General features: G+C 63.1%; 57 protein-coding genes (1 of these 57 running past the window's edge). 35 read left to right on the top strand and 22 right to left on the bottom strand.

Annotation, left to right across the window (positions count from 1 at the left end; genetic code table 11):
* From NKH29_RS15835 to NKH29_RS15800, 8 genes are all read left to right on the top strand, one after another.
* Positions 1-142, top strand: the 3' end of a protein-coding gene (locus tag NKH29_RS15835) for a DUF2938 domain-containing protein (protein WP_023719195.1). The gene continues 353 nt to the left of window position 1, outside the view; 142 of the gene's 495 nt are visible here — the last part of the coding sequence; the start codon falls outside the window, past its left edge; the stop codon is at positions 140-142.
* Positions 143-399: 257 nt separating this feature from the next.
* A complete protein-coding gene (locus NKH29_RS15830) occupies positions 400-1,044 on the top strand; it encodes a 50S ribosomal protein L25/general stress protein Ctc (protein WP_023719196.1) in 645 nt (214 codons plus the stop codon).
* Positions 1,045-1,067: 23 nt separating this feature from the next.
* Positions 1,068-1,793 carry an aminoacyl-tRNA hydrolase gene (gene pth / locus NKH29_RS15825; protein WP_352496088.1) on the top strand — a complete coding sequence of 242 codons (726 nt, stop codon included), beginning with the start codon at positions 1,068-1,070 and terminating at the stop codon, positions 1,791-1,793.
* Positions 1,794-1,796: 3 nt separating this feature from the next.
* Complete coding sequence (locus tag NKH29_RS15820; RefSeq protein WP_352482088.1) at positions 1,797-2,360, top strand: hypothetical protein; 564 nt, start codon at positions 1,797-1,799, stop codon at positions 2,358-2,360.
* A gap of 77 nt (positions 2,361-2,437) precedes the next feature.
* A complete protein-coding gene (gene ychF, locus NKH29_RS15815; protein ID WP_023719199.1) occupies positions 2,438-3,541 on the top strand; it encodes a redox-regulated ATPase YchF in 1,104 nt (367 codons plus the stop codon).
* A gap of 214 nt (positions 3,542-3,755) precedes the next feature.
* Complete coding sequence (gene corA / locus NKH29_RS15810; RefSeq protein WP_023719200.1) at positions 3,756-4,730, top strand: magnesium/cobalt transporter CorA; 975 nt, start codon at positions 3,756-3,758, stop codon at positions 4,728-4,730.
* A 135-nt stretch (positions 4,731-4,865) separates the two neighbouring features.
* Positions 4,866-5,327, top strand: coding sequence for a MaoC family dehydratase (locus NKH29_RS15805; protein WP_023719201.1), 462 nt, complete (start codon positions 4,866-4,868; stop codon positions 5,325-5,327).
* Positions 5,324-5,794, top strand: a complete 471-nt coding sequence (locus NKH29_RS15800) for a MaoC family dehydratase (RefSeq protein ID WP_023719202.1) — start codon at positions 5,324-5,326, stop codon at positions 5,792-5,794. The genes NKH29_RS15805 and NKH29_RS15800 overlap by 4 nt, the downstream gene beginning before the upstream one ends.
* A gap of 43 nt (positions 5,795-5,837) precedes the next feature.
* Here NKH29_RS15800 and NKH29_RS15795 read toward each other — a convergent pair whose 3' ends face one another.
* From NKH29_RS15795 to petA, 4 genes are all read right to left on the bottom strand, one after another.
* Positions 5,838-6,383 (bottom strand): adenine phosphoribosyltransferase, encoded by a 546-nt coding sequence (locus tag NKH29_RS15795; protein WP_023719203.1) that lies wholly within the window; start codon positions 6,381-6,383, stop codon positions 5,838-5,840.
* Positions 6,384-6,597: 214 nt separating this feature from the next.
* On the bottom strand, positions 6,598-7,470 hold the full coding sequence (locus tag NKH29_RS15790; protein WP_023719204.1) for a cytochrome c1: 873 nt from the start codon (positions 7,468-7,470) through the stop codon (positions 6,598-6,600).
* Positions 7,471-7,559: 89 nt separating this feature from the next.
* On the bottom strand, positions 7,560-8,861 hold the full coding sequence (locus NKH29_RS15785; RefSeq protein ID WP_352516104.1) for a cytochrome b: 1,302 nt from the start codon (positions 8,859-8,861) through the stop codon (positions 7,560-7,562).
* A 16-nt stretch (positions 8,862-8,877) separates the two neighbouring features.
* Complete coding sequence (gene petA, locus NKH29_RS15780; protein WP_023719206.1) at positions 8,878-9,438, bottom strand: ubiquinol-cytochrome c reductase iron-sulfur subunit; 561 nt, start codon at positions 9,436-9,438, stop codon at positions 8,878-8,880.
* Positions 9,439-9,718: 280 nt separating this feature from the next.
* Here petA and NKH29_RS15775 point away from each other — a divergent pair, with 280 nt between their 5' ends.
* On the top strand, positions 9,719-10,063 hold the full coding sequence (locus NKH29_RS15775) for a cupin domain-containing protein (protein ID WP_352858896.1): 345 nt from the start codon (positions 9,719-9,721) through the stop codon (positions 10,061-10,063).
* A gap of 27 nt (positions 10,064-10,090) precedes the next feature.
* Here NKH29_RS15775 and NKH29_RS15770 read toward each other — a convergent pair whose 3' ends face one another.
* From NKH29_RS15770 to NKH29_RS15755, 4 genes are read right to left on the bottom strand one after another with little or no spacing between them, the layout of a single operon-like run.
* Positions 10,091-10,405 carry a DUF6665 family protein gene (locus NKH29_RS15770; RefSeq protein ID WP_352846587.1) on the bottom strand — a complete coding sequence of 105 codons (315 nt, stop codon included), beginning with the start codon at positions 10,403-10,405 and terminating at the stop codon, positions 10,091-10,093.
* Positions 10,406-10,429: 24 nt separating this feature from the next.
* Positions 10,430-12,313 (bottom strand): ABC transporter ATP-binding protein, encoded by a 1,884-nt coding sequence (locus tag NKH29_RS15765; protein ID WP_352546823.1) that lies wholly within the window; start codon positions 12,311-12,313, stop codon positions 10,430-10,432.
* Entirely contained in the window at positions 12,310-14,199 is a 1,890-nt protein-coding gene (locus tag NKH29_RS15760) for an ABC transporter ATP-binding protein (RefSeq protein ID WP_352482081.1), read from the bottom strand. Before NKH29_RS15760 ends, NKH29_RS15765 begins: the two co-directional genes overlap by 4 nt.
* A gap of 26 nt (positions 14,200-14,225) precedes the next feature.
* The gene (locus NKH29_RS15755) at positions 14,226-14,768 is read right to left on the bottom strand and encodes a hypothetical protein (protein ID WP_352482080.1); all 543 of its coding nucleotides are present in this window, start codon (positions 14,766-14,768) and stop codon (positions 14,226-14,228) included.
* 283 nt (positions 14,769-15,051) lie between these two features.
* On the opposite strand from NKH29_RS15755, the gene NKH29_RS15750 reads away from it, so the two are divergent.
* Complete coding sequence (locus NKH29_RS15750; RefSeq protein ID WP_023719212.1) at positions 15,052-15,510, top strand: tRNA (cytidine(34)-2'-O)-methyltransferase; 459 nt, start codon at positions 15,052-15,054, stop codon at positions 15,508-15,510.
* 170 nt (positions 15,511-15,680) lie between these two features.
* Positions 15,681-16,127, top strand: coding sequence for a redox-sensitive transcriptional activator SoxR (soxR, locus tag NKH29_RS15745; protein WP_023719213.1), 447 nt, complete (start codon positions 15,681-15,683; stop codon positions 16,125-16,127).
* On the opposite strand, the gene NKH29_RS15740 is transcribed toward soxR, so the two are convergent.
* The gene (locus NKH29_RS15740) at positions 16,124-16,381 is read right to left on the bottom strand and encodes a hypothetical protein (RefSeq protein WP_023679487.1); all 258 of its coding nucleotides are present in this window, start codon (positions 16,379-16,381) and stop codon (positions 16,124-16,126) included. The two genes, soxR and NKH29_RS15740, sit on opposite strands and share 4 nt — an antisense overlap.
* A gap of 105 nt (positions 16,382-16,486) precedes the next feature.
* Between NKH29_RS15740 and hemF the strand changes: the two genes are divergently transcribed.
* The 3 genes from hemF to NKH29_RS15725 all read left to right on the top strand — a co-directional run bounded on the left by hemF (position 16,487) and on the right by NKH29_RS15725 (position 18,392).
* A complete protein-coding gene (gene hemF / locus NKH29_RS15735) occupies positions 16,487-17,401 on the top strand; it encodes an oxygen-dependent coproporphyrinogen oxidase (RefSeq protein WP_353000086.1) in 915 nt (304 codons plus the stop codon).
* Between the two features lie 258 nt (positions 17,402-17,659).
* Entirely contained in the window at positions 17,660-17,920 is a 261-nt protein-coding gene (locus NKH29_RS15730) for a DUF1344 domain-containing protein (protein WP_023679489.1), read from the top strand.
* Positions 17,921-18,206: 286 nt separating this feature from the next.
* The gene (locus NKH29_RS15725; RefSeq protein WP_023679490.1) at positions 18,207-18,392 is read left to right on the top strand and encodes a DUF1059 domain-containing protein; all 186 of its coding nucleotides are present in this window, start codon (positions 18,207-18,209) and stop codon (positions 18,390-18,392) included.
* 3 nt (positions 18,393-18,395) lie between these two features.
* On the opposite strand, the gene NKH29_RS15720 is transcribed toward NKH29_RS15725, so the two are convergent.
* The 3 genes from NKH29_RS15720 to NKH29_RS15710 are packed head-to-tail and all read right to left on the bottom strand — an operon-like array spanning position 18,396 to position 20,936.
* Positions 18,396-19,664 carry a CCA tRNA nucleotidyltransferase gene (locus NKH29_RS15720; RefSeq protein WP_352482077.1) on the bottom strand — a complete coding sequence of 423 codons (1,269 nt, stop codon included), beginning with the start codon at positions 19,662-19,664 and terminating at the stop codon, positions 18,396-18,398.
* Entirely contained in the window at positions 19,661-20,293 is a 633-nt protein-coding gene (locus NKH29_RS15715) for a CoA pyrophosphatase (RefSeq protein WP_023719217.1), read from the bottom strand. Before NKH29_RS15715 ends, NKH29_RS15720 begins: the two co-directional genes overlap by 4 nt.
* A 13-nt stretch (positions 20,294-20,306) precedes the next feature.
* Positions 20,307-20,936, bottom strand: a complete 630-nt coding sequence (locus tag NKH29_RS15710) for a DUF1285 domain-containing protein (protein WP_353000153.1) — start codon at positions 20,934-20,936, stop codon at positions 20,307-20,309.
* Positions 20,937-21,081: 145 nt separating this feature from the next.
* On the opposite strand from NKH29_RS15710, the gene NKH29_RS15705 reads away from it, so the two are divergent.
* Genes NKH29_RS15705 through NKH29_RS15690 form a run of 4 tightly spaced genes read left to right on the top strand, consistent with a single transcriptional unit; the run spans position 21,082 to position 27,910 of the window.
* Positions 21,082-22,086, top strand: coding sequence for an AAA family ATPase (locus NKH29_RS15705; RefSeq protein WP_023719219.1), 1,005 nt, complete (start codon positions 21,082-21,084; stop codon positions 22,084-22,086).
* The gene (locus NKH29_RS15700) at positions 22,086-23,000 is read left to right on the top strand and encodes a DUF58 domain-containing protein (RefSeq protein ID WP_352546818.1); all 915 of its coding nucleotides are present in this window, start codon (positions 22,086-22,088) and stop codon (positions 22,998-23,000) included. Before NKH29_RS15705 ends, NKH29_RS15700 begins: the two co-directional genes overlap by 1 nt.
* Positions 22,997-25,819, top strand: coding sequence for a DUF4159 domain-containing protein (locus tag NKH29_RS15695; protein ID WP_353000084.1), 2,823 nt, complete (start codon positions 22,997-22,999; stop codon positions 25,817-25,819). The genes NKH29_RS15700 and NKH29_RS15695 overlap by 4 nt, the downstream gene beginning before the upstream one ends.
* Before the next feature lie 3 nt (positions 25,820-25,822).
* On the top strand, positions 25,823-27,910 hold the full coding sequence (locus NKH29_RS15690) for a membrane protein (RefSeq protein WP_023719222.1): 2,088 nt from the start codon (positions 25,823-25,825) through the stop codon (positions 27,908-27,910).
* A 40-nt stretch (positions 27,911-27,950) separates the two neighbouring features.
* On the opposite strand, the gene clpS is transcribed toward NKH29_RS15690, so the two are convergent.
* From clpS to NKH29_RS15675, 3 genes are all read right to left on the bottom strand, one after another.
* Positions 27,951-28,256, bottom strand: coding sequence for an ATP-dependent Clp protease adapter ClpS (gene clpS, locus NKH29_RS15685; protein WP_023719223.1), 306 nt, complete (start codon positions 28,254-28,256; stop codon positions 27,951-27,953).
* 255 nt (positions 28,257-28,511) lie between these two features.
* Positions 28,512-28,727: a hypothetical protein gene (locus NKH29_RS15680; protein ID WP_023719224.1), complete on the bottom strand. Its 216-nt coding sequence runs from the start codon at positions 28,725-28,727 to the stop codon at positions 28,512-28,514.
* A gap of 36 nt (positions 28,728-28,763) precedes the next feature.
* Entirely contained in the window at positions 28,764-29,108 is a 345-nt protein-coding gene (locus NKH29_RS15675) for a hypothetical protein (RefSeq protein WP_023719225.1), read from the bottom strand.
* A 237-nt stretch (positions 29,109-29,345) separates the two neighbouring features.
* Between NKH29_RS15675 and NKH29_RS15670 the strand changes: the two genes are divergently transcribed.
* Together NKH29_RS15670 and NKH29_RS15665 are read left to right on the top strand one after the other, a co-directional pair.
* Positions 29,346-30,062, top strand: a complete 717-nt coding sequence (locus tag NKH29_RS15670) for a response regulator (RefSeq protein ID WP_023719226.1) — start codon at positions 29,346-29,348, stop codon at positions 30,060-30,062.
* Positions 30,059-31,468 (top strand): ATP-binding protein, encoded by a 1,410-nt coding sequence (locus tag NKH29_RS15665; protein WP_353000082.1) that lies wholly within the window; start codon positions 30,059-30,061, stop codon positions 31,466-31,468. The genes NKH29_RS15670 and NKH29_RS15665 overlap by 4 nt, the downstream gene beginning before the upstream one ends.
* A 238-nt stretch (positions 31,469-31,706) precedes the next feature.
* On the opposite strand, the gene choV is transcribed toward NKH29_RS15665, so the two are convergent.
* From choV to NKH29_RS15645, 4 genes are all read right to left on the bottom strand, one after another.
* On the bottom strand, positions 31,707-32,888 hold the full coding sequence (gene choV, locus NKH29_RS15660) for a choline ABC transporter ATP-binding protein (RefSeq protein ID WP_023719229.1): 1,182 nt from the start codon (positions 32,886-32,888) through the stop codon (positions 31,707-31,709).
* A complete protein-coding gene (gene choW / locus NKH29_RS15655) occupies positions 32,885-33,739 on the bottom strand; it encodes a choline ABC transporter permease subunit (protein ID WP_352640762.1) in 855 nt (284 codons plus the stop codon). Before choW ends, choV begins: the two co-directional genes overlap by 4 nt.
* Positions 33,740-33,857: 118 nt before the next feature.
* On the bottom strand, positions 33,858-34,793 hold the full coding sequence (locus NKH29_RS15650; RefSeq protein ID WP_023719231.1) for a choline ABC transporter substrate-binding protein: 936 nt from the start codon (positions 34,791-34,793) through the stop codon (positions 33,858-33,860).
* 15 nt (positions 34,794-34,808) lie between these two features.
* Positions 34,809-34,937: a hypothetical protein gene (locus tag NKH29_RS15645; RefSeq protein ID WP_280940418.1), complete on the bottom strand. Its 129-nt coding sequence runs from the start codon at positions 34,935-34,937 to the stop codon at positions 34,809-34,811.
* 93 nt (positions 34,938-35,030) lie between these two features.
* Here NKH29_RS15645 and NKH29_RS15640 point away from each other — a divergent pair, with 93 nt between their 5' ends.
* From NKH29_RS15640 to NKH29_RS15600, 9 genes are all read left to right on the top strand, one after another.
* A complete protein-coding gene (locus NKH29_RS15640) occupies positions 35,031-35,642 on the top strand; it encodes a thymidine kinase (RefSeq protein WP_023719232.1) in 612 nt (203 codons plus the stop codon).
* Between the two features lie 120 nt (positions 35,643-35,762).
* A complete protein-coding gene (locus tag NKH29_RS15635; protein WP_023719233.1) occupies positions 35,763-36,152 on the top strand; it encodes a c-type cytochrome in 390 nt (129 codons plus the stop codon).
* A gap of 212 nt (positions 36,153-36,364) precedes the next feature.
* Positions 36,365-37,453, top strand: a complete 1,089-nt coding sequence (locus tag NKH29_RS15630; protein ID WP_352494786.1) for a hypothetical protein — start codon at positions 36,365-36,367, stop codon at positions 37,451-37,453.
* Positions 37,454-37,488: 35 nt separating this feature from the next.
* On the top strand, positions 37,489-38,634 hold the full coding sequence (locus tag NKH29_RS15625) for a hypothetical protein (RefSeq protein ID WP_023719235.1): 1,146 nt from the start codon (positions 37,489-37,491) through the stop codon (positions 38,632-38,634).
* Positions 38,635-38,658: 24 nt separating this feature from the next.
* A complete protein-coding gene (locus NKH29_RS15620) occupies positions 38,659-40,569 on the top strand; it encodes an AAA family ATPase (protein WP_352546816.1) in 1,911 nt (636 codons plus the stop codon).
* A 137-nt stretch (positions 40,570-40,706) separates the two neighbouring features.
* A complete protein-coding gene (locus tag NKH29_RS15615; RefSeq protein ID WP_084642682.1) occupies positions 40,707-41,123 on the top strand; it encodes an endonuclease domain-containing protein in 417 nt (138 codons plus the stop codon).
* A 109-nt stretch (positions 41,124-41,232) separates the two neighbouring features.
* On the top strand, positions 41,233-42,537 hold the full coding sequence (locus tag NKH29_RS15610; RefSeq protein ID WP_352494784.1) for a DUF6638 family protein: 1,305 nt from the start codon (positions 41,233-41,235) through the stop codon (positions 42,535-42,537).
* 15 nt (positions 42,538-42,552) lie between these two features.
* Positions 42,553-43,677 carry a DUF2333 family protein gene (locus NKH29_RS15605; RefSeq protein ID WP_023719239.1) on the top strand — a complete coding sequence of 375 codons (1,125 nt, stop codon included), beginning with the start codon at positions 42,553-42,555 and terminating at the stop codon, positions 43,675-43,677.
* 303 nt (positions 43,678-43,980) lie between these two features.
* Entirely contained in the window at positions 43,981-45,660 is a 1,680-nt protein-coding gene (locus tag NKH29_RS15600; RefSeq protein WP_353000079.1) for a formate--tetrahydrofolate ligase, read from the top strand.
* Between the two features lie 71 nt (positions 45,661-45,731).
* Here the strand turns inward: NKH29_RS15600 and NKH29_RS15595 are convergent, their stop codons facing one another.
* Positions 45,732-46,379 carry a cysteine hydrolase family protein gene (locus NKH29_RS15595; protein WP_352482061.1) on the bottom strand — a complete coding sequence of 216 codons (648 nt, stop codon included), beginning with the start codon at positions 46,377-46,379 and terminating at the stop codon, positions 45,732-45,734.
* Positions 46,380-46,507: 128 nt separating this feature from the next.
* Between NKH29_RS15595 and NKH29_RS15590 the strand changes: the two genes are divergently transcribed.
* Positions 46,508-47,494: a helix-turn-helix domain-containing protein gene (locus NKH29_RS15590; protein WP_352856584.1), complete on the top strand. Its 987-nt coding sequence runs from the start codon at positions 46,508-46,510 to the stop codon at positions 47,492-47,494.
* A 6-nt stretch (positions 47,495-47,500) separates the two neighbouring features.
* Here the strand turns inward: NKH29_RS15590 and NKH29_RS15585 are convergent, their stop codons facing one another.
* Positions 47,501-48,058 carry a sugar O-acetyltransferase gene (locus tag NKH29_RS15585; RefSeq protein ID WP_023719242.1) on the bottom strand — a complete coding sequence of 186 codons (558 nt, stop codon included), beginning with the start codon at positions 48,056-48,058 and terminating at the stop codon, positions 47,501-47,503.
* A gap of 146 nt (positions 48,059-48,204) precedes the next feature.
* Here NKH29_RS15585 and NKH29_RS15580 point away from each other — a divergent pair, with 146 nt between their 5' ends.
* The 3 genes from NKH29_RS15580 (at position 48,205) to NKH29_RS15570 (ending at position 51,229) form a co-directional block, all read left to right on the top strand.
* Positions 48,205-48,666: a DUF4126 domain-containing protein gene (locus tag NKH29_RS15580; RefSeq protein WP_352482058.1), complete on the top strand. Its 462-nt coding sequence runs from the start codon at positions 48,205-48,207 to the stop codon at positions 48,664-48,666.
* Positions 48,663-50,039, top strand: coding sequence for an FAD-containing oxidoreductase (locus NKH29_RS15575; RefSeq protein WP_352482056.1), 1,377 nt, complete (start codon positions 48,663-48,665; stop codon positions 50,037-50,039). The genes NKH29_RS15580 and NKH29_RS15575 overlap by 4 nt, the downstream gene beginning before the upstream one ends.
* Positions 50,040-50,179: 140 nt before the next feature.
* Complete coding sequence (locus NKH29_RS15570; protein WP_352817939.1) at positions 50,180-51,229, top strand: M14 family metallopeptidase; 1,050 nt, start codon at positions 50,180-50,182, stop codon at positions 51,227-51,229.
* Between the two features lie 14 nt (positions 51,230-51,243).
* Here NKH29_RS15570 and NKH29_RS15565 read toward each other — a convergent pair whose 3' ends face one another.
* Positions 51,244-52,014, bottom strand: coding sequence for an isocitrate lyase/PEP mutase family protein (locus NKH29_RS15565; RefSeq protein ID WP_023719246.1), 771 nt, complete (start codon positions 52,012-52,014; stop codon positions 51,244-51,246).
* Positions 52,015-52,333: 319 nt separating this feature from the next.
* On the opposite strand from NKH29_RS15565, the gene NKH29_RS15560 reads away from it, so the two are divergent.
* Positions 52,334-54,523: an anthranilate synthase gene (locus NKH29_RS15560; RefSeq protein WP_353000077.1), complete on the top strand. Its 2,190-nt coding sequence runs from the start codon at positions 52,334-52,336 to the stop codon at positions 54,521-54,523.
* A gap of 32 nt (positions 54,524-54,555) precedes the next feature.
* Positions 54,556-55,485 (top strand): cation diffusion facilitator family transporter, encoded by a 930-nt coding sequence (locus tag NKH29_RS15555; RefSeq protein ID WP_023719249.1) that lies wholly within the window; start codon positions 54,556-54,558, stop codon positions 55,483-55,485.
* The last annotated feature ends 227 nt before the right edge of the window (positions 55,486-55,712 follow it).

The raw sequence follows: 55,712 nt of genomic DNA, 5'->3' as shown, positions 1-55,712 counted from the left end.
ACCGGCTTTTGGGATCGGCATCGCGGCTTCGAAAGTTCCCAATCCGCGCACTGCGCGCCTGCGCAGCCTTATGACCCATCTGTCCTTTGGCGTCGGACTGTACATTGCAGCATTGCTTTCGGCACTGCCGTTTCCGGCCTGACATTGATGGGACACGGTCCGTCCCTGGGCACCTTCCGCCCCGCTTGCACCTCGCGCCGCCTTCCGCTATAGAGCCGCCACCCGCGTAGACACCCTTGGAGGCAACGCGGCGGAAGGCCGCCTTCCCGCATGATCCCGAACAAAGGTCCGCTCATGCGGCTGCCGGCTTTCGGACATCCAGGCCTGGCGGCTTTCGACGTTTACGGCCCGGCACGTTGCCGGCCGCGAACGCTCCAGAACAACGCGAAAGGAAATGCCATGAGCCACGATACTTACGAGCTCAAGGCCGAAGCGCGCGAACAGGTCGGTAAGGGGTCCGCCCGTGCAGTTCGCCGCAACGGTAAAGTGCCTGCAGTGATTTACGGCGACAAGCAGCCTCCCCTGGCGATTGCGCTGACCTATAAGGACATCTACTACAAGATCCATGGCGGCGGGTTTCTGACCACGGTCGCCACGATCGATGTCGACGGCAACAAGATCCAGGTTCTGCCCAAGGACTTCCAGCTCGACCCGGTCAAGGATTTCCCGGTCCATGTCGATTTCCTGCGCATCGGCAAGGACACCGAAGTCAATGTCGACGTGCCCGTGCACTTCATCAATGAAGACAAGTCGCCCGGCATCAAGCGCGGCGGCGTGCTCAACATCGTGCGCCACGAGGTCGAATTCCACTGCCCGGCCAATGCGATCCCGGATTTCATCACCATCGATCTCACCGGCACCGATATTGGCGATTCGATCCACATTTCGGCCGTCACCTTGCCGGCCGGCGTCAAGCCGGTGATCTCCGACCGTGACTTCACTATCGCGACCATTGCCGGCTCCTCGGCGATGAAGCCGGAGGCCGTAGAAGAGACGACTGAAGCGGCTGCGCCCGAAGCGGCTCCTGCCGCCGAAGAGAAGTAACCCCTTCCCGCCCGGAGGCGACGATGCTTGTCTTTGCAGGCCTCGGCAATCCGGGCGCGAAATACGCCAACAACCGGCACAATGTCGGCTTCATGGCGGCGGACGCGATCGCCCGCCGCCATTCCTTTTCGCCCTGGTCGAAGAAATTCCAGGGGCTGATCGCCGAAGGCACGCTTGCCGGCGACAAGGTGATCCTGATCAAGCCGCAGACCTTCATGAACCTGTCCGGCCAATCGGTCGGCGAAGCCTTGCGCTTCTATAAGCTCGGCCCTTCGGCGCTGACTGTCTTTTATGACGAGATCGACCTTGCCGCCGGCAAGGTTCGGGTCAAGGTCGGTGGCGGTTCCGGCGGCCACAACGGTATCCGCTCGCTCGACCAGCACGTCGGCAAGGATTTTCGCCGTGTGCGCATCGGCGTCGGCCACCCCGGCGTCAAGGAAATGGTGCACGGCCATGTGCTCGGCGATTTCGCCAAGGGCGACCGCGAATGGCTGGACGTGCTGCTCGACGCAATCGCCGATGGTGCCGGATTGCTTGCCAAGGGCGACGACAATTCGTTCATGAATCGCGTGACGCTGGCGCTGCGCGAGAAGCTCACGCCGACGGGCGACGACGACCGCCCGCCACCCAAGGCGCCAAAGGTGCAAAGCCATGTCCGCCAGGCGCGGCCGCAGCAGCCAGCGGCCAAGCTGCCCGAAACCGGCCCGATGGCGGCGATGCTGAAGAAGCTTTTTGGCGGCAAGGACTGAGCCATGAATATGGATGACGTCCAGCAATTGGTTCGCCGCGTAAGGCAGAAGTATGTTGATTATTTCGTCGCCGCTGCCGGCGAACTTGCTCGCAACGGCCAAGGATCGCATGCGACCGAGGTCAAGTTTTCGAACGTCGATTCCTTCTATCGAAATCTCATCGCGGTTGATTTCGTCGGCAATGACGGACAGCCAAATCCGCAGTTCATCAATAGCGATACCTATGTGAAATTCTCTCCGGATATTCACGCCGGGATCGGTGGAATGGATGTCCTCATCTCACCGTTCAAGTGGGACGAGGTTCATTTCAAATTCCCCGTAAATGAGCTTGACGGCGATCTCTTCGACGAATGGTTTCGCGGCTGGTTCGATATCGATGGCGAGCGTGAAACATCGGAGACCGTAGGAAGCATCATTCACAGTGCGCAATTGCTCGAGGGGCAACTGACGATCGATTTCGGAACCGCGGATGTCGACGCGTTCTGGCATCTTCTGCAAATACTGAGCAGGTCCGGCGTTCACGCGTTGGCGATAGGCACCGATGACATCGCGCAGCGTCTGAATTGAATTGCGCCTTGACGATCGTCGGCGCTTTCGCCCATAGCCCTGATCAAATTTCGATTTCCCGATAGGACCAGACAAAAATGGGTTTCAAATGCGGCATCGTTGGCTTGCCCAATGTCGGCAAGTCGACGCTCTTCAATGCGTTGACCAGGACGGCGGCGGCACAGGCCGCCAATTATCCGTTCTGCACCATCGAGCCGAACACCGGCGAGGTGGCGGTGCCCGACCCGCGCCTGCAGAAGATCGCCGCGATCGGCAAGTCGAAGGAGATCATCCCGACGCGCATCTCGTTCGTCGACATTGCCGGCCTGGTGCGCGGCGCCTCGAAGGGTGAAGGGCTGGGCAACCAGTTCCTCGCCAACATCCGCGAGGTCGACGCCATCGTCCATGTGCTGCGCTGTTTCGAGGATGACGACATCACCCATGTCGAGGGCCGCATCGATCCTGTCGCCGATGCCGAGACCGTCGAAACCGAATTGATGCTTGCCGACCTCGACAGCCTCGAGCGCCGCATCGTGCAGATCCGCAAGCGTGCCGCCGGCAAGGACAAGGAGGCAGCGACCGTACTTCCCATGATGGAAGCGGCGCTTGAACTACTGCAGGCCGGCAAGCCCGCCCGCATCCTGCTCAACGGCATCTCGGCTGAGGATCTGCGCATCCTGCAGGGACTGAACCTTTTGACGTCGCACCCGGTGCTTTACGTGTGCAACGTCGCCGAAGCCGATGCCGCCATCGGCAACGCCCATACCAGGGCGGTCGAGCAGATGGCGGCCGCGCAAGGTGCCCGCACCGTTGTGATTTCGGCGGCGATCGAGGCCGAGGTCGCCCAGCTCTCGGACGAAGAGGAAATGGAATTCCTGGCAACGCTCGGCCTGGACGAACCCGGCTTGAACAAGGTCATCCGCGCCGGCTACGAGCTGCTGCAGCTCATCACCTACTTTACCGTCGGGCCGAAGGAGACACGCGCCTGGACCGTGAACAAGGGCGCCAGGGCGCCGCAGGCGGCAGGCGTTATCCACACCGATTTCGAGCGCGGCTTCATCCGCGCCCAGACCATCGCCTATGACGACTTCGTCAGGCTGGGCGGCGAAGTGGCGGCTAAGGAGGCCGGCAAGGCGCGCGACGAAGGCAAGGAGTATGTCGTCCAGGACGGCGACATCATGCTGTTCAAGTTCAACACCTGACCAGGCGAGGGAGCCCAGCGGCCACCATTGCCGCCGCTCGATGCCAAACTTCAAAGCAGGGGTCGCGGTGCCTCTTGCGCTGCTTGACGGGCCGTCGTGCGGGGTCTAAGGGGCCTTTGCACCGGCCTCGCGCCTCACCTGCCCGTGTCCGTGCGATCTGACTGACGCGCCCCTCCAACGAACGCTCTTTGGCAACAGCAAGGGAGACCCGGCGATGATCAAGGCCTTCGTCGTCGACAATGATCGCCTGCGCCTGGTCGACGATCTCCTGCAGAACAGCGACACTGTGGTCTGGGTCGACCTCTTCAACCCGACAAAGGAAGAAGAGACGACAATTGAGACCTGGCTCGGCATCGCCGTTCCGACCCGCGAAGAGATGGAAGAGATCGAGATCTCGAGCCGTCTCTACGTCGAGGACGGCGCCTACTTCATGACCGCCATTCTGCCTGCGCAGACCGAGGTGGACGATCCGTTGATGTCGCCGGTTACCTTCGTGCTCGCCGGCAGCAGGCTGATCACCGTGCGGTACCACGAACCGAAGGCGTTTAAGACCTTTCCGCAGCGCGCCGAGAAGGTGGCGACCGGTTGCACCAGCGGCGACACCATCCTGATCGGACTACTGGAGGCGATCGTCGACCGCCTCGCCGACATTCTGGAGCGCGCCGGCCGCGACGTCGAGGCGATCTCGCGCGACATCTTCGAGGCACGCTCGACCAAGGTTTCCAAGCGCAACCGCGACTTCCAGGAGCTGTTGAAAGGCATTGGCCGCAAGGAGGATCTCGCCTCCTCGGTCCGCGACAGCCTGATCTCGCTGCAGCGCCTTGCCGGCTTCCTCGCCCATGCCTCCACGCAGACCAGGATGAGCAAGGATACCCGCGCCCGCATCAAGACCTTGTCGCGCGATGTGCTGTCGCTCGCCGACCACGCCACGTTCCTGTCGCAGAAGATCAGCTTCCTGCTCGACGCGACGCTCGGCATGATCTCGATCGAGCAGAACGCCATCATCAAGATCTTCTCCGTCGCCGCTGTCATCTTCCTGCCGCCGACGCTTGTCGCTTCAATCTACGGCATGAATTTCGACATCATCCCCGAGCTCAAATGGCACTTTGGTTATCCCTTCGCCATCGGCATGATGGTGCTTTCGGCAATCCTGCCCTTCTGGTATTTCCGCCGCCGCGGCTGGCTGTAGGGTCATCAATACCTCCGCTGCGGCTTGGGCGCCGCAGGCTGGCGCACTAGAAATTGCTTGACCAAATGCCGCGCTGCCTGCATCCGGGACCCCGACCCGCAGCGATCGTACAATCCTGAACAGGATTTCCAGACCATGACCGCAAAGACCTGGGCTTATGAGGATTTTGTCGAGGGCGCTTCGCTCGACCTCGGCACCAAGCTGGTAAGCGCCGCCGAAATCATAGAATTCGCCGGCGAGTTCGATGCCCAGGCGATGCATCTCGACGAGGCTGCGGGTAAGGCCAGCATCCTCGGCGGGCTGGCGGCTTCGGGTTGGCACACCTGCGCCATGTTCATGCGCATGCTGTGCGATGCCTTCCTGCTCGACTCGACCTCCCAGGGCGCGCCAGGCGTCGACCAGGTCAAATGGAAACGGCCGGTCCTGGCCGGCGACCTGTTGAGCGGCAGCACCACCGTCCTTGCCAAGCGCCTGTCTAGATCGAAGCCCCGGCTTGGCCTGGTGACCATGCGCAGCGAGTTATTCAACCAGCGCGGCGAAGGTGTTTTCGAGCTCGAAAACGCCGTCATGTTCCTCACCCGCGAGGGCAGTGCGTGAGCCTCGACGAATTCTTCTGCATCGGTATCACCGTCACGCTCGGTTCGCATCGATTCGAACCGGAGGCGATCAAGGCGTTCGCCCGCAAATACGATCCGCAAGTTTTCCACATCGATGAAGAGGCGGCGAGGAACAGCATATTCGGCGGGCTCTGCGCCTCGGGCTGGCACACCGCCGCCACCTGGATGAAATTGAACCTCCAGGCTGGCATAGAGGCAGAGGTCGCCCGCTGGCCCGGCCCCGGGCCGGTGCCGGAATTCGGCCCCTCGCCCGGCTTCAAGAACCTCAAATGGCCCAAACCTGTCTATGCCGGGGAAACCGTGACTTTCACCCGCACGGCGCTGGCCCACCGCCCCATTGCCTCGCGACCGGGCTGGCGGCTGCTGACGCTCCGCTCAGAGGCCTTCGATTCGACGGGCGACAAGGTGATCGAATTCGAAAGTGCCGTGCTGGTGAAGGTGGGGTGAGCGGAATTCTTCCCTTCTGCCACGGGGGAGAAGGAAGAAACGCTCAATGCCCCTCAAACCCGATCAGCGTCCTCACCGGCACGCCGAGCCCCTCTAACCTCTCGCGGCCGCCAAGGTCCGGCAGGTCGATGACGAAGCAGGCGGCGAGAATGTCGGCGCCGATCTGCCGCAATAGCTTGACGGCCGCCTCCGCCGTGCCGCCGGTGGCGATCAAATCGTCGACGAGGATTACCTTCTCGCCCGGAGAAACACCGTCCTTGTGCATCTCCATCTCGTCCAGCCCGTATTCCAGGCTGTAGGCGACGCGCACCGTCTCGTAAGGCAACTTGCCCTTCTTGCGGATCGGCACGAAGCCGGCTGAGAGCTGGTGGGCGATGGCGCCGCCGAGGATGAAGCCGCGCGCCTCGATGCCGGCGATCTTGTCGATCTTCAGGCCGGCATAGGGATGCACCAGTTCGTCGATCGCGCGGCGGAAGGCCCGCGCATTGCCGAGCAGCGTGGTGATGTCGCGAAACAGGATGCCCGGCTTGGGATAATCCGGAATGGTGCGGATCGCGGCAAGCAGCGTCTCTTCGAGCGAGGACTTCATCAAGCGGCTCTCCGGGCCATTCAGATTCGGCTAAAGACGTGAAAGGAATTGGCCAATCGTAACCCGGTGCAGCCAAGTCCGGCTACCGCCATGTGACGCCTGACGGAAAATTGTCCGGCAAAGGGCCTTGTTCAGCGCCGGCTGCGATGAATCGACATGCCTGCAATGAAAAGGGCGCCTTTCGACGCCCTCGCATTCTCTTATATCGCAGGGCTCAGTGCGCCACGCCGGCCCACACCTTGCGCTTGGTCAGGTAGACCAGTGCGCCGAACAGCAGCAGGAAGACCAGTACGCGAAAGCCGGTCTTCTTGCGGTCCTCGAGGTGCGGTTCTGCCGCCCACATCAGGAAGGCCGACACGTCGCGAGAATACTGGTCGACCGTCTGCGGCGCCCCGTCATCATAGGTAACCTGGCCGTCGGAGAGCGGCTTCGGCATCTTCAGCGACACGCCGGACAGGAAGTACGGATTGTAGTGCGTGCCTTCTGGTATGACCATGCCCGCCGGCGGCTGTTGGTCGTAGCCGGTCAGCAGCGAGTGGATGTAGTCGGGGCCGCCCTGGGCATATTGCGTAAAGATGTCGAACACGAAGCGCGGGAAGCCGCGCTCGACGCCGCGCGCCTTGGCCAGCAGCGACATGTCGGGCGGTGCTGCACCGCCATTGGCCGCCGCCGCCGCTTCCTCGTTGGGGAACGGCGGCGGAAAATGGTCGGACGGCTTGCCGGGACGATCGAACATGTCGCCGGCATCGTTCGGGCCGTCATGGATCGTATATTCGGCCGCCAGCGTCTTGATCTGCGCATCCGAATAGCCAAGGCCTTCCAGCGTACGGAACGCCACCAAATTCATCGAATGGCAGGCCGAGCAGACTTCCTTGTAGACCTTGAGCCCGCGCTGCAGCTGGGCCTTGTCGTAGGTGCCGAATGGCCCGGCGAAGCTCCAGTCCATTTCCTTCGGTTCGTCAATCGGGAAATGCGTCGGCGCCGCCTCATTGTGCGCCTCTTCCTGGGCGCTCGCTCCAGTGCCTGTGGCCCCAATGCCCGCGGCCACAAGGCCAAGCAGCGCCAACGAGGCGAGAATCTTCTTCATGCCATATCCCCTTGAGATTCTCTGACGCGCGGTCATCGTCCCGAGCATGATCTTGTCCGAAAACCGGTTTCCACTTTTCGGGATCATGCTCAGCCTTTGGTTTCCGGCGCGGCCGTGGCGCCGGCAGGATGTCCACCGCCACCCTTGTTCTTCTCGAGCACCGCCTCGGTGATCGAATTCGGCAGCCGCCGCGGCGTCTCGATCAGCCCAAGCACCGGCAGCGCTACCAGGAAGAAGGCGAAGTAGAACAGCGTCGCCATCTGCGCCATGAACACATAGCTGCCCTCGGCCGGCTGCGAGCCCAGCCAGCCGAGCAGGATGGCGTCGGCCATGAACAGCCAGAAGAACAGCTTGTACCAGGGCCGGTAGACAGCCGAGCGCACCTTCGAGGTGTCGAGCCACGGCACCAGGAACAGCATTACAATCGCGCCGAACATGCAGAGCACGCCGCCGAGTTTGGAGTTGATGGGCCCGATATTGAAGGTGATGGCGCGCAGGATCGCGTAGAACGGCAGGAAGTACCATTCCGGCACGATGTGGGCCGGCGTCTTCAGCGGGTTGGCCACGGTGTAATTGTCCGGATGGCCGAGATAGTTCGGCAGGTAGAACACGAAATAGGCGAAGACGAACAGGAACACGATCATGCCGAACCCGTCCTTGATGGTCGCGTAAGGCGTGAAGGCGAGCGTGTCGGTCTTCGATTTGACCTCGATGCCGGTCGGATTGTTCTGGCCGACGACGTGAAGCGCCCAGATGTGCAGCACGACGACGCCGGCGATCATGAACGGCAGCAGGTAATGCAGCGCAAAGAAGCGGTTCAACGTCGGATTGTCGACCGCGAAGCCGCCGAGGAGAAGCTGCTGGATCCAGTCGCCAACCAGCGGTATGGCGGTGAAGAAGCCGGTGATGACGGTGGCGCCCCAGAAGCTCATCTGGCCCCAAGGCAGCACATAGCCCATGAACCCGGTCGCCATCATCAGCAGGTAGATGATGCAGCCGAGGATCCACAGCAGCTCGCGCGGCGCCTTGTAGGAGCCGTAGTAGAGGCCACGGAAGATATGGATGTAGACGGCGACGAAGAAGAACGACGCGCCGTTCGAATGCAGGTAGCGCAGCAGCCAGCCCGAATTCACGTCGCGCATGATCTTCTCGACCGAATCGAAGGCGAGAGTGCTGTCGGCCGCGTAGTGCATGGCCAGCACGATACCCGTCAGGATCTGCGCCGCCAGCATGAGCGCGAGGATGCCGCCGAAGGTCCAGGCATAATTCAAATTGCGCGGCACCGGATAGGCGATGAAGCTGTCATAGACCAGCCGCGGCAGGGGCATGCGCGAATCGAACCAGCGTCCGATGCCGGTCTTGGGCGTATAGGTCGAGTGTCCCTCGCTCATCGAAATATCCCTTGCCTCAGCCGATACGGATCTTGGTGTCGGAAATAAACTGGAACACCGGTACCGCCATGTTCTCGGGTGCCGGCCCCTTCCGGATGCGGCCGGCGGTGTCGTATACGGAACCGTGGCACGGGCAGAACCAGCCGCCGAAATCGCCTTCCTGGCCGAGCGGGATGCAGCCGAGATGGGTGCAGACCTGGACCATCACCATCCACGCTTCCTTGCCCGGCGTGGTGCGGTTGGCGTCGGTCGCCGGCGCGTCGGCCGGCAAATTGGCATTGCGGGCAATTGGATCCTTGAGCTCGGCGAGATTGACCGCCTCGCCGTCCTTCATCTCTTGCTCAGTGCGGTTGCGCACGACCACCGGCTTGCCCCGCCACTTCACAACGAGCGACATTCCTGGCGTCAGCGAAGAGACGTCGACCTCAACCGAGGCAAGGGCCAGCGTCGAGGCATCCGGACGCATCTGATCGATGAACGGCCAAGCGACGGCGCCCGCGCCGACCACCGCGGCCATGCCGGTGGCGACGTAGAGAAAATCACGACGGTTGGGATCCTGGGTGTCGGTTGCGCTCACGGGTGCCTGATCCTTTCGCCTCTTCCATGCCGGCGGCCGAGCCTTGTTCCCGCTCAATCGCGCCGGCCCGACAGCGCATGGCGAACAGGCTAGCGAATTCCTCCGGCATTTGGGACTTGGGTTTATGCGTGAAGCCTGTTTTTGTCCAGACGGGTGAAGGCACAAGGGCAGATTGTCGCGGGGACGTAATTTGCCCGATGGAATGATTGGAAAATCGCAGGAAAACCAAACGACTGCGTTCGCCTCGACAGCGGGCGCTGGCGCGGTTTATCCTCGCCCTATGGCGCATGTTATAGACCGCGACAAATGGGCCGAGGCGCCCGACCACTGGCAGGGCGAGTTGCAATGCGGCGCCTACGGCTCCAACAGCTGCCTGATCTTCAACTACCTGCCTGAGATCGGCGGCGGCCCCAGGCTGCACAGCCATCCCTATTGCGAGATTTTTATCATCCGGACCGGGACCGGCCTGGTCACCGTCGGCGACCGGCAGATCGAGGCCACGGCCGGCCAGATCCTGATCGTACCGCCGGACACGCCGCACAAATTCACCAATCTCGGGCCAGGCCCGCTGGAAACCACCGACATACACGAGAACGGCAGCTTCATCACCGAGTGGCTGGAATAACGCCTCCCAAACCGATTCCGGTTTGGATCATACGCTGGCGCCGAGCCTGGCCAGCACGGCCTTGGGAATATTGTATTCCCGGATCACCGCGTCGTGCTTGCGCAGGCCGCAGAGTTCGCGCTGGATGAAATAGCCGTGCACCGCGTCGGCTGCGTCCTTGAGCAGCCGGGGTCGATCGTCGCTGTCGCCATTCTCGCGCAGCCTCGTCAGTGTTTTCTCGACGCGCCGGCCGGCGCGGCCGAGCGCTGCCGCCTTTTCGCCGAGGATTTCATGGCCAAGCAGATCCAACGCGCTCTCCTGCGCGCCGGACCGTCCAAAATTCGATGGCAATCTCACCGCCATGATTTCACTCCGGTCTATGGAAAACTACTCCGCCGGCCGGGTCTCGGCCAACGCGCTCTCTTCGTTGAACAGGAAGCCGCCGGACTGCCGTTTCCACAGCCGTGCATAGAGCCCGTCGAGCGCAACCAGTTCGTCATGCGTGCCTTGTTCGACGATGCGGCCCTCGTCGAGCACCACCAGCCGGTCGAGTGCCGCGATGGTCGACAGCCGGTGCGCGATGGCGATGACTGTCTTGCCTTCCATCAGCCTTGCCAGATTCTCCTGGATTGCCGCCTCGATGTCGGAATCGAGCGCCGAGGTCGCCTCATCGAGCACCAGGATCGGTGCGTCCTTGAGGAAGACGCGGGCGATCGCCACGCGCTGGCGCTGGCCGCCCGAGAGCTTGACGCCGCGCTCGCCGACAAAGGCTTCATAGCCAGTACGATCGCGACTGTCGCGCAGGCCGAGGATGAACTCCTGCGCCTCGGCCTTCTCCGCTGCCGCGATCACCTCGGCGTCGGTTGCTTCCGACATGCCGAGCTTGATGTTGTCGCGCAAGGAACGGTGGAAAAGTGCCGTATCCTGGCTGACGACGCCGATATTAGCGCGCAGCGAATTCTGCGTGACCCTGGAGACGTCCTGCCCGTCAATGGTGATCTTGCCGCTCTCGAGGTCGTAGAGGCGCAGGATCAGGTTGACCAGCGTCGTCTTGCCTGCGCCGGACGGCCCGACCAGTCCGACCTTTTCACCCGGCCGCACCACGAGGTCGATGCCGTTGAGCACGCCGGACCCCTTGCCGTAATGGAACTCGACGTTTCTGACGTCGATGCGCCCACCGCCAACGAGAAGCTCTTTCGCGTCGGGCGCATCGGTCAGGCCGAGCGGCTTCGAGATCAGCGCCTTCGAGTTTTCCAGCACGCCGAGGTTCCGCAAAATACTGTTGAGCTGCATCATCAGCCGGCCGAGCAGCATGTTCAGCCGCAGCACCAAGGACAGCGTGAAGGCGACGGCGCCGACGGTGATCGAGCCTTCGACCCAGAGATAGACGGCAAAGCAGGCGATCGCCGTGATCATGATCCCCGACAGCATGGTCAGCGCCATGCGCACGCCGGTCAGCCGGCGGGTGAACGGGCGCAGCGCGTCGAGATAGATGTCGAAGCCGTTCCTGATATAGCGGTCGTCGCCATCGGCCGAGAACAGCTTCAGCGTCTGCACGTTCGAATAGGAATCGACGATGCGGCCGGTGATCATCGAGCCGGCTTCGGCGGTGGCCTCGGCATGCTTGCGGATCGCCGGCAAATAGCGTCTGGCCAGCAGGCCGAAGGCTGAGATCCAGATCACCACCAGCACCGCCAGCCTGAGATCGAGCCCGGCGACCAGCGCCAGCGTCGTCACCGTATAGACGACCATGAACCAGACGACCTCGATGAAGCTTTCCATCAGATCGCCGGTCGCCTGCCCCGCCTGCCAGACCTTGGTCGCGATACGTCCGGCAAAATCGTTCTGGAAGAAGGCGTAGGACTGGCGCGACACATGGCGATGCGCCTGCCAGCGCACCAGATTATAGAAACCCGGCGTGATCGTCTGCTCGTCGACCAGCGCCGACAGGCCGACGACGATGGTGCGGATGACCAGCACCACGGCGATCATGAAGACAAGTTCGGGGCCGGCGGCAGTCCACAAGGCATGCCAGCTACGTTCGCCAGGAAGCTGGTCGAGGATGTCGACCAGCCGCCCGACGAAGTAGAACAGTCCGGCCTCGACCAACGGCGCGATGCCGCCGATCACCAGCATGGCGAAGAAAGCGATCTTCGCCTGCCCGACATAGTGCCAGAGGAAACCCCTGACGCCGGCAGGTGGCCGAAGGTCCGCGGGCTCCCGGAACGGATAGACCCAGTTCTCGAACCAGCGGTAGATGGCAGTCATCATTCGGCGGCTTCACCCTTGGCGAGTGCATCGTTGGCGGCTGCATCGTTGGCAGAGGGGCCGTCGTCGAGCAGGAAGCCGCCCGACTGGCGCTGCCAGAGCTGGGCGTAGAGCCCGCCGCTGGCAACGAGTTCCTCATGCGAACCTTCTTCGATGACGCGGCCCTTGTCCATGACGACGAGCCGGTCCATGGCGGCGATCGTCGACAGCCGGTGCGCGATGGCGATGACGGTCTTGCCTTGCATCAGTTTGTAGAGGTTCTCCTGGATGGCCGCCTCGGCCTCGGAATCGAGCGCGGACGTCGCCTCGTCGAGAATGAGGATCGGCGCGTCCTTCAGCATAACGCGGGCAATGGCAATGCGTTGCCGCTGGCCGCCGGACAATTTGACGCCGCGATCGCCGACATGCGCGTCGAAATTCTTGCGGCCACCGGCGTCCGAAAGCCCTGATATGAAATCAAGCGCTTCGGCGCGGCGTGCCGCCTCGACCAGCATCTCGTCACTGGCGTCCGGCCGGCCATAGAGGATGTTCTCGCGCACCGAACGATGCAGCAGCGAGGTGTCCTGCGTGACCATGCCGATCTGGGCGCGCAGCGAGTCCTGCGTCACCGCCGCGATGTCCTGGCCGTCGATCAGGATCTTGCCGCTTTCAAGGTCGTAGAAGCGCAACAGAAGATTGACCAGCGTCGACTTGCCGGCACCCGAACGGCCGACGATGCCGACCTTCTCGCCCGGCTTCACCGTCAGCGACAGGCTTTCGATCACGCCCTTCTGCTTGCCGTAGTGGAAGCGGATGTCCTCAAAACGGATCTCGCCCTTGGTCACGGCAATATCCTTGGCCCCAGGCCTGTCTTCGACGAGGCGGGGCAGCGAGATCGAGCTGATGCCGTCTTGCACCGTGCCGATATTCTCGAACAGCGTGGACATCTCCCACATGATCCATTGCGACATGCCCCACAGCCGAAGCACGAGGCCGATGACTAGGGCGACGGCGCCGATCGTCACGGCCTGGCCGAGCCACAGCCACAGCGAGATCGCCGTGACCGAAAACAACAGCAGCGAATTCAGGATGTAGAGCAGGCCGTAGAGCTGCGTCACCAGCCGCATCGACCGATAGACGGTATCGAGAAAGCCGGCCATGCCTTCCCGGGCGAAGGACGCTTCGCGCCGCGCATGCGAGAACAGCTTGACCGTCTGGATGTTGGAGTAGCTGTCGACGACACGGCCGGTCATGGTCGAGCGCGCATTGGCCTGCTCCTCACCGACCTTGCCCAGCCGCGGGATAAAATAGCGCAAGAGCAGGACATAGCCGGCAAGCCAGACGGCAAGCGGCGCCGCCAGCCGCCAGTCTGCCGAGCCGACGATGAACAGCATGCCGAGAAAATAGACGACGATATAATTGAGCACGTCGATGAGCTTGATGACGCATTCGCGCACCGCGAGCGCAGTCTGCATCAGCTTGGTCGCGATGCGTCCGGCGAACTCGTCCTGATAGAAGCTCATCGACTGCTTGAGCAGATAGCGATGCACCTGCCAGCGGATACGCATCGGATAGTTGCCCATCAGCGTCTGCTGGTTGAGGAGCGAATGGAACCAGACCGTCGCCGGCAGCGCGAAAACCACGATGAAGGCCATGCCGGCCAGCTTCAAGCCTTCGGTCTGCAGGAACGTCTCGCGATTCTGCGCCGACAGCCAGTCGACGATCCGGCCCATGAAGCCGAACATCCACACCTCAGCCAGCGCGATGGCCGTCACCAGCACCGCATCGAGAGCGATGTAGGGCCACGCGCCGCGCGTATAATGCACGCAGAAGGCGATCAGCGTCCTCGGCGGCTCGACCGGTTCCGCAGCCGGAAACGGATCGAGCCTTTTTTCAAACCAGCTAAACATAGTGATGCTCACAATATTGTTTCCGCTCACGCGGCACGGGAACGGACGACGTGCCCAGACCGCATGGCGTCAAGGACCGGCGATACGGAATCGTCCGCCTCGCCGGTCCTGCTTCGCGCTATATAGGTTGTCGCGGGCCTTTCGCCGACAGTTTCGTTTGACGATGCTGACGACGTTTTGACGATCCGGATTTTCGCGCCGGTTTTTGCACCAGGCCGGATGAGCCTGATGATCCGGCGCACCAGCGACGGCCGGCTATAGTCCGGAACGGCATGCGAGAAATCGACGTCCGGCAGCATGCCGCGATGCGGACGCTGGCGGGTCTCGGCGTGAACCGCCGACGAGTAGGTCTCGCCGATTAAAAGCGCCCAAGTCGCGGTTTTGCGCTCGTGCAGGCTTCTTGAGCCGGGTATTCTACAGGGATCGAACATCGGTCCGTCCTCCAGTTGAAGATGCAGATAGAAGGGTGAACCAACCCGGACCGTGGGCACGCGCCGCGCGGCAAGGGTGATATCGGTCGAAGCACGTTCAGGTGGGGCGTTCAGCCCCTTCGACAGCTTGAAAAACATCGCCGGATTCCTTCGAAGGCCGAAAAAGGTTTCGGCGGGAATCGGTGCGATTGAAGTCTAGAAGTTCAGGAGAATCGTCGTACCGAAACCGCCGTCGGGCTGGTAAGCCCACGAGAGGGGTGGTGGATGTGCATGGCCATCATGAATTACCCCTTCATCGGTTCGGGTTGACAATGCTGGCCGTATAACCGACTTCGCAGAAAATGACCACCCGCCAGTCCAGGAATTTCCAAAACCGCGAGAGCTCTGTGGCTGATCTGCCACTTATTAGAAAGACGCGGAAATGAACGACCGTCTCCGCATTGCGCTCTACCAGCCGGATATCGCCGGCAATACCGGGACTATCCTGCGCTTCGCCGCTTGCCTCGGCCTTGGGGTCGACATCATCGAACCGACCGGCTTCCCGCTCTCCGACCGGGCGCTGAAACGGGCCGGCATGGACTATCTCGAAATGGCGGCGCTGACCCGGCATGTCGACTGGCACGCCTTCGAGGACTGGCGTAAAGGCGAAGCGCGGCGGCTGGTGCTGCTGTCGACCAAAGCCGCGAGCGCCTATACGGATTTCGTCTTCACCGGCGCCGACGTTCTTCTGTTCGGCCGCGAATCCGCAGGCGTTCCGGATCATGTCCACGAGGCGGCGGATGCGCGACTGACCATCCCGATGCAGGGCACCGCGCGCAGCATCAACGTCGCGCTTTCCGTCGCCATGGTGGCTGGCGAGGCGATGCGGCAGCTTGGATAGGATTTGCAGACCGTCAGCGCGCGCGGCGAGTACGGCCGCTTTCTGGTCGACGACTGCGCCCTCTCTTGTCATTCTAACCCAGGCGCACATCGCCTTCTCCTGCGGTTTGCCTATCCAGAATTTCTTCGTTACAAGCTCAACTTAACCTGAGGTCAAGCGGAAAATCGGAGATGGCTGCGGCAACGGAATTGACAGTCGGCCAGGTGGCGATGCGCAGCGGCGTCGCGGTGTCGGCGCTGCATTTCTACGAAGCGCGCGGGCTGATCCGCAGCCATCGTACCGCCGGTAATCAGCGGCGCTACGGCCGCGACGTGCTGAGGCGTGTGGCGATCATAAAGGTGGCGCAGGAGGTCGGCATTTCGTTGGCCGAGATCGGCACAGCACTTCGATCACTGCCTGAAGGCCGAACGCCGACGCGCGAGGACTGGAATCTGCTGTCGACGGCTTGGCGCGACGAACTCGACCAGAAGATTGCCCAGCTCAAGAAGCTGCGCGACGGGCTGACCGACTGCATCGGCTGCGGCTGCATGTCGATTGACAAATGCCCGCTGCGGAACAAGGGCGACCGGCTGAGTACCCGGGGGCCGGGAGCGAGACGGCTGTTGATCGAGCGTTAATCCGCCGCCGGCAGCCGCCTGATGGTGAATTCGATGACGTCGCCCGGCCGCTCGAACCAGCTTTCGATCTCGGTCCAATAGGCCTGCTTGGGAAAACGCTCGAACCACTCTTTCGCCTTGAGGCGCGCGTCGGAGCGCGGCAGCACAAAGGTCTCGCGCAGGAAGCCGTCGCGCGGCATGCGCGCGTTCTCGGCGCGCGAACGGTCGAGCCTCTTCTTCAGGCCATCCAGCGGCGGTCTTGCCGGGGTGCGCACGAAAGAACTCCATTCACACGTGACCCTTGCATCCAAGAGATTAGGGATCGCGGCCGGAAAAGACGAGTCATTTGTCGGGGTACGCCCCGCAACCGGAGACAGCATTTGCAACGACCCGAGATACCGGCGGGGCTGCCAGCCGACATCGAACAGAAGAAGATGAAGGCACGGCTGTGGTTCGAGACGTTGCGCGAGCGCATCTGCGCCAGCTTCGAGCAGATCGAGCAGGACCTGCAGGGGCCGCAGGCCAGCTGGTCGCCCGGCCGCTTCGAAAAGACGCCGTGGCAACGCGATGCCGGCAACGGTGGCGGCGGTATCATGTCGATGATGCATGGCCGCGTCTTCGAAAAGGTCGGCGTCCACACCTCGACCGTTCATGGCGAATTCTCGCCCGAGTTCAGGAAGCAGATGCCGGGCGCCGACGACGACCCGTCCTTCTGGGCGAGCGGCATTTCGCTGATCGCCCATCCGTGGAACCCCAACGTGCCGGCCGTGCATATGAACACGCGCATGGTCGTCACATCGCGCCTGTGGTTCGGCGGCGGCGCCGACCTGACACCGGTGCTCGATCGCCGCCGCAGCCAGGACGACCCCGACACGATCGCCTTCCACAGGGCGATGCAATTTGCCTGCGAGAAGAACGCGGCGATCGCCGACTTCGCGAAATTCAAGGCCTGGTGCGACGAGTACTTTTACCTGCCGCACCGCGACGAGCCACGCGGCACCGGCGGTATCTTCTTCGACTGGCTGCATTCGGGCGAGGACAAAGGCGGCTGGGACGCCGATTTCAACTTCGTCCAGGATGTCGGGCGATCCTTTCTCGTCGTCTACGGGCATCTGGTGCGCGCCAACTTCAACGACAACTGGACCGATGGCGACCGTGACGAGCAGCTCATCCGCCGCGGCCGCTATGTCGAATTCAACTTGCTTCACGATCGCGGCACCATCTTCGGGCTGAAGACCGGCGGCAATGTCGCCTCGATCCTGTCCAGCCTGCCGCCAGAGGTGAAATGGCCGTAAAATCTCGGTGAGCGCGACGTGAGCCGCAATCGGGTCCAAATCCCGAGAATTTGACGGCGAATGTGGCGCAAGGCGCGCCAGAAAATATCTTTTTCGTCTAATATACTATTGAAAATATTGGGCTATTTGTCGCGTCGGGCCGGGAAACGCCGGCGGTTCTTACCCCCCGAGAGCTGCGACCCGACGTGACCGGACGGCCCATGATTAAGTGGGGTACCTCTCCCAAGCAGGTGCCCGCATTTTCCAGGAGAGCATGCCATGCGCAAGCTTATTATGACCGCAGCCGCTGCTGCCGTTCTCGCCTCTGGTACCGCCGCATTCGCCGCGGTCAAGCACACCACCGGCACGATCAAAAGCTTTGATGGAACGGCGATGAGCCTAGTTCTGGATAACGGAGCCACCTTTACGTTGCCCCAGACCTTCAAGGATCCTGGCCTGAAGGTCGGCGAAAAGGTCCGCGTCACGTGGGATATGAGCGGCAAGGACAAAATTGCCGAGGCAGTCAAGATCGTGAAGTGATGGCCTGCCCGCTGGAGCAAGACAACGTCTTGCCTCGGAGGTAGCGTAGAGGGCGGAGCAGCGATGCTCCGCCTTTTCGCAAACCCGTACACTAGAACGCCGCTTGTCGGCTTGGACGCGCGGCGCTCTAAGGCAACCAAAACCGTTCGATCGTGTTATGCTTAGCTGGCCAGCGTATAACCCGAATGCCGGAACCCGGTTTCGAGATCATGCGCGAGATCAAAGGTCTGGAGCTTCCGTGTCAGTGCGCTGCGCGGCGCTCCAAGGAGGAAATGAGGAGAAGCCGATGAAGGAATTCCATTGCGGGTCGCTCGTACCCGGCTGCGAGTGGCACACACGCGCCGAGGAGGAGGCAGAGGTCATGCGTCGTGCCGTCGAGCATCTGCGCGAGACGCATGGCGAGACGGTGATCCGCGAGACGATGATCGAGGCGATCCGCTCGCGCATCGAAAAGGTCCGCGACGCAGCGTGATGGTTAGGATTGGAGTGCCTCTGCGGCGCGCTTGAGCAGCGCGCCGCGATCAAGCGCAAAACCGGACTCGACCCATTCCTTTTCAAGATTCTTCAACGTTGCACCAAGCTTCGGCCCCGGTGAGGCGCCAAGTGTCGTCAGATCGGCGCCCTTGATCGGAAAAACAGGGCTTTGCCATTTTGCGGCGAAGGCAAGCAGGCGCGAGAAGCCGCCGGCTTCGAGCAGTGCGTCATTGTCTTCGACCGCGCGGGCTCGAGCGGAAGCGAGCGACAGCCGCAACCGATCGACAAAGCCTTGGCGGTCGCCAGAATAGAGCTTTTTCGCCAACTCTCCTTCGGTTGTTTTCGGATCGATGGCAGCGGTCATCGCCCAGTACCGCAGGCGGCTTGCCTCGCTCACGGAAAGCCTCAATCTCTCGGCAAGCGTTTTCATGCGCGCGGCATCCGGCGGCACGATGGCTTCCAGCCTGAGCAGCGGGTCCGGCGCCCAGGCCAGATCCTTCTCGGTCTTGGTCAGCCCGTGGATGGCATCAATGCCCCATTTCTCGCTTTCCGGCAAAACGCCGGTCAGAACGCCGGCCTGGCGCATCCACAGCAGCGCCCGCGACGGATCTGGCGCTGACAGCAATTTCTTCAACTCCCACCAGACGCGCTCGACCGAGAGCTGGTCGAGCCCCTGCTTCAGCCGGGCGCAAGCCTTCAACCCTTCGGCATCCGGCCTGCCGTCCCCATACCAGGCGAAAAAGCGGAAGAAACGCAGGATGCGCAGATAATCCTCGCGGATGCGCGCTTCCGGATCGCCGATGAAGCGCAGCCGCCGCGCTTCGATATCGGCGATACCGCCGACCAGATCGACGACAGTTCCGTCAGCTTCGGCGTAGAGTGCATTGATGGTGAAATCGCGCCGCTCCGCGTCGGCTTTCCAGTCGCGGCCGAACGACACTTTGGCGCGGCGGCCGTCGGTTTCGATATCGGCACGAAGCGTGGTGATTTCATAGGCCTTGCCGTGGGCGACCGCGGTGACGGTGCCATGCTCGATGCCGGTCGGCACCGTCTTGAAGCCTGCCGCCTCGGCGCGCCGGATGGTTTCCTCGGGCACTGTGGTGGTGGCGATGTCGATGTCGGCAACCGGCTGTCCGATAAGCGCATTGCGCACGGCACCGCCGGCGACACGCGCCTCCTCGCCACCGTCGGTCAGCGCGGCGAGGAGGCGCTGCAAGTGGCTTTCGTCGAGCCAGCCGGCCTTGCCCGCGATCGACACCGGATCGCTCACGAATAGAGCCTTTCATAAAGCGTTCGGATGATGCCCGCAGTAACGCCCCAGATGCGCTGGCCGCCATAGGGCATCTCGTAAAAGAACCATTCGAGGTCGTTCCACATGCGGCTGTCCCTGGTGTGGTTGGCGGGGTCCATCAGAAAGCCCAGCGGCACCTCGAAGACGGCATCGACTTCGTCGGAATTCAGCGTCAGGCTGAAACCGGGCCGCACAATCCCGAGCACCGGGGCGATGCGATAGCCGCTGCCGGAGACGTAGTCCGGCATGCGGCCGAGGATCTCGATATGATCCCCATCGAGACCGATCTCCTCGAACGTCTCGCGCAATGCCGCCGCTTCCGGGCTCACATCGGTTGGATCGATGGTTCCGCCGGGGAAAGCCACCTGCCCCGAATGGTTGCGCAGCTTTTCCGCCCGCCGGGTCAAAAGGACCGTGGCCTCGTGGCCATGGTCGACCACCGGGATCAGCACGGCGGCATCGCGCAGCGCCTTGGCCAGTTTCAGCCTGGGATGACCCGGATTGAAGCGGTGGTCGCCAAAATCGTCACCGGCATGCGCCTGCGGCTGCGCCACGACGCGCTGGCGAAACTCGGCGGCGGAAAATGGCACCGGCGTCACCTGATCCATCATAGGCGGTCCATCATGCGCTCAGCCGTTTCAGTTTCTCAGCCGGCATGATCGGATAGACCTCGCCTTTGGAACGGACGGCAAACATCGTCTTGCCGCCGATGTCGATCTCTTCGCCGTGCTCGACCAGCTCGTACATCACTGGCCGCGCCACCAGCGCTTCCAGCCGCCCGCGCACCAGCACATAGGGCTTCAGGCCACCTGTCTCGTCCTCGTCGACGAATCGCAGCGGATGCTCCGCCCCAGCCTCGACCACATCGCCGACATTGGTACGAAAGGTGATGATTTGCCCGTCGCCGGCGCCCGACACATCCATCTCGACGGCGATGAAGGGCGCGTCGGCGACGCGGATGCCGACCTTTTCCACCGGCGTCACCAGATAGGTCTTGCCGTCGTCGTCCTTGCGCAGCACCGAGGAGAAAAGCTGCACCAGCGGCATCCGGCCGATCGGCGTTCCCAGATAGAACCAGGTGCCGTCCTGCTTGATCTCCATGTCGAGATCGACGCAAAATGCCGGATTCCAGCGTTCCACCGGCGCCGGCCCCTTGCCGGCGCGCGTCGCGCGCGAGACCAGCGCCTCTAGCCCACGCGCCTCGGTCGCGGCCGTCAGGCTCTCTTCACGATGCTCGGCGGCTTCTGTCATGGTCACGAAATAGTCACTGTTGTTCCGCTTGTCAGCCTAAGTCTGTGATTTAAGTTCTTTGCAGGCGCCATGCGAGGCCGAATCGCGGCATTCTGCGGCCCCCAAGGTGCCAAGCGGTATTTCCAACCAGAAGGATCGATGCTGCATGAGCGTTATGATCAAGGAAAGCCCGATCAGCGAAAAGGACATGGTGGCGCAGGCCGAGAAGGCGCTGGCTGACATTTCGAGGGTCCGCGACGGCGTCGGCCGGGTCATCTTCGGCCAGGAAAGCGTCGTCGAGCGCACGCTCGTCGCATTGCTGGCAGGCGGCCATGCACTGCTGGTCGGGGTGCCCGGCCTTGCCAAGACCAAGCTGGTCGAAACGCTGGGCATCGTGCTCGGCCTCGATTCGCGCCGCATCCAGTTCACGCCCGACCTGATGCCATCCGACATTCTCGGCTCAGAGGTGATGGAGCAGGATGAATTCGGCAAGCGTTCGTTCCGCTTCATTTCCGGACCGATCTTCGCGCAACTGCTGATGGCCGACGAGATCAACCGCGCCTCGCCGCGCACCCAGTCGGCGCTGCTGCAGTCGATGCAGGAATACCACGTCACCATTGCCGGCGTGCGCCATGACCTGCCGGCGCCGTTCCATGTTCTGGCGACGCAGAACCCGCTGGAGCAGGAGGGCACCTATCCGCTGCCCGAGGCTCAGCTCGACCGCTTCCTGATGCAGGTCGACATCCTTTACCCCGAGATCGAGGCGGAGCGCCGCATCCTGCTGGAAACCACCGGCATCGAGGATGCCAAGGCCGAAAACGTGCTGCAGCCGACGCGGCTGAAGGACATCCAGACGCTCATCCGCCGCATGCCGGTGCCTGAAAGCGTCGTCGAGGCGATCCTCAAGCTGGTGCGCTCGGCGCGTCCCGGCCAGGGGAACGCCGATACCGACAAGCACGTCGCCTGGGGCCCGGGCCCGCGCGCCAGTCAGGCGCTGACGCTGTGCGCCCGCGCCCGCGCCCTCTATGACGGCCGGCTGGCGCCGTCGGTCGACGATGTCCGCGCACTGGCCGAGCCGGTGCTGCAGCACCGCATGGCGCTGACCTTCGCCGCCCGCGCCGAGGGCACCACGGTACGCGACGTCGTGGCGAAGCTCGCGAAAGGGATTTGATGGCGCGCATCGGTGAAGCGCAGGCACCGACAGCGACGCGCGATGCGCTCGCCAGAGGCCGGTTGCGGGCTTCCCTGGTGCCGGACCTGCTGGTCGAGGCGCGCCGCATCGTCAACACGGTGATTGCCGGCTGGCATGGCCGTCGCAAGCGCGGCATCGGCGAGAATTTTTGGCAGTTCCGGCCCTATGTCGAAGGCGATTCCTCGCGCATCGACTGGCGCCGCTCGGCGCGCGACGACCACACCTATGTCCGCGACCGCGAATGGGAGGCCGCCCATACGGTGTGGCTGTGGGCCGACCCCTCGCCTTCCATGCTCTACAAATCGACCGGAGCCAGCGTTTCCAAGGAGTCGCGCGCTCTGGTGCTGGCGCTGGCCATGGCCGAGCTTTTGTCGCGCAGCGGCGAGCGCATTGCCTGGCCGGGCCTGACCGACCCGTTCACCGCCCGCAATGGCGCCGAGCGCATCGCGGCGCAACTGATGCACGCCGCCGACCTGCCGGCAAAGCCCGACCTGTCCGGCATCCGCCGCTTCTGCGACATCGTCATCGTCAGCGATTTCCTCGACCCGGTTGAGGACACCATAGCCTGGCTGGACGTGCTCGCCCGCCACGGCGTGCGCGCCCATCTGATCGAGGTCGCCGATCCGGCCGAGGAAAGCTTCCCCTATGCGGGGCGCACCGAATTCACCGATCCTGAGACCGGCGACAAGCTGACCGCCGGCCGCGCCGAAATGCTGGGCGAAGAATATCGCCTGCTTTATGCCGCCCGCCGCCAGGAACTGGCCGCGTGGTGCAAACGGCTTGGCTGGAGCTTTACCGTCAATCATACCGACCGCCTTGCCTCCGAGGCGCTGGTGCGCATCCACATGGCGATGACCGCCGAGGGCGCCTTTGCCGGGAGGGCTCGCGCATGAGTTGGCTGCCGCTCTCCTTCGGGGCGCCGATGGTGCTGTGGGGCCTGCTGGCGCTGCCGGTGATCTGGTGGCTTCTGCGGCTGACCCCGCCCAGGCCGCAAACCGAGGTGTTTCCGCCGCTCAGGATTCTCGCCCGCGTGCTGAGGCGCGAAGAAACGCCGCAGCAGAGCCCGTGGTGGCTGACGTTGCTCAGGCTGCTGATGGCCGCGCTTATCGTGGCAGCACTTGCCGAGCCCGTCTTCAACCCGCGCGAAAAGCTGCCGGCCGAGGGCGCTGCCCTGGCGCTGGTGATCGACAATGACTGGGCAAGTGCCGCCGACTGGGGTAAGCGCGTCGCCACCGCCGAGCGGCTGATCGCCGATGCCAATTCGAACGGTGTGCCGGTGCTCATCGCTTTCACCGCCGAGAAGCCGAATGCCGAGATCGGTCCCTTCGATGCCGCTGCCGCGCTCAACCGGCTGCGCGCGGCAAAGCCGCGCCCGATCCCGACCGACCGCCCCGCCGTCTATGCCCGCGTCGCATCAGCCCTGGAGTCGCTGCCGGGCACCAGCGTTGCCGTGCTCGCCGATGGCCTGGCGGCGCAAGGCGACGAAGCCGCCTTCAACACGCTGTTGTCGAAGAACGCAGCACGCGTCGTCTGGGCCGTCTCCGACCGACTGTCGCTGACCGGCCTGACCGGCGCCGATAACCAGGTCGACGGCTTCGCCCTGACCGCCATCCGCGCACCGGGCGATCCGGCACCTGTACAGGTGACGGCCGGCGCCTTCGACGACAAGGGCCGCCGCATCGCCGACGCGACGCTGACCTTTGCCCCGGGCGTAACCACCGCCACCGCCACGATGGCGGTGCCGTTCGAACTCCGCAACGACTTCGCCTACATCGCGCTCGATGGCGAACGCCAGGCCGGTGCCGTCCGCGTGCTCGATGAGAGCTCGAAACGCCGCCGCGTCGGGCTGCTGTCGCAGGCCGAGGCCGACCAGGCGCAACCGCTGCTGTCGCCGCTCTACTACATCCGCCGCGCCCTGCAGCCCTTCGCCGATCTCGTCGAGCCGTCCAGCGTCGATCTCGCCGATGCCATCCCGCAACTGCTCGATCAGAAACCGGCGATGATCGTCATGGCCGATGTCGGCACCATTCCGGAACAGGCCCGGGAAAGGCTGGTCGACTGGGTCGACAAGGGCGGCACGCTGGTGCGTTTTGCCGGTTCGCGGCTCGCCGCTGCCGGCAATGACGACGACCTGCTGCCGGTCCGGCTCCGCACAGGCGAGCGCTCGCTGGGCGGCGCGCTGTCATGGACGGCGCCGCAGCCGGTCACCGAATTCCCGAAAACCGGCCCCTTCGCCGACCTCGCGCCGCCCACCGAGGTCACCGTCACCAGGCAGGTGCTGGCCGAACCGACGCCCGATATCGTCGAGCGCACCTGGGCCACCCTTGCCGACGGTACGCCGCTGGTGACCGGGATGAAGAAGGACAAGGGTACGCTCGTGCTGTTCCACGTCACCCCCGAGGCGACATGGTCCAACCTGCCGATCTCCGGCAGCTTCGTCGAGATGCTGCGGCGCATCGTGCAACTGTCGCGCAACCAGGGAGCGGCGGTCGCCAATGCCGAAGCCGCCGCCACGTCGCTGGCACCTTATCGCATGATCGCCGCCGACGGCACGCTGGTGCCGCCGACGCCGGACGCCAGGCCGCTGGTGCCCGGCGCCGGCCCGCTGCCGGTGACGCTGGAAAACCCGCCCGGCCTCTACGGCTCCGAGACGGGGGTATTCGCTCACAATCTGCTCGGTGGCGACAGCGCATTCACGCCGCTGGCCCGGCCTGAGATCACCGTGCCGGTCACCACCGTCCAGTATGCCTTCGACGAGCAGCGCAACCTCAAAGGTCCGCTTGTCACGGCCACCCTGGTGCTGATGGTGCTCGACACGCTTGCCGTATTCTGGATGGGCGGCCTGTTGTCGCGCCGCCCGCGCCGTCCCGGTGCTGCGGCGACGGCAGCCGTCCTGCTGATTGCGCTCGGCGCCTTGATTGGCCACGCGGACGTCGCGCGTGCCGACGACGCCAAACCGGGAGATACGGAGGCGATCGGGGACATTTCAAAGACCCGGATCGCCTATGTGCTGACCGGCGAGCCGGGTGTCGACTCGATCAGCCGCGCCGGGCTCGAAGGCCTGACCCGCTTTCTCATCGAAAAAACCGCGCTCGAACCCGGAGCACCGGCCGGCGTCGACATCTCGAAGGACGAACTGTCCTTCTACCCGCTGATCTACTGGCCGATCGATCCCGCCGCCCCGATGCCGAGCGAGGCCGCCATCGCCCGTATCGACGCCTATATGCAGCAGGGCGGAACGGTCTTGTTCGACACCCGCGACCAGTTCGCCAACGGCATTGGTGCGGATTCGACCAGCCCCGCAACGGAGCGGCTGCGCGACATCCTCGGCAACCTCAACGTGCCACCGCTGGAACCGGTGCCTTCGGACCACGTGCTGACCAAATCCTTCTACATCCTTCCAGAGTTTCCCGGCCGCTTTGCCGGCAGCCCGCTTTGGGTCGAGGCATCGCTCGAAGCCAGCAACACCGAGCACCGCCCGGTGCGCACCGGCGACGGCGTTTCCCCGATCATGATCACCGCCAATGATTTCGCCGGCGCCTGGGCGGTCGACGAGAATGGCGACCCGCTATTGCCGACCGTGCCGTCGGATCCGATGCAGCGCATCTATGCGCTGCGCGCCGGCGTCAACATCATGATGTACATGCTGACCGGCAACTACAAATCCGACCAGGTGCACGTCCCGGTGCTGCTCGAACGGCTGGGGCAATAGACCATGAATTGGTCGCTCGCCTTCGAACCGCTCATCACTTGGCCGCTGCTCGCCGTGGTTCTGTTGCCGCTGCTGCTGCTGGCGCTGGTCGGCCTTTGGTTTCGCCAGCGCGGCGCGATCTTCCGCCTGGCAGCCCTGATTGCGCTGGCTGCGGCGTTGCTCAATCCGGTATTCCTCGACGAAGAGCGCGAGCCGCTGAAAAGTATCGTCGCCGTCGTCGTCGATCGCAGCCAGAGCCAGGATATAGGCGACCGCACCAAGCAGACCGACGCGGCCTTGGCCGGGCTTCAGCAGCGTCTCGGCCGCTTCAAGCAGTTCGACGTCCGTGTCGTCGAAGCCGGCAAGTCCGAAGCCGCCGACGAGCGCACCGAGACGCGGTTGTTTTCCTCGCTCGAAAATGCTTTCCGAGACGTGCCGCCGTCGCGCATTGGCGGCGCCATCATGATCACCGACGGCGAGGTGCATGACGCGCCGCTTGGCGCACCCGACTTCAATGCCCCTCTGCATGCGCTGATTACCGGCAACGACCATGAAAAGGACCGTCGCATCCGCTTCGAGAATGCGCCGCGCTTCGGCCTCGTCGGCAAGCCGCTCGACATGACCTATCGCGTCATCGCCACCAACAACGAAACCGGCCCGGTCGATGTCCGCGTATCGGTCAACGGCGAGCAGGTATCGGTCGAGCACGCCAACATCGGCCAGGCGATGCCGCTGCAGGTGACCATTCCCAGCGCCGGGCGCAACATCGTCGAACTCGCCATCGACCACGAACCGGGCGAACTCACCGATACCAACAACCGCGCCATCGCGCTGATCGACGGCATCCGCGAAAATCTGCGCGTGCTGCTCGTGTCCGGCGAACCACATGCCGGCGAGCGCACCTGGCGCAATTTGCTGAAATCCGACGCTTCGGTCGACCTGGTGCACTTCACCATCCTGCGCCCACCGGAAAAGCAGGACGGCACGCCGATCAACGAGTTGTCGCTGATCGCCTTCCCGACACGCGAGCTGTTCGTCGAGAAGATCAAGGATTTCGACCTGATCATCTTCGACCGCTATCAGCACCGCGACGTGCTGCCGATCCTCTATTACGACTACATTTCCGAATATGTCGAAAAAGGCGGCGCGCTGCTAATCGCGGCAGGCCCCGAATATGCCGGCGAAAGCTCGATCGCCCGCACGCCGCTGATGTCGGCGCTGCCGGCAATGCCGACCGGCGAGGTCATCGACAAGGCCTTCTACCCACGTCTCACCGATACCGGCCAGCGCCATCCGGTCACGCGCGGGCTCGACGGCTCCGCAACCGAGCCGCCGCACTGGAGCCGCTGGTTCCGCACCATCGGCGTCGAGAACCCCGAGGGCGAGGTGGTGATGAAGGGCGCCGACAACCGGCCGCTGCTGCTGCTCGACCGCAAGGGCGAAGGCCGCGTCGGCATGCTTTTGTCCGATCAGGGCTGGCTATGGGCGCGCGGCTTCGAGGGCGGCGGCCCGCATGTCCAGCTCTACCGACGCATCGCCCACTGGCTGATGAAGGAGCCCGAACTCGAGGAGGAGCGGCTGACCGCCGACGGCCGCGGCATGGTGCTTGAAATTCGCCGCCAGACGATGAGCGACGACCCCGGCCCGGCGCAGGTCATCACGCCGTCCGGCAAGGCACTGATCGTCAGGCTCGAGAAATCCGAGCCAGGCGTCTTCCTCGGCAGCGTCGAGACCAGCGAAATCGGTCTCTATCAGGTCGGCAATGGCGACCTGACGGCATTGGCCCATGTCGGGCCTGTCAACGCGCCGGAATTCACCGACGTCGTCTCCACCGAGAACCGGCTGAAACCGCCGGCTGAGGCAACCGGCGGCAGCGTTCGCCGGCTGGCGCCGGCCTCGGCGATTGGCAATCTCACCAGCACTGTCACGCTGCCCTCCATCGTCCCGGTTCGTGCCTCGGGCGCTGCCTCCGGCAACGACTGGATCGGCCTGCGCACCACCGACGACAGCGTGCTCAAGGCCGTCTCGCGCGTGCCGCTGTTCGGCGGCTTCCTCGGCCTCGGCCTGCTGCTTCTGGCGATGGGCTCGATGTGGTACCGCGAAGGACGGTAGTTCCCTTCTCTCTCCCTGCAAACGGGGCGAGGGAGGAGCTCTATTCCTCCGGCTCCGTCGTGAACATCAGCGGGTAGCCCTTAGCCTTGCCGGCATCGGTTGCCCGCGCCGCCTTGGTCTCGGCGACATCCCTGGTGAAGACGGCGACGACACAGACGCCGCGCCGGTGAGCGGTGATCATAACCCTATGTGCCTGGTCTTCACTGAGCTTGAACTCGGCCTTGAGCACCGTCACGACGAATTCGCGCGGCGTGAAGTCGTCATTGACCAGGATGACCTTGTAGAGCTTCGGCCGTTCGACCTTCGGCTTCGTGCTGGTACGGGGTTTTGTCGTGATTTCAGGCATTGGACCGGCAATTGCGTACGACAGCTTTGCGGTCATTTTGACATGGGCAAAAGCGGTCGTCCATTCAACCGCGCGCGATCGGCTTCCCGGCGAGCGCAGTTCACAAATCCATGCCTATGTGGGAACTGCCGTTTGGCGTTCAACCGGCGGTGTGGGCCGGGACCGGCCGTACTGTCTGCACGCCAACAAAAGATGACCGCTCCAGGCAAATCGCAACTGGAGCGGTCTTCTCATACGGCAGAAGATGTCGCTTGATCAGGCCTTCGGAGCTGCCTTGACCGCGTGCTTCTTGTGCTTCTTGACGGTCTTCTTGGCAGCGACCTTCTTCACGGCCTTGGCCGGCGCAGCGGTCGTCGTTGTCGTCGCAGCCGGGGTGGTGGTCGCGGCATTGGCGCTGCTGGCGCCGAGAACCGGCATCGAGAGGGCCAGCGCGATGGCGAGACCGAGGGCGGAGAGGAGGGACTTTTTCATGGCTTCACTTCCTTTTTGTGCAGATCGGATTGAGTGTCACTGAACGGGATCGATCGGTGTCACTCCAAGCAGCTTCAAAGCGTTCGCGAGCATCCGGATTCCCTGTGCCTGTTTCTTGTTGGCGCAGAACCGGTTTCCCTTTCTTTGAAGTGCTTTCGCCGCGGTGACCTGCGTTGCCGCGGCATGGGTTTCGAGGGCTTCGTCAAACTGGCGGTTCAGATCGATGCAACGCTCGCTGCGGGTGGTCGCCACCTTTGCATCGGCCGCCTTTGAATTGGCCGCCTTTGCATCGGCCAGCTTTGCATCGGCATGTTCGACCGCAGCCGTGACGAGCGAAATGGAAAGCAACGCACCCATCAGACTGATCGAGAACCTTTGCATTGGTCTGTCCGTAATCCCGTAACGCGTGTCGCAGCCGATGACCTGACCGCCACGGCACCACTTATGCCTTTGTTTTTTTTCGGCAGTTTTTCCGGATTGTAGAATTTTGTTTCTGGATTGTTTCTGGGCGGCCCGGATCGAGCTGCCGATCTCCACTGGCCAACTTATGGCCTGAATTCTATCGTCTGGCTGACGGCCGAAGCACCGCTTGGGCGATCCACAAATGACAGGTTTCCTGTGAAATCCGACCCCCACATACTGATCGTCGACGACGACAAGGGCATTCGCGACCTGCTTCAGGAATTTTTCCAGAAGCGAGGGCTGCATACATCGGTCGCCGCCGACGGCACCGAGATGGAGACCGTGCTGCGCCGCGCCCAGGTCGACCTGATCGTTCTGGACGTCATGCTGCCCGGCAAGAGCGGCCTGGAGCTCTGCCGCGAGTTGCGCGCCAATTATTCGACACCGATCATCATGCTGACCGCGGTCACCGAGACCACCGACCGCGTCGTCGGCCTGGAGATGGGCGCCGACGACTACGTGCCGAAACCCTTCGATCCGCGCGAGCTGCTCGCACGCATTCGTGCCGTCTTGAGGCGTAATGGCACCGCCGAACCGCGACGTGCCGCTTCGCGGCAGATCTACCATTTCGCCGGCTGGACGATGGACTGTTCGCGCCGCCGGTTGATGGCGCCCGGCGACGTCAGGATCGAGCTAACGATGGCCGAATTCAATCTCCTGCAGACCTTCGTCAAGAGCGCGCAACGCGTACTGAGCCGCGAGCAGCTCATCGAGCTGTCCGGCGGCGACAGCGGCTACAGCTTCGACCGCAGCGTCGACATTCTGGTCAGCCGGCTGCGGCGCAAGATGGAGGACGACCCGAAAACGCCGAAGCTGATCCTGACGGTGCGCAGCGGCGGCTATCAGTTCCTGCCTGAGACGACCTCCGAATGAGACGCATTCTGCCGCAAACGCTGCCGGCCTGGGTGCTGCTCATCGTCATCGCCGGCCTGCTGATCAGCCAGATCGCGACCCTCTACATCGTTTCGCGCGACCGTGCCGCCGCCAATGAAGTCGTCGATCTCTACCGGCTCAACGACCGCGCCTTCTCGCTGGTACAGCTGATGCATGATGCTACGCCGGAACAGCGCAAGGCGACGGCCTCCGGCCTGTTCAACGCCACTTACGCGCTCACCGTCTCCGGCACGCCCGCCGTCACTTCGTCGATAGCCGGCGACGACGAGCTGGCCGAATTGGAGGACATATTGGTCGGTCGGCTATCGAAGTTCGGCATCACCGACGCGCGGGTCCGCCGTGACCCGGCAACGCACGAAGCCGACGCTCCCGGTGGGACGGTCGCAGGTCCCGATATTGGCCAGGTCGAGCGCGACCTGCTGGTGCTGGCCGCCGATTTCGCCCAGAGCGACAAGCTGACCGCTTCGCTTCGCTTTGCCGACGGCCAATGGCTGAACTTCACCGAACCGAACACGCCGGCCGGGCCGATACTGAGCTTCGATAGCCTGCCACTCTATGCCTTGATCGCCGGGCTGGTGGTGGCTTCCTCGATCTGGTCGCTGCGCCGGCTGACGGCGCCCTACCGGATGATGGAGACCGCGGTGAAGCGGATCGGCGAGGACCTGAAGAGCCCGCCGATCGCCGAGAGCGGCAGCCGCGAGGTGCGTACCGCGGCGAAGGCGGTCAATGCCATGCAGGCAAGGCTGCGCGCCTATGTCGAGGACCGCGAGCACCTCGCTGCGGCGCTCGCGCACGACCTGCGCACGCCACTGACCAGGATGCGGCTGCGCCTCGAACTGCTCAGGAATTCGACCATTCGCGCCGCACTGGCGCACGACCTCGCCGACATCGAAGGCATTGCCAGCTCGGTCATCGACTTCGCCACTTTCGAAGTGACCGAGGAGAAGAGCGAGAGGATCGATTTCTGGTCGCTCGTCGAATCGGTCGCCGACGGCTACAAAGAGGTCTCGTTCGACAATGACGATGCGCGCTCGCGCGGCCTGATCTGCATAGCGCGGCCGGTCGCGCTGCGGCGCTGCGTCACCAACCTCGTCCAGAATGCGGTGACGTACGGCAAGAAGGCGCATCTCAGCCTGCGCCAATCGGACAGGACCATCACGCTGGCGATCCGCGACGAGGGGCCGGGCATACCGCAGGCCGAGCTCGACGCCGTGTTCGGCTCGTTCGTGCGCCTGGAACAGTCGCGCAACCGCCAGACCGGCGGCCTCGGCCTCGGCCTGACCATAGCCCGCAATATCGCCCGCGGCGCCGGCGGCGAAGTCAGCCTGTCCAACCATCCCGATGGCGGCCTGTTGACGGAGCTGCGCCTGCCGCTGGCGGTTTAGCTTGCGGTATCGGGCTAAGCTGGCGTTCCTTCGCGCCCCCCCTCTGTCCTGCCGGACATCTCCCCCACAGGTGGGGAAATTGGCTGTCGCCGCCGATTTCGCCAACTACAAACGTTGGAGTGTGAGAGCCGTCTGCGAAACCGCCGATCTCCCCCCAAGTGGGGGAGATGTCCGGCAGGACAGAGGGGGGCGCGACAGAACTCGGCGTTGGTCTTGGTTCTCTCCCCAAGGAGAAAAACTACCTTCGAAGCACCGCGCTCAGCACATCCCTGACGCCGATGGCACCGACGAAGCGCGACTGATCGTCGAACAGCGCCACGGGTGCTGTCTGTGAGCGATGCATGGCCAGCATCACCGTCTTCAGCGAGGTGCCGGGATTGGCCCAGAACACCTGCGCCGTCTCCTCCGGCTGAGCCTCGACGTCGGCGCAGGAGACCCACACCGCCGGCTTGCCGTCGCGCTCGGCCGCCGCCACCAGCCCATGCTCGTCGATCTTGAAGCGCGTCGTCTTGCGGCGGTCGAGCCACACCCAGCCGTTTTCGCCATGTTCGAGGTCGCGGCGGTCGCGCATGACGTTCCAGGCGGTCAGCACCGAGAGCGGGTTCACATTGGCGATGAAGTCGCGGACATAGTCGTTGGCAGGCCGCAGCACGATGTCTTCCGGCGCGCCGGTCTGCACGATGCGCCCGCCCTCCATGATGGTGATGTGGGTGCCGATCTTCAGCGCCTCCTCGAGGTCGTGGCTGACGAAGATGATGGTCTTCTTCAGTTCGGCCTGAAGCTGCAGCAGCTCGTCCTGCAGCTTGGTCCGGATCAGCGGATCGAGCGCCGAGAACGGCTCGTCCATCAGCAGGATCGGCGCCTCGGTGGCGAAGGCGCGCGCCAGGCCGACGCGCTGCTGCATGCCGCCGGAAAGCTCATGCGCGTATTTCTTCGACCACTGGTCGAGATGAACCAGCTTCAGCTGTTTGCTCACCCGCTCCTTGCGCTCGGCTTCCGGTACGCCGGCGAGCTCGAGGCCAAGGCCGACATTTTCCTCCACTGTGCGCCAAGGCAGCAGGCCGAACTGCTGGAACACCATTGCCACCTGCTTTTGCCGCAACCGCCGAAGCGTCGCCTCGTCGCAGGTGACGACGTCGACCGTACCATCGCCGTCCTTGACCAGCACCTGGCCGCGCGAGACGACGTTCAGCCGGTTGACGGCTCTGAGCAGCGTCGATTTGCCGGAGCCGGACAGGCCCATCAGCACCGAAATCTCACCCTCGTGCACGGTGAGGCTGGCACCGGCACAGCCCAGCACGTTACCGGTCTGTTCGAGGATCTCGGCACGGGTGGCGCCGCTGTCGATCAGCGCCAGCGAACCGGCCTGGTCGGCGCCAAAGACGATGTCGACATTCCTGAAATCGACGGCGACGGTCATTTCTTGCCTCCCACGCCGATGCGCGTCATTCGATCAAGCACGATGGCGAGCACGACGATGGCCAGACCTGCCTCAAGCCCGAGGTCGATCCGGCGCGACCCGAGCGCCCGGTTGATTTCTGTGCCGAGGCCGCCGGCGCCGATCAGGGCGGCGAACACCACCATCGACAGCGACAACATGATCGATTGGGTCAGCCCAGCCATGATGGTCGGCAGTGCCGAAGGCAGCTCGACCTTCCACAGCAGCTGGCGCTTGGTGGCGCCGAACGCTTCGCCCGCCTCGACGATCGATTTCGGCACCGAGGTGACGCCGAGATGGGTGAGCCGAACCGAGGTCGGGATGACGAAGATGATGGTGACGATCAGGCCGGGCGCGTTGCCGAGGCCGAACAGGGTCAGCACCGGGATCAGGTAGACGAAGGTCGGCAGCGTCTGCATCAGGTCGAGCACCGGCAGCATGACGCGATAGATCTTCGGCTTGTGCGCGGCCCAGATGCCGAGCGGCACGCCAATGGCCATCGAGACGGCGGCGGCGGCAACGACCAGCACCAGCGTCTCCACTGTCTGCTTCCACAGGTTCTGGTTGAGGATGAACAGCAACCCGATGAACACCGCCAAAGCAAGGCCTTTCGAACGCTGCAGGAAATAGGCGAGCAAAGCGATCAGGGCGATCAGCAGAACCGGCGGCAGCAACAGCAACCCGTCGACGATGCCATCGAGCAGGAAGTTGAGGCTGTTGGAGAAAGCCCTGAAGACGGTGTCGAAATTGTCGGTGAGAAAGCCGAAAAACGCCTTCCCCCACGCGCCTACGGGGATCTTGTAGCTGACCAGGAATTTGGAGATCGGATCCATCTAGCCCCTCTTCTGCCGGCGCCGTCCTTTGCCGGACGGTCATCTTGTCACAGGATATGAAAAAGGGCAGCCATTTCTACCGTGGCTGCCCCTTGTCTCGTCATGCCAGATGGTCGGGTCAGCTTCCGAGCGCTGTTTTCACCGCTGCCGCCGCGTCGCCGCCGTCGAAGGTGGTGACGCCGGCGATCCAGGGAGCAACCGCGTCCGGGTGCTTCTTCAGCCAGTCGGTCGCGACCGTATTGGCGTCGCCACCCTTCAGGATCGCGTCCATCATCTCGCCTTCCATGTCCAGGTTGAACTTCAGGTTGGTGATGAACTTGCCGGCATTCGGGCACTCGGTCGTATAGCCCTTGCGCACGATCGTATGCACGGTGGCGGCGCCGAAGCCAGTGTCGCCCATGCCGTCGAGATAGGTGATCTTCATGGCGCCCATCACCGGATGCGGCGTCCAGCCGAGGAAAGCGATCCATTCATTGTTTTTGATCGACTGCTCGGCCTGGGTGAGCATGCCGGCTTCGGAGGATTCGACCAGCTCGAAGCCTTCGAGATTGTCGGCCGGGTTCTTGATCATGTCGAGGATGATGCGGTTGCCGTCATTGCCGGCCTCGATGCCGTAGATCTTGCCGTCGAACTTGTCCTTGAACTTGCCGAGATCTGTCAGCGTTTTGACGCCGGCGTCGGCGACATAGGTCGGCACGACGATGCCGTAGCCGGCACCGCTCAAATTCTCGCTCACGGTCTCGATCGAGCCTTCTGCGGTGTAGTCCTTGATGTCGTTGGTCATCGACGGCATCCAGTTGCCGAGGAAGACATCGAGGTCCTTGTTCTTCAGCGACGCCATCGTCACCGGCACCGAAAGCTGGATTACCTGCGGCTCGTAGCCGAGCGCGGTGAGCAGCACCGAGGCTATGCCGGTTGTCGCCTGGATGTCGGTCCAGCCGACATCGGACATGCGCACCGTCTTGCAGCTTTCCGGATCGCCGGCGAAGGCCGCAGTCGTGGATAGAAAAGCCGCCAGGCCGAGACCGGCGACGAATGAATTCATGCGCGACATCAAAATTCTCCCATTTCAGTTCTCGGTGAAGCGAAGTGGCGGTTTTATCTCCACCTTTGTTCCGTCAGCCAAACACCATTCTGCTGCGGTTTCAAGCACTAAGGCAACCACGATCAACGGCGCAGGCTGGTCGATCAACGACACGCCCGCCGCTTTCCGGATGGAAGTCGTCTTTTCCCGGTGGAATGTAGGCGCTCCCCCTCCCCGCTTTGTTGCAACTCGGCTTAAAAGGACGGCATGGCCAAGCTGTACTTCCACTATGCAACGATGAATGCCGGCAAGACGACGATGTTGTTGCAGGCCTCGTATAATTACCGCGAGCGCGGCATGACGACGATGCTGTTCATCGCCGGCCACTATCGCAAGGGCGATACCGGGCTGATCTCGTCGCGTATCGGCCTGGAGACGGAAGCCGAGATGTTCCGCGACGGCGACGACCTATTCGCCCGGGTCGCCGAGCATCATGACCACGCCACGGTCCATTGTGTCTTTATCGATGAGGCGCAGTTCCTCGAAGAGGAGCAGGTCTGGCAACTCGCCCGCATCGCCGACCGGCTGAACATCCCGGTCATGTGCTACGGCCTGCGCACCGATTTCCAAGGCAAGCTGTTTTCCGGCTCGCGCGCCCTGCTGGCGATCGCCGACGACCTGCGCGAGGTGCGCACCATCTGCCGCTGCGGCCGCAAGGCGACGATGGTGGTGCGCCTCGGCGCCGACGGCAAGGTGGCCAAACAGGGCGAACAAGTGGCGATCGGCAAGGACGTCTATGTCTCGCTCTGCCGCCGCCATTGGGAAGAGGAAATGGGCCGCGCCGCCCCAGACGATTTCATCGGCTTCACCAAAGCCTAAACCAGCGCTATTGCTTTCATCCGACCTCCCGGCTGACATTCGTTCCGCAATCGCGCCATTGCGGCCTTTGTTGAGCGTGCTGCCTATTTTGATCCACTGCCAGAGCCGTCGGGAGTTCCCATGCTTCGAGTAATTTCGTCTGCAACTGCTTTCCTCATTGCCGGCATCGTTGCCGCGCATGCCGACGGCGATGCTGCTCTCGGCAAGAAGGTCTTCAACAGATGCATGGTCTGTCACGAGGCAACGAGCGACCGCGACAAGGTCGGCCCGCATCTGCTTGGTGTCGTCGGCCGCACCGCCGGCACCGCGGACAGTTATCTCAGCCGTTACTCGCAGGCGATGAAGGATGCCGGCGCCGCCGGTTTGGTCTGGGACGAAGCAAACCTTGCCGAATACCTGCGCGCGCCCCGGCAGAAGGTCCCCGGCAACAAAATGGCCTTCTCCGGCCTGACCAGCGACGAGGACATCGCCAACGTCATCGCCTACCTCAAAGCCGATCCCAAGCCTTGAGCGTCGCTCCCGAGCAAAAATCCAGCCGAGGTCGAAGCGGTGCCTGACCGGCCGGCAGTTACAGCGTAATCATGGCTTGATTATCCTGCAGTCGCCTCCTGAAATTCTTTGTTTTCCTGTAATCCCATGTCTTCCGTCTTTCATTCGCCAAACCCGGCACATATATTCGCGGCGGTTTGCGAAACGAAACCGATGCCGAAGCGGAGGCCCCAATGGCGACATTGCAGAATTTCGATGCCGAGATTGCCAAGACCAAGCAGGTCGTGCAGGACATGCGCACCAAGATTGAGCAGTCCGGTGCCGTGCTCGACACGCTCGCCACCGCCGACAAGAAGATCGGCGATGCCAATTTCGACATCGAGAATGCCCGCATCGAGGATGTGCTGAAGCAGCAGAAGGTGATGGAAGGCAATATCGCCGACCTGATCATCGGCCTCGAGGACGCTACCAACGTCTTCGGCGCCGAATTCGAGAGCATGAAGAACTACACCGGCTGGGAAAGTTTCGTCGGCGTCTTCTCCAGCCAGCGCAAGCAGCGCATGCGCACCGACCGCGTCCGCAACATGTCGCTGGCCGGCAATTTGCAGGAACTGCTGGCGAAGTCCGACACCATCGTCGGCATCCTCAAGGCGCAGAAGCAGGTTCTCGACACGCGCTACAAAACCTCCGAGGCCAGCCTGTCGCAGGTGATCGAGCGCCGCAAGACCACGATGTCCAATCTCGAGACCGTGCAGAAGCGCATCGAGGAGCTCAACCCGATGCTGCTCGACATCGAGAACAAGATCGCCGCCTCGACCAGCCAGAAGGGGCGCACGCAGCTTGAAGGCGAGCGTTCGAAACTGGCCACGGAATACAACGAGAAGCAGGCCAAGGAGCAAGAATTGCTGGCCGAAAGCCAGACGCTGGAGCGCTACACCTCGATGTTCCAGACCTTCGTCGATTCGCTCAACAACCAGATCGCGGCGCAATCGACGCTGATCAACAAGCTGACCATCGATACCGAGCAGCGCATCGTGCTGTACAAGGCGCTGGAAGATTCGCTGAAGACCGCCGCCCAACAGGATGTCGCCCACAAGATCAACACGCTGGGCAGCCAGGTCGACAACACCGCCGAAGAGACCATGGCCGGCATTGGTGCTGCCTCGCAGAAGCACATTGGCGATCTGCTTGAAATGCACGAGAAGAACATGGTCGCCACCGCCGACATCCAGCGCCGCAAGAAGCTCGCCGACGATGCCTTCGCCCGCCGCTTCGACGACGTGATGAAGAAGCACAATTCGGCAAATTATGTGCAGTCGTAATTGCTGCACGTGCACTGCTCCCAAGGGCTGGCAGCATGACCCCCGAAAACGAAGCGGCGGCGCGCTATTTCTCGGCGATCGCGGCGGCACTTGGCGGCCTCGAAGTGTTCATGCGCGACGATCGCTCGCCGCTCTACCGGCACGGCATCGTCGCCAAGATCGTCGCCGAATATATTGCGCGGCTCGACAAGTCGTTCTCATGCTGGCGCAACCGGCTGGGCTTCACCGAGACGTTCCGCATCTCGCGCGCCGAAAGCGGTTTTCCGGTCTTTCAGAACCTGCTCGAGCTGGAAAACGACCGCCTCCAGGCCGATGCGCGCCTCGCCAACCTCCCGCTGGCCGGCGAGCTGCGCGAGGAAATGGCGGACTTCATCCTGCGCCACAAGGAATTTCCCGAAGCGCTGCAGAAATCGATGGCCGAGCGGCTCTACCTCGAAGACGTCAAGAGCGAGACCACCTTTGGCCCGTTCACGCTGGCCCAGACGGCCAAGGTTTCGGTCAATCCGAAGACGTTGCGGCCCTATTATCTGGTCCACTGGGCCTGCTTCGATGGCAGCGCCAACCTGCCGCTGGTCTATATGGTGACGGTCGAGGATTCCTCGGATGACATGATCCGGCAACTGGTCGACTCCGGCGGCAAGCTTAACGAGAGGGTCGACATTCCGCTGCCGGTCGACGGCCTGCTCAATCCCGAGCTCGCCCACCGTTTCGACGATTTCACCGAGAAGAATTCCGCCTACACGCTGTCGCCGGCGACCATCGCGGTCAACCTCGACAAGGATTTCGAACCGCTGCATCCCAAGCAGCTGCGTCGCGTCGTGCTCGGCCCGTTCTATTCTGCAGGGATTACCGACAACAATTCGACGGTAAGCGAAGTGCTGGCCAAGGTGCGCAAGCCGGAAAACGCCTGGCTGCTGACCTGGACCATCCAGGAGGTCTTTTCCAAGGCCGAGAAGCCAGGCCGCAAGGGGCTGTTCTCGAGCGAAAAGACGACGCAGGAATTCTTCATCAATACCGACGATCTCGAGGCCGCGCGCCAGGGCGTGTCGAGCTATGAGAACCATGCGCTGATCCCGCACGAGGCCTATCAGGCGCTCTATGCCGCCGGCGAGGCGCAGAAGATCTTTTCGGGCTACAAGGTCCACATCCTGTCCAAAGGGCAGGTCATCAGCGACGTCTGACCGTCAAATCGCGGAGCATCTTCCATGGACACCGGCCTGACCACCATCCCGGAAGCGGCAATTGAAAAGCACCGCGCCACTGCGCAAAGTTTCATCACCCGCATCGTCGTGCTGGAAGACCCATCGCGCGAGTCCGGCACAGCGCTTGCCGGCACCAACCGCCGCTTCGTCTCGACCGTCTCGGTCGGCTCGGTTCGCCGCACGCGCGAGGTCGAGCTCGCCAAAACCGTCGCCGCCGTCCATCCCGACGACCAATTGCTGACCATACCGCAGCACATGCTGTTGTTTCGCGCTCGGCGCGGGGCGGCAATAGCGCTAGCCATATCGGATGTCTTCGCCGAAGGCTCGGACCTCGAAAGCCTGCAGGCGAAAAACGCCCGCGCGCCGCTCGAAGGCGACGAAGCTGCCACCTTCAAGAAGCTGCTGTCGGCCTCTGCCTACATCTCCGCCTTCAGCCTCGCCTCCTATTTGTTCCAGCTGATCGACAGCGACGGCGAGGCGCCGAACGACACGCCCGAGCCGGACTTTCTGTTCGACACCCCGCAGGATGCGGTGAAGTCGATCGTGGCCGGGCTCGACAGGGCGATAGCAGGTTCGAAGGACGACGCCGACCTGATGACCCGCGCCCGCGCCTTTGCCCGCGTAGCCATCGACGGGCTGTTGGCGCGAAAGGGCCGCTTCGACGGCATCGGCCCGTTCGAGAACGCCCATATCCGCATCGACGTCGACGATTTTACCCTCGATGGTTTCGACGTCGCCCCTGGCAAGCGGGCAAAACCGCTGGTGATGACCTTCAAGAAACCGGAAGAGGTCGTCGGCAACCACATCGCCAAGTACCAGTCGGTAAAGCTCGCCAAGATGCTGATGGCGTACGACTTCGAGCGCGAGCTGAACCCATTCGTCGAGCTTGGCGGCTTCCTGTTCACGTTTATCGGCGACGGCGCGCCCGGCACCGGCAAGACGACGCTGATCCAGATGATCGCCGGCCTTCTCAACGGCTACTGCCAAGTCGCCGGCTATCCCTTCGCCTACGAAAATTTCGGCGTCGACCAGATCTCCTCCTACCAGGGCAAGTCCGGCCAGAACTGCCGCCAGTTCATCAACAATGTGCTGAACCCGCGCGTCATCGGCTTCGGCACCATCGACGATATCGACCAGGTCGCCGCACGCCGCTCAGACGACCGCGCCTCGGCCGGCCAGCAGGAAATCACCGGTGTGCTGATGGACGCATTTGCCGGCGCGGCAACCGTGGTGCGCGGCAATTGCTCGTTCGGCATGTTTTCCAACTATCCCGAAAACGTTGACGACGCATTGCGCCAGCGCGCCGGCGCCCGCTGGCTGGTCGACGGCCCGCAGAGCCGCGACGACTACATCGACATCTTCGTCCTGCTCGCCGGCAAGAACCACAAGATCCCGCTCGGCGACCACAAGCTCTATGCCGCTCAGGAAATCCAGCGCGCGGTGATGGAGGCTTACGAGGAGCATGAGAAGCCGCAGGAAGACGGGCTGATGAAGGTCTATGAGCGCTACATGAAGGACAACGGCGCGCCGAAGTCGATGGCCGATATCGGCACCTATCTGCACTTGATCAAGGATGCCGAGCCGCGTTTCACCGGACGCGCCATCAAGAACGTCACCGACGCGATCAAGATGCGCGCCATGGACATCGAATTGCCCGACGAGTGGTTCGAGAAGCCGGAAGCCTTCATGCACAAAAGCTACGACGACAAGAAGGCGATGATCGAGGAACTGCGAGGGCCGTTCTCGATGGACATGGTCATGCAGGAGATCAACCGCTATGCGGATTCCGAATTCCGCTATTCCGACAAGTCGGACGATGCGGCGGTGAGCAAGATGATCCGCGACACCCGTCTGCGGGAGCGTGCCGTCCGCGAGATCGAGGAGTTGAAGAAGAAGGGAATGTGGAATGCGTGATCTTCCTTCTCACCGGATAGCACTGTTTCCGGTGCGATGCATAAGCTCCCACAGCAACGCTGAAAGACGTGGCTCAAACGCTGACGCCCCCCTCTCCCCGTTCTTCACGGGGAGAGGGTAAGGGTGAGGGGCAGCGCATGCGTGGGCCAGAAATAGACACAACCAAGCGCGCAAGGCGCCTGCGTCAATCCGACAACGATGCAGAAACCGCGCTCTGGCTGGAGTTGCGCGACCGCAGACTGAACGGCCATAAATTCGTACGGCAGTTGCCGATAGGCTCTTACTTCGTCGATTTCGCCTGCAGAGACTGCCAGCTCGTCGTCGAAGTCGATGGCAGTCAGCATGTCGGCAGCCAATATGATCGAATCCGAGATCGCTTCATCGTCTCCGATGGCTGGTCTATCCTTCGCTTTTGGAACGTAGACGTATTGAAGGAGCGGGAAGCAGTCCTTGAAACAGTGGTGGCTGCGATCGAAGGGCGCCTCGAACGCCATATCGAAACGCGTGATCTTCGATTTGTCGCCGCCAAAGGCTATGGAGAGACATGTCCTTGACCGTTTGCGCTGCCCCTCACCCTTACCCTCTCCCCGTGAAGAACGGGGAGAGGGGGGCGTCAGCGTTGGAGCTCGGTCATCCAGCGCAAGATCCGTTGGGACTACGCGCATGAGTCCTGCCAAGAAACCCGACCTGCTACGCGACAACGAGCTGATCTACGGCCGGCTGCTGACGGTCGACGAGCCGCATCTGATCCAGCGCTACAACAAGGCGATGGTCGCCTTCGGGCTGAAGCCGACCAAGCTGAAAAGCTTCGAGATCGACCGTACCGGCTTTTCGCCGCAGGTCGCCGAGGAATGCGGCGACTACAGCTACCTCGATCCGAACGAGGTCAACCGCCGCTTCATCATCCTGACGCCGTCGCAGATCGACCTGCCGGTGGTGCACACGGCTTTCTCCAACACCTCGCTGCTGATGTACGAGTTCATGTCGAAGAACCAGCGCGCCATCGATGCGCTGACAATCAAGGACGTCATCTACGGCGAGATCGAGGATTCAGTGCCCAAGGTCGACGACATCGAGGATCTGCTGTCGATCAACCAGGTCGAGTTCAAGGTGCTGTCGGCCGAGGACGTGCTGGGCAAGGCCGCCGAGCTCGGCAAGCTGGTCGACCGGCTGAAGCAGGAACCGGATGCCTGGCGCGACAATGCCATGCTTGCACACATGGTCGAGCTGGCGAAGGTCTGCGGCGACATCCGCGAGAATGCGCTGGTGCCGGACCAGGTGATCTTCCGCCACAACGCCTATTGGACCAGCCATTTCGGCGGGCTCTATGTGTTCGTCGATCCCGACGTGACGACGGTGATCAGCGACCCGGCAGCGCCGGGTTTCCGCCGTTCGCGGCCGTGGCAGGTGAGCTACCTCTCGATCCACGACGCCGACAAGGTGTTCAAGTTCCTCGCTTCGACCGGCCGCATCGAGCTGCCGCGCGCCTCATGGATCGAAACCTCCGGCTATCTCGAGCATCGCGCCGAAATGGTGGTGCGCGCGCTGATCCGCGACGCCGAGCCCGACCGCAATCTGACCGACGTCGACAAGGTCTGGCTGCAGACCTGGATCCACGGCCATGCCGATCTGATCGCCAGGGATGGCAATTTTCCCTTCCTCAACGCCGCCAAGCGCGAGATCGCTCAGCTCGGCCATCTCAAGATAGAGGATGTGTTCCCGCAGCAGCGCTTCCTGGTGATCCGCGCCAAGCCGGACCATCAAGACGCCTGGCTGACCAACCAGCTGATCTCGGACTTCGTGCCGCAGGACTTCGTTTCGCGTTACGTCTTCAACAAGCCGGGCTTCTACAGGGATTATGACGGCTTCAGCGACGCTTGGCGATCGCATGTTGTGGACGTTCTGAAAACCACATATTTGAAGGACAAGGTGGCGTTTCGCACACGCCTCTACGGCTTGACTGACTGAGGGGGTGACATCGCCATGCTTGATCCGATCGTGAATTTCTTCACCCGGATTTTCCAGTGGATTGGCCGCGGCATCGGCTTGCTCATCGGCGCGATCCTGTGGCCGTTCCTGTGGGCGGGGCGCTGGTACACGCAACGCGGCTGGATCCTGAAGGCGGTGCTCGGCCTGGCTGTCGTCGTGCTGATCGGCCTCTACATTAATTTCTTCTACGCCACCCAGTGGTGGAACAATTTCGACCCGAATTACGTCGACAAATACACGTTCGAAAAGCGCAACAGCTCCGCCGGTGAACAGGTCTCTGCAGGCGCCGGCACCGACACGGCCAAGACCTGCGGAAATTCAGCCATTGCCCAGGTTGCGGCCGACCTGACCGACTTCAACGTCAACCAGAATGCCTGGGTGTCGTCGATGATCCTCTACAAGCTCGGCCTGTTCGGCATCGACTGGGACCACACGCCGTTCATGGACAACAAGGCTTCGTTCCAGCGCGGCATCAACCAGGCGGTGCGGCGCACGGCGACCGAGCTTGCCGACAATCTCGGCCGCGTCCGCACCACCTCGCAGATCGACGCCGACCTGCAGGACGCCCGCGGCAATCTGCAGTTCGATGAGGAAACCTGGTACTTCGGCTTGAACCCGTTTGGTCCCAAGACGCCGACCCCGAGCTATTATCGCGACGCGGTGCGCAAGCTGCGTTCCTTCAACGCCCGTCTGGCAGCCTGCCAGGCCACGTTCGATGCCCGCGCCGACAATCTCAAGCAGTATATCGACCGCATCTCGTCCGACATCGGCTCGACCTCGGCGATCCTCAAGGAGCGTGCCGAAAACCACAACAATGGCTGGTTCGACACCCGTGCCGACGACCGCTTCTGGTTCGCCTATGGCCAGCTTTATGCCTATTACGGGCTGATGAAGGGCGCGCAGGCCGACTTCGAGGACGTCATCAAGGAAAAGCACCTGCAGAACCTGTGGGATACGATGGACGCGCAATTCGTCTCGGCGCTGCGCATCCAGCCCTTCATCATCGCCAATGGCCGCGAGGACGGCTGGCTGTTGCCGACACATCTGACGACGATGGGGTTTTACATACTCAGGGTCCGCTCGAACATGGTCGAGATCAGCAACGTGCTGACGCAGTAGCGGATCGTTCCGCGCAGCCGGCGCTGGTGAATTTGCGCCGTTGCTTCTGTCGCTTTTCGCGTATTACGCGACTGTTTTGAGACGGCGGAACCGCGCCTGCTCTGGCTTCTATACGGCGCGGCGACCGGCGCGAAAAAAGAACCTGTAGCAGGGCAGCCGACCGCAGAGGCACTTTCTTCGTAGGAAACATAGTTGCATGAAAGTTGACGCCGCGGCAGCGACAGGGGTAGAACATGCCCGCGCCTGCAGTGCCGGGCTTGCGACCACAGTAATCGAATCCGTTCAATTCAGAGGGAAGCCGTCATGGCCGAAGTGAAGTCCGACATCGAGATCGCGCGCGGCGCCAGGAAGAAGCAGATCCAGGAGATCGGCCAGAAGATCGGCATTCCGAGCGAACATCTTCTGCCCTACGGCCACGACAAGGCGAAGATCTCGGCCGAGTTCATCAAGTCGGTGAAGGGCAACAAGGACGGCAAGCTGATCCTCGTGACCGCCATCAACCCGACACCGGCCGGCGAAGGCAAGACGACGACGACGGTGGGCTTGGGCGATGGCCTCAACCGCATCGGCAAGAAGGCCATCGTCTGCATCCGCGAGGCTTCGCTCGGACCGAATTTCGGCGTCAAGGGCGGTGCCGCCGGCGGCGGCTATGCGCAGGTCGTGCCGATGGAGGACATGAACCTCCACTTCACCGGCGATTTCCATGCCATCACCACCGCCCATAATCTGCTGTCGGCGCTGATCGACAACCATATCTATTGGGGCAACGAGCTCGGCATCGACACCCGCCGTGTCGTCTGGCGCCGCGTCATGGACATGAACGACCGGTCGCTGCGCGAGATCATCTGTTCGCTCGGCGGCGTCGCCAACGGTTTCCCGCGCGAGGCCGGTTTCGACATCACAGTCGCCTCGGAAGTCATGGCCATCCTGTGCCTGTCGACCGACCTGAAGGACCTGGAAAAGCGCCTCGGCGACATCATCGTCGCCTATCGTCGCGACAAGTCGGCCGTCTATGCCCGCGACCTCAAGGCCGACGGCGCGATGGCCGTACTCTTGAAGGACGCCATGCAGCCCAATCTCGTGCAGACGCTGGAGAACAACCCGGCTTTCGTCCATGGCGGCCCCTTCGCCAACATCGCGCATGGCTGCAACTCCGTCGTTGCCACCACGACGGCGCTGAAGCTTGCCGATTACGTCGTCACCGAAGCCGGTTTCGGCGCCGACCTCGGTGCCGAAAAGTTCTTCGACATCAAATGCCGCAAGGCCGGCCTGAGGCCGGCAGCGGCGGTCATCGTCGCCACGGTTCGCGCCATGAAGATGAATGGCGGCGTCAAGAAGGAGGAACTCGGCAAGGAGAACGTCGACGCGGTCAAGAAGGGATGTGCGAATCTGGGCCGCCACATCGAGAACATCCGCCAGTTCGGTGTGCCGGCAGTGGTCGCCATCAACCATTTCTACTCCGACACCGAGGCCGAGATCCAGGCGATGAAGGACTACGTCGCCTCGATGGGCGAAGAGGCGATCCTGTGCAAGCACTGGGCTCAGGGATCGGCCGGCATCGAGGAACTGGCCAAAAGAGTCGTGGCGTTGGCCGAATCCGGCGCGTCGCAATTTGCCCCGCTCTATCCTGACGCCATGCCGCTGTTCGAGAAGATCAACACCATCGTCCAGCGCATCTATCGCGGTTCCGAAGCGATCGCCGACAAATCGGTGCGCGACCAGCTCCACGCCTGGGAGCACGCCGGCTACGGTCATTTGCCGGTCTGCATGGCCAAGACGCAATATTCCTTCTCCACCGATCCGAATCTGCGCGGCGCGCCGACCGGCCACACCGTGCCGGTGCGCGAGGTCAGGCTGTCTGCCGGCGCCGGCTTCGTCGTCATCATCTGCGGCGAGGTGATGACCATGCCCGGTCTGCCCAAAGCGCCATCCTCGGAAAAGATCTTCCTGAACGAAATGGGCCAGATCGAGGGCCTGTTCTAAGGATATCAACGCTCGAACGGCAAAGGGCGCCGCAACGCTGCGGCGCCCTTCTGCCTGCTCGCAATAGTCTCCTACGCCGCGCTTCGCGCCAGCGCGCGCTGGTTGGAGGCATAGGGTGTGTCGTGCTGGGGTACCACGCCGGTCTTCAGGCAATCGATCCATTCGGCGGTTTTGAGAACGGCCGCGAAGCGCGACTGCAATACGATCGTCACGACGCGATGGATTTCCTCGCCCGAAGCGTAGCCGGCGCTGTTGGCGTAGGGCAACGACCCCGTCGCGTCCGACAGGAACTCGACCTCAAAACCCATATGCACGGCATGGATGACCGTGGACAGATCGCAATTATGCGTCATGTAGCCGATGACCGTGATCGTATCGATAGAGTTGGCGCGCAGCCACTCCTCTAAATCCGTGCCGGTGAAGGCGCTGGGCAAGTTCTTTTCGATGTAGTGGTCGCGGTTTCGCCTGGCGATTTCCGGGTGCAACTCGGCGCCATGGCTGCCCTTGGCGAAGACCGATGAGGTTTCCGGTGCCAACTGCTTGATGACCACCACCTTGACGCCTGCCTCGGTGGCCGCGTCCATCGCTCGCGCCACATTGACGACGCTCTCGCGGAACGGCGGATGCTGGATGGCGAGGTTGCCGCCGTCATAGTCGTTCTGAACATCGATGACGATGAGGGCGCGGCGTGGAGCTTTGCCTTTGGCTGGGTCCGACATGGGGTTTTCCTTTCCCGTTTGGCATTGATGGGTGGACGATAAGCGCGGCGCCGGATCGCAAAAAGTGTCCCGATTGACATTGTTCGAAAGAATTGGGACAATCGGTGTCACCCTTTGCTGGAGCTCCCATGGCCGATCCTGTCGTTGCCGCCATCGCCTTCGATGGCATCAGCCCGTTTCATCTCTCCGTGCCGTGTCTCGTGTTCGGCGCGGATCGCACGACGCTCGGCCTGCCGCGCTTCGACTTCCGGGTCTGCGCGATTGAGAACGGGCCGATCCGCACTGATGCCGGGCTGACCATCAGCGTCCCGCACGGGCTTTCAGCGCTCGATGATGCCGACATCGTCATCGTGCCGAGTTGGAAGAATCTCGGGATCTCACCGCCGACGACACTGATCGAGGCGTTGCTTGGCGCGCACGAGCGCGGCGCGCTGATTGTCGGACTGTGCTTGGGAACGTTCGCTGTCGCGGCGACCGGATTGCTTTCGGGGCGGCGAGCCGCGACGCACTGGGCCTACGCGGATCAGCTGCAGGAACTCTATCCCGACATTCTCGTCGAACCAGAAGTGCTCTACATCGACGATGGCGATGTCGTGACATCCGCCGGCGTCGCCGCCGGGCTTGACTGCTGCCTGCACGTCGTACGGGCTCGTTACGGCGCGGAGGCAGCGCTTCGCCTTGCCCGGCAGATCGTGCTTTCTCCGCATCGGCAGGGCGGGCAGGCGCAATTCATCGAACGTCCCATCGCCAGAACCGGCAATGCGGACCGCTTCACCCAGGCTCTCGAAACGGTGCGCAAAACCCTGGGTGATCCGCACAGTCTGGACAGCGTTGCCGGTCTCGCCGGCCTCACCCGCCGGACGTTCACGCGCCGTTTCCAGAAAACGATCGGCACCAGTTTCGGCGACTGGCTGACCGACCAGCGTGTGCAACTCGCACAGCGGCTGCTGGAAGCAACGGAAAAATCGATGGATACGGTTGCCTTCGAGGCCGGCTTCGGCAGCGCCACCTCGCTGCGCCAGCATTTCGCGGCGCGGCTCAGAACCTCGCCCGGGCAGTATCGGCGCGAATTCTCGAGGAGTGTCGATTTGGATAGACGCGGCGCTTCACGCTGATCCGGCTCACCCGCTCCTGATTACCCGTGCCGGATTGCCGACCACCGTGGTGTTCGCCGCCACGTCGCGCGTCACCACGGCACCGGCGCCGACGATGGCGCCATCACCGATCCTGACCCCGCCGAGGATGATGGCACTGCCGCCGATCCAGACATTGTCGCCGATCTCGACCGGCCTGGCGATCTCCAGCCCTGCCCGCCGCCCGGCAGCCTGCTTGTGGTGCTCGGCGCAATAGATCTGCACATTCGGGCCGAGCAGCGTTCCCTTGCCGATGCGGACTTGCGCCGTATCGAGAATAGTGCAGCCGGCATTGAGGAAGACGCGGTCGCCGAGAAAGATGTTGAAGCCATAAGCGCAGTGGGACGGCGCTTCGATCCGGGCGCCCTCGCCTGCAGCGCCGAGCAGCGCCCGCAAGGCAGGCCCGATATCGCCGCGCTGTCGTGGTGGCAGGCTGTTGTGCTCGAACACCGCGTCGCGTGCCGTGATCCGCAGCGCCTCCAGTTCCGGGTCGAGGCAGCAATACCACTCGCCCGCCGCCATTTTCGTGCGTTCGCTCCCCGTCATGGCCGCAACTCCAGTCTCAATCTTTGCCAAGCACAACTGGTGAAAATACGGAAGCGCCGGCGGCGACACCACCTCTGGTCAAATACCGGACCTATGGTAGCTTGCTCTCTCGGACCTGTCCCAAGCCGGCCATCGAGGGATCAATCATGCTGTACATTCTTGCACTCCTGATTGGCATCGTTGCCGGGCTTCGCGCCATGACTGCGCCCGCCGCGGTCGCCTGGGGCGCCTGGCTAGGCTGGTTGCCGGTCACCGGCACCTGGGCGAGTTTCATGGGTCACTGGATCGCCGTCGGCATCTTCACCATCCTGGCCATCGCCGAACTGGTCACCGACCAGCTGCCATCGGCGCCGAGCCGCAAGGTGCCGCAGCAATTCGGCACGCGCATCGTCTTGGGCGCTTTCACCGGCGCGGTGATCGGCGCCACCGGCGGCGCCACCATCGGCGGCCTGATCGCCGGCGCCGTCGGCGCGGTGATCGGCACGTTGGGCGGCGCCGAGGCGCGTAAACGCCTGGCCACCGCCTTCGGCAAGGACCCGCCCGCCGCCTTCATCGAGGACGCGGTGGCGATCGTCGGCGGACTTCTGATCGTGGCGGCGGTGGCATGACGGCAAAGACATTCGACGCCATCATCGTCGGTGCCGGGCAGGCCGGCCCACCGCTCGCCGGCCGGCTGAATGCGGCCGGCATGAGCGTGGCGCTGATCGAGCGAAAGCTGGTCGGCGGCACTTGCGTCAACACCGGCTGCACGCCGACCAAAACGATGGTGGCAAGCGCCTATGCCGCGCATCTCGCCCGCTGCGCCGCGGACTACGGTGTGACGCTCTCCGGTCCCGTCGGCGTCAACTACAAGGCGATCAAGGCGCGCAAGGACAAAGTCTCGAACGATGCCCGCGGCAATCTCGAAGACTGGATTGCCGGCATGGACAAATGCACGCTCTATCGCGGCCATGCGCGCTTCGTGACCGCCAATACGGTGCGCGTCGGCGACGATCTGCTGAGCGCCGAAAAGATCTTCCTCAACACCGGCGGCCGCGCCTCGGTGCCCGACCTGCCCGGCATCGACGGCATTTCTTACCTGACCAATTCGTCGATGATGGATCTCGACGTGCTGCCGCGCCATCTCATCGTCGTCGGCGGCAGCTATGTCTCGCTCGAATTCGCGCAGATGTTCCGCCGCTTCGGTTCCGAAGTCACGGTCATCGAAAAGAGCCCGCGCCTGATCGGCCGCGAGGACGATGACGTCTCGGACGCCATTTTGTCGATCCTCGAAAACGAAGCCATTGCCGTCCATCTCGGCGCCGACGATATCCGCTTCGCCAGGCGAGGCAACGAAATCGCCGTGACCTTCTCGCCAGGCAAGGCGGCTGCGGTCGGCTCGCATGTGCTGCTGGCCCTGGGCCGCACGCCAAACACCGACGATCTCGGCCTCGACAAAGCCGGCGTCGAGGTCGACAAACGCGGCTTCATCGTCGTCGACGACCAGCTGCGCACCAGCGTGCCCGGCATCTGGGCGATGGGCGACTGCAACGGCAAGGGCGCCTTCACCCACACCTCGTACAATGACTACGAGATTGTCGCCGCCAACCTGCTCGACAACGATCCGCGCAAGGTCAGCGACCGCATCGAGGCCTATGCGCTCTATATCGACCCACCACTCGGCCGCTGCGGCATGACCGAAGCCGCGGTAAGGAAATCCGGCCGCCGCGCCCTTGTCGGCCAGCGGCCAATGACCCGCGTCAGCCGTGCCGTCGAAAAAGGTGAGACGCAAGGCTTCATGAAGATCCTGGTCGATGCCGACACCAAGGAAATCCTCGGCTGTTCGGTGCTCGGCCCGGGTGGCGACGAGGCAGTGCACTGCGTGCTCGATCTGATGTATGCCAAGGCGCCGGTCAGTACGCTGGCGCGCGCGGTGCACATCCACCCGAACGTCTCGGAGCTTCTGCCGACCATCGCCCAGGAATTGAAGCCGCTGGCATAGGCCGGGCGCAGGCGTTATCTCGCGATCCTTTGAGCGCCAGGCCCGGATAGAGCCGTGCGCCCATAGCGCGAAAAGCTGGACCAATCGACAGTGTATTGGCGAAAGGGCATGTGTTCGGTCTCGTTTCCTGGAGACAGTCCATGCAGAAATCCATCGAACGCATCGCCGGCGACAGCGAGGGCGTTTCCTACGAATTCCCCGTCTTCCGGTTCACCGGAACGGACAAGACAGCGCCTTCGGCCTATCTGCAGGCGGCACTTCATGCCGGCGAATTGCCGGGCGTCGTTGCCATCGATGCGCTGATGCCGATGCTCAGCAGGGCGGAAGCCGAAGGCCGCATCAGCGGCAATATGACCATCGTGCCCTGGGCCAATCCGATCGGCCGCGCGCAATATCTCTATGGCGACCATCAGGGCCGCTTCCATCTGGGGACGCGCACCAATTTCAATCGCGGCTTTCCGCGGCTCGCCGCGCCCGACCTCACGCTCCTGCCGGCGCACGGCACGGTCGATCAGCGGCTGAAGACGCGGCTGCTGCAGCTCTCCATCGGCCACGACATCGTGCTCGACCTGCACTGCGACGATGAAGGCCTCGCCTACCTCTACGTCCACACCAGCCTGTGGCCGGCCATGGCGGATTGTGCGGCGGCTATGGGCGTCGATGCGGTGATGCTGTGGCACGAAGATCCCGACGGCACCTTCGAAGGCGCCTCGATCATGCCGTATCAGAACGTTCCCGCCGACGTCGCGCGCCTCGATCGGCGCGTCGCCACCACCGTCGAATATCGCGGCATACTCGACGTCGACGGCGCCCTCGCCAGCGCCGACGCCGAAGGGCTCTACCGGCTGCTGGTGGCGCGCGGCGTCATCCGGGATCAGGCGCTGCCCGCGTCTGGCAGCTTCGGAGGACTCGTCGCGCCGATCGAAAATATCGAGATGATGCCGGCGCCCCGTTCGGGCGCGATCCTCTACCACGTGAAGCCGAGCGACCGCGTCACCAAGGGTGCGCGCCTTGCCACCATCGTCCACGCGCCGGGTGAGCCCGACGGCCGCACGGAAGTGTTGGCGCCCCAGGCCGGCCTCATCCTGACACGCCGCTCGCGCCGCATAATTCGCGCCGGCGAGGACCTCTTGAAGCTGGTCGGCGACAGGAAGAGTGCCGATGCAAGGTCGGGGACGCTGGAGGACTGACGCAACCCGCCAGGCTACCCCGAAATCGCCTGTCGCGCCTTGGACTCCAGCCATTCGGCCATCTGCCGGTAAGGCACCGGACCATGGCTCACGCGGGCGACGCCGAGTTCGGCAAGCCTCTGGCGCGGCGGCACATGCGCCAGTGCAATGATGTTGACCGGCAATGCCGTTGCCTGGCAGAGCGCCTCGATCAGGCCTTCATCGGCAAGCCCCGGCGCAAAGAAGCCATGCGCTCCGGCCCTTTCGTAGGCGTGCGCCCGCTCGATCGCCTGATCGAGGAGAGCCTTGTCGTGCGCATCCGGTTTCGCCTTCAGGAAAATGTCGGTTCGGGCGTTAATGAAGGCCGGAATACCCGAGGTCTTCACGGCCGCCGCGGCGGCTTCGATCCGCCTCACCTGTATGGCGATGTCGTGCAGCCCACTGCCGCCGACAATCTGATCCTCGAAATTAAAGCCGACGGCTCCAGCCTGCACGGCGAGCCCCACGCTGCGGGCGACAACCTCCGGAGCGACCCCGTAACCGCCCTCGAGGTCCATGGTTACCGGCAGATCCACCGCCGCAACGATGCGTTTGATGTTTTCGAGCGCCAGTTCCAACGGGATTTTCTCGCCATCGGCGAATCCGAAAGCGGCCGCGACCGGCCAGCTTCCGGTGGCGATGGCCTTGGCCCCTGCTTGCGCGATGATCTTGGCGGAGCCTGGGTCCCAGGCATTGTAGAGGACAATCGGGTTGCCCTTGACATGGAGGGAATGGAACGTCCGTGCGCGGTCGATCTGCTCGGTCATCGATGTTTTCCCGTCTTCCTGCTGTTTGATGCAGAGTCTAGGCAGGACTGCCGGTCTTGGCCATGTGCCATGGGTTGCGAAAGCAGCAGCCACCCCACAGACTTTCAAACCTGTTGCGCATACCGCTTTTCGCGGCTATGGATTTCGCCATGAATATGCGTTCGATCAAGACCATTTGGTGGTGGGCTCGCTGACAGCGGCCTGTTCGAACGCGTTCGCGTGACAATAGAAGGTGGCCGCAGCGGAATGTCCGGGCGGCCATTTGTTTTTTCAAGCCATTCCCGGGTCCGTTGCCCCAAAGACGCTGATGGAGACGGCAATGACGACGAAAATTCTGGAGAATGGCGCCGAGCGCTTCGTCACCGCGGGTGGCGTGGCGATTACCCGCCAGCGCCATGACCGGCCATATGAGGGCGCGATCGACGGCTATGTCGATGGCCTGAATTCGCGCCGCGGCGCCGTGTTTTCCTCGAATTACGAATATCCCGGCCGTTATACGCGCTGGGATACCGCCATCATCGATCCGCCGCTGGTGATCTCGGCACGCGGCCGCGCCATGCGCATCGAGGCGCTGAACCGCCGTGGCGAGGTGCTTTTGCCGGTGATCGGTACGGTGCTTGCCGGCCTTGACGATGTCACGATCGCCGAGACGTCGAACAAACTCATCCGCCTCGAGGTCGCCAAGCCCGGCCGTGTCTTCACCGAAGAGGAACGCAGCCGCGTTCCCTCCGTGTTCACCGTGCTGCGCGCCATCACCGCTTTGTTCAAAACCGAGGAAGACGCCAATCTCGGCCTCTATGGCGCCTTCGGCTACGACCTCGCCTTCCAGTTCGATCCGGTCGACTACAAGCTCGAGCGCAAGCCAAGCCAGCGCGATCTCGTGCTGTTCCTGCCCGACGAGATCCTCGTCGTCGACCATTATTCGACCAAGGCCTGGACCGACCGCTACGACTATTCCGGCGACGGCTTTTCGACCGAAGGCCTGCCGCGCGACGAAATCGTCGAGCCGTTCAGGACCGCCGCCCGCATCCCGCCGCGCGGTGACCACGAGCCCGGCGAATATGCCAAGCTGGTGCGCAAGGCGATGACGAGCTTTGAGCGCGGCGACCTGTTCGAAGTGGTGCCGGGGCAGATGTTCTACGAACGCTGCGAAACCCAGCCCTCCGAGATTTCCCGCAAGCTGAAGAGCATCAATCCCTCGCCCTATTCCTTCTTCATCAATCTCGGCGAGGGCGAATATCTGATCGGCGCCTCGCCGGAAATGTTCGTTCGCGTCAACGGCCGCCGCGTCGAGACCTGCCCGATCTCCGGCACTATCAAGCGCGGCGACGATGCCATTTCCGATAGCGAGCAGATCCTCAAGCTGCTCAATTCCAAGAAGGACGAGTCCGAACTCACCATGTGCTCGGATGTCGACCGCAACGACAAGTCGAGGGTCTGCGAGCCGGGCTCGGTGCGCGTCATCGGCCGTCGCCAGATCGAGATGTATTCGCGCCTGATCCACACCGTCGACCACATTGAGGGACGGCTGCGCGAAGGCATGGACGCCTTCGACGCCTTCCTGTCGCATGCCTGGGCCGTCACCGTCACCGGCGCGCCGAAATTATGGGCCATGCGCTTCATCGAGCAGAACGAGAAGAGCCCGCGCGCCTGGTATGGCGGGGCGATCGGCATGGTCAATTTCAACGGTGACATGAACACCGGCCTGACGCTTCGCACCATCCGCATCAAGGACGGCATTGCCGAGGTGCGCGCCGGCGCCACGCTGCTCTTCGACAGCATACCCGAAGAAGAAGAAGCCGAAACCGAACTGAAGGCATCCGCCATGATCTCCGCCATCCGCGACGCCAAGTCAGGCAATGCCGCCAGCACCGAACGCAGCACCGCGCGGGTCGGCGATGGCGTCAACATCCTGCTGGTCGACCACGAGGACTCCTTCGTCCATACGCTGGCCAACTATTTCCGCCAGACCGGCGCCAATGTCTCGACGGTGCGCACGCCGGTGCCGGACGAGGTCTTCGACCGGCTGAAGCCAAACCTGGTCGTGCTGTCGCCCGGCCCCGGCACGCCGAAGGACTTCGACTGCGCCGCCACCATCAAGCGAGCCCGTGCGCGCGACCTGCCGATCTTCGGCGTCTGCCTCGGGCTGCAGGCGCTGGCCGAGGCCTATGGCGGCGAGCTGCGGCAATTGCACATCCCGATGCATGGCAAGCCGTCGCGCATCCGCGTGTCGAAGCCGGGCATCATCTTCTCCGGCCTGCCCAAGGAGGTGACGGTCGGCCGCTATCATTCTATCTTCGCCGATCCGGTGCGGCTGCCCGATGGTTTTGTCGTCACCGCCGAGACCGAGGACGGCATCATCATGGCCTTCGAGCACCGCAAGGAGCCGATCGCCGCTGTGCAGTTCCACCCGGAATCGATCATGACGCTCGGCCACAATGCCGGCATGCGCATCATCGAGAACATCGTCGCGCACCTGCCGCGCAAGGCCAAGGAAAAGGCCGCTTAATTCGAGGGCTCAGTGTTGGGATTTCTTCCCCAGTGACCGCGGCAGAAATCAAAGCAGCCGCCAGGCAGAAGGTCGCCAGCCTCGCTTTCTGGTCGATCGTCGTCGCCTTCGTCGTGCTCGGCCTCAAGCTGGTGGCCTGGTACGTCACCGGTTCGGTTGCGCTTTATTCGGACGCGCTGGAATCGATCGTCAACGTCATTGCCTCGGCCGCCGCCTATTGGGCGATCCAGGTCAGCTACAAGCCAGCCGACCAGGACCATCCGTTCGGCCACCACAAGGCCGAGTATTTCTCGGCCGTCCTGGAAGGCGTGCTGATCGTGCTTGCCGCCCTGCTCATCCTCAACGAGGTCTGGTGGTCGTGGCAGCATCCGGCCCCGCTCGAACAGCCATGGACCGGCCTTGCCGTCAACGGCGTCGCAACCGTCATCAACGCCGTCTGGGCCTTGACGCTGATCCGCACCGGACGGAGTGAAAAATCACCGGCGCTGGTTGCCGACGGCAGGCATATCATGACCGACGTAGCGACCTCGGTCGGTGTCTTCATTGGCCTGGTCGGCGCCGTGCTGACCGGCTGGCAGGTTCTCGATCCGGCTCTTGCGGTGATCGTGGCGCTGAACATCCTGTGGCAGGGCTGGCACGTCATCGGCTCGTCGATGAACGGGCTGATGGACCGCGCCGTCGACACCCAGGAACATATCCGTATCCGCGACATCATCTCTGCCAATTGCAAGGGCGCGCTCGAGGTCCACGACCTGAAGACGCGCATCGCCGGCCGCGCCACCTTCATCGAGTTCCATCTGGTCGTCGACGCCGACATGTCGGTCGGCGCCAGCCACGTCATCTGCGACCGCATCGAGGACGCGCTGCGGGCAGAGATTCCTTCGGTTCGCGTCATCATCCATGTCGAGCCCGACGACGAAGCGAAACTGCCCAAGGGCACGACGGCCGTGCCGTTCGCGTGAAGCAATTCGCGCAGAAAAATCGCTCAGTCGTGACCCTTCGCGCCCCCTCTGTCCTGCCGGACATCTCCCCCACAAGTGGGGAGATTGGCCGTCACCGCGGCTTTTGCCAATAGCCATAGTCGCAGGAGTGAGTGACGCGAGGAAGGATAGTGTCCTGAAGGTTCTGCAAAAAGTTTTGGAGAGAGAACGGCGCTTGCTCTGAAGGGCGAGCGGCCATGGCACGGTGG

This window comes from Mesorhizobium sp. M1295, assembly GCF_040318135.1.
Lineage (GTDB): Bacteria > Pseudomonadota > Alphaproteobacteria > Rhizobiales > Rhizobiaceae > Mesorhizobium.
The sequence above is the reverse complement of the archived record's forward strand: the minus strand, read 5'-3'. Positions and strand labels throughout refer to the sequence as shown.

Excerpts from the sequence above, each read along its gene's own strand:
- NKH29_RS15620 (WP_352546816.1), top strand. The coding sequence starts at position 38,659 with ATGGACACCGGCCTGACCACCATCCCGGAAGCGGCAATTGAAAAGCAC.
- NKH29_RS15615 (WP_084642682.1), top strand. The coding sequence starts at position 40,707 with ATGCGTGGGCCAGAAATAGACACAACCAAGCGCGCAAGGCGCCTGCGT.
- NKH29_RS15610 (WP_352494784.1), top strand. The coding sequence starts at position 41,233 with ATGAGTCCTGCCAAGAAACCCGACCTGCTACGCGACAACGAGCTGATC.
- NKH29_RS15680 (WP_023719224.1), bottom strand. The coding sequence starts at position 28,727 with ATGAAAAAGTCCCTCCTCTCCGCCCTCGGTCTCGCCATCGCGCTGGCC.
- NKH29_RS15700 (WP_352546818.1), top strand. The coding sequence starts at position 22,086 with ATGGCGCGCATCGGTGAAGCGCAGGCACCGACAGCGACGCGCGATGCG.
- NKH29_RS15565 (WP_023719246.1), bottom strand. The coding sequence starts at position 52,014 with ATGACCGAGCAGATCGACCGCGCACGGACGTTCCATTCCCTCCATGTC.
- NKH29_RS15630 (WP_352494786.1), top strand. The coding sequence starts at position 36,365 with ATGGCGACATTGCAGAATTTCGATGCCGAGATTGCCAAGACCAAGCAG.
- NKH29_RS15790 (WP_023719204.1), bottom strand. The coding sequence starts at position 7,470 with ATGAAGAAGATTCTCGCCTCGTTGGCGCTGCTTGGCCTTGTGGCCGCG.
- NKH29_RS15575 (WP_352482056.1), top strand. The coding sequence starts at position 48,663 with ATGACGGCAAAGACATTCGACGCCATCATCGTCGGTGCCGGGCAGGCC.
- NKH29_RS15830 (WP_023719196.1), top strand. The coding sequence starts at position 400 with ATGAGCCACGATACTTACGAGCTCAAGGCCGAAGCGCGCGAACAGGTC.
- NKH29_RS15715 (WP_023719217.1), bottom strand. The coding sequence starts at position 20,293 with ATGGATCAGGTGACGCCGGTGCCATTTTCCGCCGCCGAGTTTCGCCAG.
- NKH29_RS15785 (WP_352516104.1), bottom strand. The coding sequence starts at position 8,861 with ATGAGCGAGGGACACTCGACCTATACGCCCAAGACCGGCATCGGACGC.
- NKH29_RS15755 (WP_352482080.1), bottom strand. The coding sequence starts at position 14,768 with ATGTTTTTCAAGCTGTCGAAGGGGCTGAACGCCCCACCTGAACGTGCT.
- NKH29_RS15705 (WP_023719219.1), top strand. The coding sequence starts at position 21,082 with ATGAGCGTTATGATCAAGGAAAGCCCGATCAGCGAAAAGGACATGGTG.
- NKH29_RS15640 (WP_023719232.1), top strand. The coding sequence starts at position 35,031 with ATGGCCAAGCTGTACTTCCACTATGCAACGATGAATGCCGGCAAGACG.
- NKH29_RS15600 (WP_353000079.1), top strand. The coding sequence starts at position 43,981 with ATGGCCGAAGTGAAGTCCGACATCGAGATCGCGCGCGGCGCCAGGAAG.
- NKH29_RS15690 (WP_023719222.1), top strand. The coding sequence starts at position 25,823 with ATGAATTGGTCGCTCGCCTTCGAACCGCTCATCACTTGGCCGCTGCTC.
- soxR (WP_023719213.1), top strand. The coding sequence starts at position 15,681 with ATGGCTGCGGCAACGGAATTGACAGTCGGCCAGGTGGCGATGCGCAGC.
- NKH29_RS15695 (WP_353000084.1), top strand. The coding sequence starts at position 22,997 with ATGAGTTGGCTGCCGCTCTCCTTCGGGGCGCCGATGGTGCTGTGGGGC.
- ychF (WP_023719199.1), top strand. The coding sequence starts at position 2,438 with ATGGGTTTCAAATGCGGCATCGTTGGCTTGCCCAATGTCGGCAAGTCG.
- NKH29_RS15795 (WP_023719203.1), bottom strand. The coding sequence starts at position 6,383 with ATGAAGTCCTCGCTCGAAGAGACGCTGCTTGCCGCGATCCGCACCATT.
- NKH29_RS15605 (WP_023719239.1), top strand. The coding sequence starts at position 42,553 with ATGCTTGATCCGATCGTGAATTTCTTCACCCGGATTTTCCAGTGGATT.
- NKH29_RS15805 (WP_023719201.1), top strand. The coding sequence starts at position 4,866 with ATGACCGCAAAGACCTGGGCTTATGAGGATTTTGTCGAGGGCGCTTCG.
- NKH29_RS15725 (WP_023679490.1), top strand. The coding sequence starts at position 18,207 with ATGAAGGAATTCCATTGCGGGTCGCTCGTACCCGGCTGCGAGTGGCAC.
- NKH29_RS15635 (WP_023719233.1), top strand. The coding sequence starts at position 35,763 with ATGCTTCGAGTAATTTCGTCTGCAACTGCTTTCCTCATTGCCGGCATC.
- NKH29_RS15820 (WP_352482088.1), top strand. The coding sequence starts at position 1,797 with ATGAATATGGATGACGTCCAGCAATTGGTTCGCCGCGTAAGGCAGAAG.
- NKH29_RS15595 (WP_352482061.1), bottom strand. The coding sequence starts at position 46,379 with ATGTCGGACCCAGCCAAAGGCAAAGCTCCACGCCGCGCCCTCATCGTC.
- pth (WP_352496088.1), top strand. The coding sequence starts at position 1,068 with ATGCTTGTCTTTGCAGGCCTCGGCAATCCGGGCGCGAAATACGCCAAC.
- NKH29_RS15765 (WP_352546823.1), bottom strand. The coding sequence starts at position 12,313 with ATGATGACTGCCATCTACCGCTGGTTCGAGAACTGGGTCTATCCGTTC.
- NKH29_RS15730 (WP_023679489.1), top strand. The coding sequence starts at position 17,660 with ATGCGCAAGCTTATTATGACCGCAGCCGCTGCTGCCGTTCTCGCCTCT.
- NKH29_RS15650 (WP_023719231.1), bottom strand. The coding sequence starts at position 34,793 with ATGTCGCGCATGAATTCATTCGTCGCCGGTCTCGGCCTGGCGGCTTTT.
- NKH29_RS15580 (WP_352482058.1), top strand. The coding sequence starts at position 48,205 with ATGCTGTACATTCTTGCACTCCTGATTGGCATCGTTGCCGGGCTTCGC.
- NKH29_RS15665 (WP_353000082.1), top strand. The coding sequence starts at position 30,059 with ATGAGACGCATTCTGCCGCAAACGCTGCCGGCCTGGGTGCTGCTCATC.
- NKH29_RS15590 (WP_352856584.1), top strand. The coding sequence starts at position 46,508 with ATGGCCGATCCTGTCGTTGCCGCCATCGCCTTCGATGGCATCAGCCCG.
- NKH29_RS15710 (WP_353000153.1), bottom strand. The coding sequence starts at position 20,936 with ATGACAGAAGCCGCCGAGCATCGTGAAGAGAGCCTGACGGCCGCGACC.
- NKH29_RS15560 (WP_353000077.1), top strand. The coding sequence starts at position 52,334 with ATGACGACGAAAATTCTGGAGAATGGCGCCGAGCGCTTCGTCACCGCG.
- NKH29_RS15625 (WP_023719235.1), top strand. The coding sequence starts at position 37,489 with ATGACCCCCGAAAACGAAGCGGCGGCGCGCTATTTCTCGGCGATCGCG.
- NKH29_RS15750 (WP_023719212.1), top strand. The coding sequence starts at position 15,052 with ATGAACGACCGTCTCCGCATTGCGCTCTACCAGCCGGATATCGCCGGC.
- corA (WP_023719200.1), top strand. The coding sequence starts at position 3,756 with ATGATCAAGGCCTTCGTCGTCGACAATGATCGCCTGCGCCTGGTCGAC.
- NKH29_RS15585 (WP_023719242.1), bottom strand. The coding sequence starts at position 48,058 with ATGACGGGGAGCGAACGCACGAAAATGGCGGCGGGCGAGTGGTATTGC.
- clpS (WP_023719223.1), bottom strand. The coding sequence starts at position 28,256 with ATGCCTGAAATCACGACAAAACCCCGTACCAGCACGAAGCCGAAGGTC.
- choV (WP_023719229.1), bottom strand. The coding sequence starts at position 32,888 with ATGACCGTCGCCGTCGATTTCAGGAATGTCGACATCGTCTTTGGCGCC.
- NKH29_RS15570 (WP_352817939.1), top strand. The coding sequence starts at position 50,180 with ATGCAGAAATCCATCGAACGCATCGCCGGCGACAGCGAGGGCGTTTCC.
- NKH29_RS15760 (WP_352482081.1), bottom strand. The coding sequence starts at position 14,199 with ATGTTTAGCTGGTTTGAAAAAAGGCTCGATCCGTTTCCGGCTGCGGAA.
- choW (WP_352640762.1), bottom strand. The coding sequence starts at position 33,739 with ATGGATCCGATCTCCAAATTCCTGGTCAGCTACAAGATCCCCGTAGGC.
- NKH29_RS15775 (WP_352858896.1), top strand. The coding sequence starts at position 9,719 with ATGGCGCATGTTATAGACCGCGACAAATGGGCCGAGGCGCCCGACCAC.
- NKH29_RS15770 (WP_352846587.1), bottom strand. The coding sequence starts at position 10,405 with ATGGCGGTGAGATTGCCATCGAATTTTGGACGGTCCGGCGCGCAGGAG.
- NKH29_RS15675 (WP_023719225.1), bottom strand. The coding sequence starts at position 29,108 with ATGCAAAGGTTCTCGATCAGTCTGATGGGTGCGTTGCTTTCCATTTCG.